At 48.5% G+C, this 57,671-nt stretch carries 55 protein-coding genes, 1 rRNA gene, 1 pseudogene and 1 riboswitch; of the genes and pseudogenes, 45 read left to right on the forward strand and 12 right to left on the reverse strand.

The window, feature by feature from the left end; all coding sequences use genetic code 11:
- A 5S ribosomal RNA gene (rrf, locus tag ACI1P2_RS31495) occupies positions 1 to 74 on the forward strand; the annotation flags it as partial.
- A 197-nt stretch (positions 75 to 271) separates the two neighbouring features.
- Here the strand turns inward: rrf and ACI1P2_RS25145 are convergent.
- Complete coding sequence (locus ACI1P2_RS25145) at positions 272 to 1,114, reverse strand: hypothetical protein (RefSeq protein WP_408976349.1); 843 nt, start codon at positions 1,112 to 1,114, stop codon at positions 272 to 274.
- 666 nt (positions 1,115 to 1,780) lie between these two features.
- Between ACI1P2_RS25145 and ACI1P2_RS25150 the strand changes: the two genes are divergently transcribed.
- From ACI1P2_RS25150 to ACI1P2_RS25160, 3 genes are read left to right on the forward strand one after another with little or no spacing between them, the layout of a single operon-like run.
- Entirely contained in the window at positions 1,781 to 2,911 is a 1,131-nt protein-coding gene (locus ACI1P2_RS25150; protein WP_355324502.1) for a radical SAM protein, read from the forward strand.
- Positions 2,908 to 4,038, forward strand: a complete 1,131-nt coding sequence (locus ACI1P2_RS25155; protein ID WP_355324505.1) for a radical SAM/SPASM domain-containing protein — start codon at positions 2,908 to 2,910, stop codon at positions 4,036 to 4,038. The genes ACI1P2_RS25150 and ACI1P2_RS25155 overlap by 4 nt, the downstream gene beginning before the upstream one ends.
- A 53-nt stretch (positions 4,039 to 4,091) precedes the next feature.
- The gene (locus tag ACI1P2_RS25160; protein ID WP_408976347.1) at positions 4,092 to 5,231 is read left to right on the forward strand and encodes an MFS transporter; all 1,140 of its coding nucleotides are present in this window, start codon (positions 4,092 to 4,094) and stop codon (positions 5,229 to 5,231) included.
- A 403-nt stretch (positions 5,232 to 5,634) separates the two neighbouring features.
- On the opposite strand, the gene ACI1P2_RS25165 is transcribed toward ACI1P2_RS25160, so the two are convergent.
- Positions 5,635 to 6,525, reverse strand: a complete 891-nt coding sequence (locus ACI1P2_RS25165) for a LysR family transcriptional regulator (RefSeq protein ID WP_355324701.1) — start codon at positions 6,523 to 6,525, stop codon at positions 5,635 to 5,637.
- 257 nt (positions 6,526 to 6,782) lie between these two features.
- Between ACI1P2_RS25165 and ACI1P2_RS25170 the strand changes: the two are divergent.
- The 8 genes and pseudogenes from ACI1P2_RS25170 to ACI1P2_RS25205 form a co-directional block, all read left to right on the forward strand.
- Positions 6,783 to 7,252 (forward strand): annotated as a pseudogene (locus ACI1P2_RS25170) (AraC family transcriptional regulator); the annotation flags it as partial.
- 150 nt (positions 7,253 to 7,402) lie between these two features.
- Positions 7,403 to 7,687 (forward strand): helix-turn-helix domain-containing protein, encoded by a 285-nt coding sequence (locus tag ACI1P2_RS25175; RefSeq protein WP_355324704.1) that lies wholly within the window; start codon positions 7,403 to 7,405, stop codon positions 7,685 to 7,687.
- 292 nt (positions 7,688 to 7,979) lie between these two features.
- A complete protein-coding gene (locus ACI1P2_RS25180) occupies positions 7,980 to 8,876 on the forward strand; it encodes an SDR family oxidoreductase (protein WP_355324511.1) in 897 nt (298 codons plus the stop codon).
- A gap of 878 nt (positions 8,877 to 9,754) precedes the next feature.
- The gene (locus tag ACI1P2_RS25185; protein WP_355324514.1) at positions 9,755 to 10,345 is read left to right on the forward strand and encodes a TetR/AcrR family transcriptional regulator; all 591 of its coding nucleotides are present in this window, start codon (positions 9,755 to 9,757) and stop codon (positions 10,343 to 10,345) included.
- 123 nt (positions 10,346 to 10,468) lie between these two features.
- Positions 10,469 to 11,140, forward strand: a complete 672-nt coding sequence (locus ACI1P2_RS25190) for a DJ-1/PfpI family protein (protein WP_355324517.1) — start codon at positions 10,469 to 10,471, stop codon at positions 11,138 to 11,140.
- A gap of 99 nt (positions 11,141 to 11,239) precedes the next feature.
- Entirely contained in the window at positions 11,240 to 11,884 is a 645-nt protein-coding gene (locus tag ACI1P2_RS25195; protein ID WP_355324520.1) for an NAD(P)-dependent oxidoreductase, read from the forward strand.
- Positions 11,881 to 12,690, forward strand: a complete 810-nt coding sequence (locus ACI1P2_RS25200) for an SDR family NAD(P)-dependent oxidoreductase (protein ID WP_355324707.1) — start codon at positions 11,881 to 11,883, stop codon at positions 12,688 to 12,690. Before ACI1P2_RS25195 ends, ACI1P2_RS25200 begins: the two co-directional genes overlap by 4 nt.
- 522 nt (positions 12,691 to 13,212) lie before the next feature.
- Complete coding sequence (locus tag ACI1P2_RS25205) at positions 13,213 to 13,776, forward strand: GNAT family N-acetyltransferase (protein WP_355324523.1); 564 nt, start codon at positions 13,213 to 13,215, stop codon at positions 13,774 to 13,776.
- A 131-nt stretch (positions 13,777 to 13,907) separates the two neighbouring features.
- On the opposite strand, the gene ACI1P2_RS25210 is transcribed toward ACI1P2_RS25205, so the two are convergent.
- The gene (locus ACI1P2_RS25210; protein WP_355324526.1) at positions 13,908 to 14,180 is read right to left on the reverse strand and encodes a hypothetical protein; all 273 of its coding nucleotides are present in this window, start codon (positions 14,178 to 14,180) and stop codon (positions 13,908 to 13,910) included.
- Between the two features lie 41 nt (positions 14,181 to 14,221).
- On the reverse strand, positions 14,222 to 14,680 hold the full coding sequence (locus ACI1P2_RS25215; RefSeq protein WP_355324529.1) for a hypothetical protein: 459 nt from the start codon (positions 14,678 to 14,680) through the stop codon (positions 14,222 to 14,224).
- A gap of 148 nt (positions 14,681 to 14,828) precedes the next feature.
- On the opposite strand from ACI1P2_RS25215, the gene ACI1P2_RS25220 reads away from it, so the two are divergent.
- Positions 14,829 to 15,944, forward strand: a complete 1,116-nt coding sequence (locus tag ACI1P2_RS25220) for an RNA-guided endonuclease InsQ/TnpB family protein (RefSeq protein ID WP_355324710.1) — start codon at positions 14,829 to 14,831, stop codon at positions 15,942 to 15,944.
- A gap of 127 nt (positions 15,945 to 16,071) precedes the next feature.
- Here ACI1P2_RS25220 and ACI1P2_RS25225 read toward each other — a convergent pair whose 3' ends face one another.
- The 4 genes from ACI1P2_RS25225 to ACI1P2_RS25240 form a co-directional block, all read right to left on the reverse strand.
- Entirely contained in the window at positions 16,072 to 16,947 is an 876-nt protein-coding gene (locus tag ACI1P2_RS25225) for a lipase family protein (protein WP_355324532.1), read from the reverse strand.
- 34 nt (positions 16,948 to 16,981) lie between these two features.
- A complete protein-coding gene (locus ACI1P2_RS25230) occupies positions 16,982 to 17,263 on the reverse strand; it encodes a hypothetical protein (protein WP_355324535.1) in 282 nt (93 codons plus the stop codon).
- Positions 17,264 to 17,586: 323 nt separating this feature from the next.
- The gene (locus tag ACI1P2_RS25235) at positions 17,587 to 17,868 is read right to left on the reverse strand and encodes a hypothetical protein (protein ID WP_355324538.1); all 282 of its coding nucleotides are present in this window, start codon (positions 17,866 to 17,868) and stop codon (positions 17,587 to 17,589) included.
- Positions 17,869 to 18,008: 140 nt separating this feature from the next.
- A complete protein-coding gene (locus tag ACI1P2_RS25240) occupies positions 18,009 to 18,290 on the reverse strand; it encodes a hypothetical protein (RefSeq protein WP_355324541.1) in 282 nt (93 codons plus the stop codon).
- 381 nt (positions 18,291 to 18,671) lie between these two features.
- Here ACI1P2_RS25240 and ACI1P2_RS25245 point away from each other — a divergent pair, with 381 nt between their 5' ends.
- The 11 genes from ACI1P2_RS25245 to ACI1P2_RS25295 all read left to right on the forward strand — a co-directional run bounded on the left by ACI1P2_RS25245 (position 18,672) and on the right by ACI1P2_RS25295 (position 31,208).
- Entirely contained in the window at positions 18,672 to 19,649 is a 978-nt protein-coding gene (locus tag ACI1P2_RS25245; protein ID WP_355324544.1) for an aldo/keto reductase, read from the forward strand.
- 282 nt (positions 19,650 to 19,931) lie between these two features.
- Positions 19,932 to 20,927: a ketoacyl-ACP synthase III gene (locus tag ACI1P2_RS25250; RefSeq protein WP_355324547.1), complete on the forward strand. Its 996-nt coding sequence runs from the start codon at positions 19,932 to 19,934 to the stop codon at positions 20,925 to 20,927.
- 211 nt (positions 20,928 to 21,138) lie between these two features.
- Entirely contained in the window at positions 21,139 to 22,275 is a 1,137-nt protein-coding gene (locus ACI1P2_RS25255) for a mandelate racemase/muconate lactonizing enzyme family protein (protein WP_355324550.1), read from the forward strand.
- 40 nt (positions 22,276 to 22,315) lie between these two features.
- Positions 22,316 to 23,014, forward strand: a complete 699-nt coding sequence (locus ACI1P2_RS25260; protein ID WP_355324553.1) for a GntR family transcriptional regulator — start codon at positions 22,316 to 22,318, stop codon at positions 23,012 to 23,014.
- A gap of 23 nt (positions 23,015 to 23,037) precedes the next feature.
- A complete protein-coding gene (locus ACI1P2_RS25265) occupies positions 23,038 to 24,051 on the forward strand; it encodes a zinc-binding alcohol dehydrogenase family protein (protein WP_355324556.1) in 1,014 nt (337 codons plus the stop codon).
- A 13-nt stretch (positions 24,052 to 24,064) separates the two neighbouring features.
- The gene (locus ACI1P2_RS25270; RefSeq protein ID WP_355324559.1) at positions 24,065 to 24,871 is read left to right on the forward strand and encodes a sugar phosphate isomerase/epimerase family protein; all 807 of its coding nucleotides are present in this window, start codon (positions 24,065 to 24,067) and stop codon (positions 24,869 to 24,871) included.
- A gap of 24 nt (positions 24,872 to 24,895) precedes the next feature.
- Positions 24,896 to 25,744 carry an SDR family oxidoreductase gene (locus tag ACI1P2_RS25275; RefSeq protein ID WP_355324562.1) on the forward strand — a complete coding sequence of 283 codons (849 nt, stop codon included), beginning with the start codon at positions 24,896 to 24,898 and terminating at the stop codon, positions 25,742 to 25,744.
- A 42-nt stretch (positions 25,745 to 25,786) separates the two neighbouring features.
- Positions 25,787 to 27,049, forward strand: coding sequence for an MFS transporter (locus ACI1P2_RS25280; protein WP_355324565.1), 1,263 nt, complete (start codon positions 25,787 to 25,789; stop codon positions 27,047 to 27,049).
- 114 nt (positions 27,050 to 27,163) lie between these two features.
- The gene (locus tag ACI1P2_RS25285) at positions 27,164 to 29,302 is read left to right on the forward strand and encodes a DNA topoisomerase III (protein WP_355324568.1); all 2,139 of its coding nucleotides are present in this window, start codon (positions 27,164 to 27,166) and stop codon (positions 29,300 to 29,302) included.
- 57 nt (positions 29,303 to 29,359) lie between these two features.
- Positions 29,360 to 29,524: a hypothetical protein gene (locus ACI1P2_RS25290; RefSeq protein WP_355324719.1), complete on the forward strand. Its 165-nt coding sequence runs from the start codon at positions 29,360 to 29,362 to the stop codon at positions 29,522 to 29,524.
- A 184-nt stretch (positions 29,525 to 29,708) separates the two neighbouring features.
- Positions 29,709 to 31,208: an alpha-L-fucosidase gene (locus ACI1P2_RS25295; protein WP_355324571.1), complete on the forward strand. Its 1,500-nt coding sequence runs from the start codon at positions 29,709 to 29,711 to the stop codon at positions 31,206 to 31,208.
- Positions 31,209 to 31,337: 129 nt separating this feature from the next.
- On the opposite strand, the gene ACI1P2_RS25300 is transcribed toward ACI1P2_RS25295, so the two are convergent.
- Positions 31,338 to 31,466: a DUF4023 family protein gene (locus tag ACI1P2_RS25300; RefSeq protein ID WP_355324574.1), complete on the reverse strand. Its 129-nt coding sequence runs from the start codon at positions 31,464 to 31,466 to the stop codon at positions 31,338 to 31,340.
- A gap of 171 nt (positions 31,467 to 31,637) precedes the next feature.
- On the opposite strand from ACI1P2_RS25300, the gene ACI1P2_RS25305 reads away from it, so the two are divergent.
- The 14 genes from ACI1P2_RS25305 (at position 31,638) to purD (ending at position 47,439) form a co-directional block, all read left to right on the forward strand.
- Complete coding sequence (locus tag ACI1P2_RS25305) at positions 31,638 to 31,901, forward strand: DUF1294 domain-containing protein (RefSeq protein ID WP_355324577.1); 264 nt, start codon at positions 31,638 to 31,640, stop codon at positions 31,899 to 31,901.
- A 104-nt stretch (positions 31,902 to 32,005) separates the two neighbouring features.
- A complete protein-coding gene (locus tag ACI1P2_RS25310) occupies positions 32,006 to 32,440 on the forward strand; it encodes a universal stress protein (protein ID WP_355324713.1) in 435 nt (144 codons plus the stop codon).
- 481 nt (positions 32,441 to 32,921) lie between these two features.
- Positions 32,922 to 33,023: riboswitch (purine riboswitch) on the forward strand.
- Positions 33,024 to 33,444: 421 nt separating this feature from the next.
- Positions 33,445 to 33,930 carry a 5-(carboxyamino)imidazole ribonucleotide mutase gene (purE, locus tag ACI1P2_RS25315; RefSeq protein WP_355324580.1) on the forward strand — a complete coding sequence of 162 codons (486 nt, stop codon included), beginning with the start codon at positions 33,445 to 33,447 and terminating at the stop codon, positions 33,928 to 33,930.
- Positions 33,927 to 35,096 carry a 5-(carboxyamino)imidazole ribonucleotide synthase gene (gene purK / locus ACI1P2_RS25320; RefSeq protein WP_355324583.1) on the forward strand — a complete coding sequence of 390 codons (1,170 nt, stop codon included), beginning with the start codon at positions 33,927 to 33,929 and terminating at the stop codon, positions 35,094 to 35,096. The genes purE and purK overlap by 4 nt, the downstream gene beginning before the upstream one ends.
- The gene (gene purB / locus ACI1P2_RS25325) at positions 35,093 to 36,388 is read left to right on the forward strand and encodes an adenylosuccinate lyase (RefSeq protein ID WP_355324586.1); all 1,296 of its coding nucleotides are present in this window, start codon (positions 35,093 to 35,095) and stop codon (positions 36,386 to 36,388) included. Before purK ends, purB begins: the two co-directional genes overlap by 4 nt.
- 92 nt (positions 36,389 to 36,480) lie before the next feature.
- Positions 36,481 to 37,359: a phosphoribosylaminoimidazolesuccinocarboxamide synthase gene (locus ACI1P2_RS25330; RefSeq protein ID WP_355324589.1), complete on the forward strand. Its 879-nt coding sequence runs from the start codon at positions 36,481 to 36,483 to the stop codon at positions 37,357 to 37,359.
- 72 nt (positions 37,360 to 37,431) lie between these two features.
- Positions 37,432 to 37,677 (forward strand): phosphoribosylformylglycinamidine synthase subunit PurS, encoded by a 246-nt coding sequence (gene purS / locus ACI1P2_RS25335; protein ID WP_355324592.1) that lies wholly within the window; start codon positions 37,432 to 37,434, stop codon positions 37,675 to 37,677.
- A 4-nt stretch (positions 37,678 to 37,681) separates the two neighbouring features.
- Entirely contained in the window at positions 37,682 to 38,371 is a 690-nt protein-coding gene (gene purQ / locus ACI1P2_RS25340; protein WP_355324595.1) for a phosphoribosylformylglycinamidine synthase subunit PurQ, read from the forward strand.
- Positions 38,349 to 40,592 (forward strand): phosphoribosylformylglycinamidine synthase subunit PurL, encoded by a 2,244-nt coding sequence (gene purL / locus ACI1P2_RS25345; RefSeq protein ID WP_355324598.1) that lies wholly within the window; start codon positions 38,349 to 38,351, stop codon positions 40,590 to 40,592. Before purQ ends, purL begins: the two co-directional genes overlap by 23 nt.
- Positions 40,577 to 42,058 (forward strand): amidophosphoribosyltransferase, encoded by a 1,482-nt coding sequence (gene purF / locus ACI1P2_RS25350; RefSeq protein ID WP_355324601.1) that lies wholly within the window; start codon positions 40,577 to 40,579, stop codon positions 42,056 to 42,058. The genes purL and purF overlap by 16 nt, the downstream gene beginning before the upstream one ends.
- Before the next feature lie 621 nt (positions 42,059 to 42,679).
- On the forward strand, positions 42,680 to 43,720 hold the full coding sequence (gene purM / locus ACI1P2_RS25355) for a phosphoribosylformylglycinamidine cyclo-ligase (RefSeq protein ID WP_355324604.1): 1,041 nt from the start codon (positions 42,680 to 42,682) through the stop codon (positions 43,718 to 43,720).
- The gene (gene purN, locus ACI1P2_RS25360) at positions 43,720 to 44,337 is read left to right on the forward strand and encodes a phosphoribosylglycinamide formyltransferase (RefSeq protein WP_355324607.1); all 618 of its coding nucleotides are present in this window, start codon (positions 43,720 to 43,722) and stop codon (positions 44,335 to 44,337) included. The genes purM and purN overlap by 1 nt, the downstream gene beginning before the upstream one ends.
- 264 nt (positions 44,338 to 44,601) lie before the next feature.
- A complete protein-coding gene (gene purH / locus ACI1P2_RS25365) occupies positions 44,602 to 46,149 on the forward strand; it encodes a bifunctional phosphoribosylaminoimidazolecarboxamide formyltransferase/IMP cyclohydrolase (protein WP_355324716.1) in 1,548 nt (515 codons plus the stop codon).
- A 24-nt stretch (positions 46,150 to 46,173) separates the two neighbouring features.
- Positions 46,174 to 47,439, forward strand: a complete 1,266-nt coding sequence (gene purD / locus ACI1P2_RS25370) for a phosphoribosylamine--glycine ligase (RefSeq protein WP_355324610.1) — start codon at positions 46,174 to 46,176, stop codon at positions 47,437 to 47,439.
- Positions 47,440 to 47,495: 56 nt separating this feature from the next.
- On the opposite strand, the gene ACI1P2_RS25375 is transcribed toward purD, so the two are convergent.
- The gene (locus ACI1P2_RS25375) at positions 47,496 to 47,831 is read right to left on the reverse strand and encodes a winged helix-turn-helix transcriptional regulator (RefSeq protein WP_355324613.1); all 336 of its coding nucleotides are present in this window, start codon (positions 47,829 to 47,831) and stop codon (positions 47,496 to 47,498) included.
- A 243-nt stretch (positions 47,832 to 48,074) separates the two neighbouring features.
- On the opposite strand from ACI1P2_RS25375, the gene ACI1P2_RS25380 reads away from it, so the two are divergent.
- From ACI1P2_RS25380 to ACI1P2_RS25395, 4 genes are all read left to right on the forward strand, one after another.
- Positions 48,075 to 48,803 (forward strand): SDR family oxidoreductase, encoded by a 729-nt coding sequence (locus ACI1P2_RS25380; protein WP_355324616.1) that lies wholly within the window; start codon positions 48,075 to 48,077, stop codon positions 48,801 to 48,803.
- A 317-nt stretch (positions 48,804 to 49,120) separates the two neighbouring features.
- Positions 49,121 to 49,417, forward strand: coding sequence for a putative quinol monooxygenase (locus ACI1P2_RS25385; RefSeq protein ID WP_355324619.1), 297 nt, complete (start codon positions 49,121 to 49,123; stop codon positions 49,415 to 49,417).
- A 17-nt stretch (positions 49,418 to 49,434) separates the two neighbouring features.
- A complete protein-coding gene (locus ACI1P2_RS25390) occupies positions 49,435 to 50,259 on the forward strand; it encodes an aldo/keto reductase (RefSeq protein ID WP_355324621.1) in 825 nt (274 codons plus the stop codon).
- 206 nt (positions 50,260 to 50,465) lie between these two features.
- The gene (locus tag ACI1P2_RS25395; RefSeq protein WP_355324624.1) at positions 50,466 to 51,077 is read left to right on the forward strand and encodes an alpha/beta hydrolase; all 612 of its coding nucleotides are present in this window, start codon (positions 50,466 to 50,468) and stop codon (positions 51,075 to 51,077) included.
- 188 nt (positions 51,078 to 51,265) lie between these two features.
- Here the strand turns inward: ACI1P2_RS25395 and ACI1P2_RS25400 are convergent, their stop codons facing one another.
- Positions 51,266 to 52,519 carry a helix-turn-helix transcriptional regulator gene (locus tag ACI1P2_RS25400; RefSeq protein ID WP_355324627.1) on the reverse strand — a complete coding sequence of 418 codons (1,254 nt, stop codon included), beginning with the start codon at positions 52,517 to 52,519 and terminating at the stop codon, positions 51,266 to 51,268.
- A gap of 159 nt (positions 52,520 to 52,678) precedes the next feature.
- Here ACI1P2_RS25400 and ACI1P2_RS25405 point away from each other — a divergent pair, with 159 nt between their 5' ends.
- Entirely contained in the window at positions 52,679 to 54,964 is a 2,286-nt protein-coding gene (locus ACI1P2_RS25405) for a beta-glucosidase (protein WP_355324629.1), read from the forward strand.
- A 185-nt stretch (positions 54,965 to 55,149) separates the two neighbouring features.
- Positions 55,150 to 56,424 carry a threonine ammonia-lyase IlvA gene (gene ilvA, locus ACI1P2_RS25410; protein WP_355324631.1) on the forward strand — a complete coding sequence of 425 codons (1,275 nt, stop codon included), beginning with the start codon at positions 55,150 to 55,152 and terminating at the stop codon, positions 56,422 to 56,424.
- 341 nt (positions 56,425 to 56,765) lie between these two features.
- Here the strand turns inward: ilvA and ACI1P2_RS25415 are convergent, their stop codons facing one another.
- The gene (locus tag ACI1P2_RS25415) at positions 56,766 to 57,257 is read right to left on the reverse strand and encodes a hypothetical protein (RefSeq protein WP_355324633.1); all 492 of its coding nucleotides are present in this window, start codon (positions 57,255 to 57,257) and stop codon (positions 56,766 to 56,768) included.
- 185 nt (positions 57,258 to 57,442) lie between these two features.
- Here ACI1P2_RS25415 and ACI1P2_RS25420 point away from each other — a divergent pair, with 185 nt between their 5' ends.
- Positions 57,443 to 57,649, forward strand: a complete 207-nt coding sequence (locus ACI1P2_RS25420; RefSeq protein ID WP_355324635.1) for a hypothetical protein — start codon at positions 57,443 to 57,445, stop codon at positions 57,647 to 57,649.
- Positions 57,650 to 57,671: the final 22 nt, after the last annotated feature.

The raw sequence follows: 57,671 nt of genomic DNA on the forward strand, positions 1-57,671 counted from the left end.
ACACGACCGTTAAGCCCTCCAGCGCCGATGGTACTTGGACCGAAGGGTCCTGGGAGAGTAGGACGTTGCCAGGCAAACAACTAAACAAGGCTGTTATCGATAATTCGATGACAGCCTTGTTTTTGTTTGGTCTACTTTCCAGTGATTGAATTCGTATACCAGAAAGGTCTCCACTACAGGATTCCTAAAGAACTTCATAACAATACTCAATACTTCCGTTCGGTCCAAAAACAAGCCCATCATCGAGATCAATGATGGGCTTTGTTTGTTATTAGTACCTTTCCAGAATCAGCTGTGTTTTCAAACCGTCTACGGGAAGAAGCCATCCGTTTTCATCCAGCGTGTCCATCAGCTCGGAACGGAGTTGGGCGGCGGTTTTTTGATCATCCGTTTTAAAGGAAACTTCAATCAGGTTTTCAGTTCCCGTGCCCTCGCTATTTCGGATTGGCCACACCTCCAAAGTCAGCTCCTGACCCTCCCAATTTCCCTCGTAACGGTAAAAGGTCAGTGGACCGTGGGTACGGGATTGAGAGAGCTTTTCCTCTCCCCAGCCCTTGGAAGACCATTTTTCGAGCTTGCCCGGAAGCTTGTCCAGCAACAAATCCAGCGATTCCTGTTCGGAAGGTAGCTGTGTACCTCCAGTGTTGGTGCTTACCTTCTTGGTGTTGGAGAAGCTAAGCGTCTGCTTGCCATAGCCCCAATCGATCTCGGCTTCGTAATTGTCGTCCGATGCATCAAAGCCTTCCTTATTAGCAAGGCTGAGGGCGGCATCAATATCACCGTTGATGATTGGATACCGCTTTTTGTAGGTTAACTCATAGTTATTTTTGTCCTCTTTTTTGCGGAATCGTACATCCCAGCCTTGTTCGTTTAATTCGAGCTGATCGGTATCGTAATACGCTACGCCGATGGCTTGCGGGGATGAGTTGAGCCCCAGCTTCTCAATCACGTCTTCCTGAACTTGTCCATTAGAAGTTAATACAGCTTCGGGTTTGACGATGAATTTCACTTCGTAGGAAGGCACGGCATTTGAGGCAGCATATACGGAATGTGTCCCGGTTCCAGCAAAAACACTTCCCAACGTCGTGAAGCTCAGCACCGCTGCCATCGTCATCTGTTTCCATTTGTTCAAGTTCCACCACTCCCTTTGGGTTATTGAATATAATTCCACTTTAAATGAGAAATAAACGGGAACTATTAATAGGGAAGGGGAATTGCATCAAATTCACATAGAATTATTGAATGGCATGCTTCATTTTTTATTATAAGCCGGGCAGATTTGGCTGATTTGTTGCAAATGATTGTGTCTTCGTTTAACGGAGATTTAAATATCCATATACATTGGATATTTTAAAATATATGGTGATCCTTCTCAACAAACGAGTCACAAATATTGTTAAACCAATTAAGCATAGTGCGTTCTTGAATAAAGGGGTCTTGAGGCATATTAGCTCAAATACCTGGTGATATGACGATTTGCCTGTGATCCTGTGCCTCTCTTCTTTCTGTAAAAAATATCAATTAAATTACAAAAAACTTATACACAATACATTTATATGAAAAATATCACATGCTCATTTAGAAAAAATAGGTATACTAACCGCAAACTTATGGAAAAGAGGTGATACCAATGATCAAAAAACAAACAAAAAAAAGAAAGCAGATTATTTTAGGAACTCATACTTGCTGCTAAACTGTTATTTCATGAAAAAGTCTCTCTAATTTTTTATAGAGAGACTTTTTCGAAACAAACAGAAAATAACAAAGGGATGGTGTATAAGTGTATATAAAATGGAATCTAACAAAAAAATGCACGTTAAATTGTAAGTTTTGTCATAATGCAAGTGAAAGAAAAAATTGGAGTCATGATGTTGGAATTGAACAATTAGATCAAATTATCAGAAATATTTCAAAAACGAATAATCTTGAAGGAATAAGCTTGCTTGGTGGAGACCCATTAGAGTATAAGTACATCACTCAGTTAGCAAAGCTATTGGAAGATCGCAACATTCCTTTTGGATTTGTTACAGCTGGTGAAGAGATATACAAGGGGGGATATGATGAAATTCTTTTGAACAAAAATTTAAATTTTATTGGACTTAGTATCGATTCCTTAAACCCCGGAACTGTAAAATACGTTCGGAATAAAGATATGCTTCAAGATCAATTGAAATCGTTAGAATATATCTTAGATTACAAAAAAAGATGCAATTTAAAGTTTAAATTCTTTACAAATACAATTTTTATGAATATAAATCGAAGTGAAATAATTGATTTAATAGATAGTTTCAAACGAAAAAAAGTAGACAAGATACAAATTCTTGAATACAAGCACACCAAAAAATCGCGTCACAATTTTTCGGTAAGTTTTGAAGAAGAGTTATTATTCATCGATTCAATAGCAAACTATATAAAAGAAAATGAAGGAGAAGACTTCTCTAATCTGGAGTTATGCTTTCTTCCAGAACCCGGAAAAGACTATTTAAGAAAAATATCATGCAATAAAAAAATTAGTTTAGGCACCTCAAGCAAATGTCCTATTTTTAGAGATACACTTTTTGTATCAAACGATGGCTTTGTTTATCCATGTGATAATTACAAACCGTACTTTAGAATATCTTCCACTTCAAATGAACCTGAAAAGATCTACAGAATAGAAAACCTAATTGAAAAACAGCTTAGTTCAATTACTTATGAAAATGAATACTTCAAGGATGTCAAAGCACTCAAAGAGGAGTCCAAAGAAAAATTATTTGGTAATTTAGAACCATGTAACCAATGTGAATACTTACTCAAAGAATGTTATCCATGTTTGCAATACTCCAGGGGAAGTTCAACTCAGCCTTATATGTATGATTTAAAGTGTAAATATTACCTGGAAAAAAATTCTCTTCTAAAGGAGACAATATGATAAAAAAACCAGAGTTAAGATATTTACATATGGATATCACTGTTAAATGCAACTTAACATGCAAACACTGTTTTTACGGAGACTTTAATAAAAAGGAGTTTTTTCAACAAGAGGTGGAGTTGGAAAGACTATATGAAATCGTTGATGAGGCGAAAAGTATGGGATGTGAAAGAATAATCTTATCAGGGGGAGAAGTGCTTACAAGCAATAAGTTTTTTCCCTTGTTAGAATACTGCAAGAATAGAGGGATTAATAATATTTTTATTTCAAATTTGACATTATTGAATGATGAAAACTTGTTCAAATTACAACAATTTGCAGATAACATTACGGAAATTAAAGTAAGTTTTGAAGGGAAAAATAATGATTTCATTAGGGGGAACGGCACAGAAAAGATCATATTAAAAAACATAAAAAAACTTGATCATCTTAAACTGCCTTGGACTATCAATACCATCATAAATAAATATAACGTAAATCATCTGAATGATATCTATCAATTTCTTAAATCACATCATCCTAAAGCTTGGAGAATTGATCTTCCTTTTAATGCTGGACGATATAAACAATACAAAAACGACATACACGAGGAGAATTATGAACTTGTTTTTAAAAGATTATCCGAGGTAATTAAAAATTACCTTGATGAAAGGCCTGACTTTGAACTCTGGATATTTAATGTTTTCCAACCGGGAATTGAGGATTGTGATTTCGTGGAAAAAACTCAAGATATGCACCCGTGTGCGTATAATAAAAGAAATTTAGGCATTAGAGGACTTGGGGAAGTTACTCCGTGTTCTAGATTCCTTCAATTAGAGCTTGGAAATATAAAAAACGAAAGCATTCGAAATGTAAAAGAAAGCGATCGTTTTAAAAATTTTTGGAATATAGAATTATCAGATTTCAGAGAGTGTCAAAAATGTAAGTACTTAAAAATATGCGGATGTGGTTGCAGAGCCTTTGCTTATGAAGCTTATGGAGATATTATGCGAAAAGACCCGCTTAATTGCGAAGTTATGCCCCTATTCGAGAAATATATAATACCTTTATTTTCCCAAGAAACTCAAAAAAGCTTTCATCGGTTAACTTCCAATGAAAAGCTTGTGACCGAGAGTAGGAAATTATAATGTCCATTAAGTCACATCAAATATTTTACTCGGTTAGTTTCCTTCAATTTTTTATGAGTGAAATAACAGGCACCACCTTGATACTTTTTTTGTTATCGAAAGGGTTATCTTTGGAAAATGCGAACTATCTATTGGTAATATTTTTTCTAAGTATTTTTCTATTGGAAGTGCCTACGGGAGCCATCGCCGACAAGTATGGAAGAAAAACTTCGGTTCTATTGGGATTAATTTGTTATTTAATCTACAGTGTTATTTTCATGCAAGCGAATGAGCTTTGGTTGCTTATGCTAGCACAGATATTCGGGGGGCTGGCTATTTGTCTGCAATCCGGATCCCTGGAATCCTGGGTTGTTGAAAATAGCGACCACCCTGTCGAGAAGCTGTTTACGACAGCCAACAGCATTCAATATATCTCGGGTATTTTCTGTGGTTTATTAGGAGCCTTTCTCGCAGCTTACAATTATTCTTTTCCTTGGATAGCCAGCATTATTTCTATTATAGCGGCCATTTTATTATGCTTCTGCTTTATGGTTGAAAATAAGACAGGAAATCGTCATCATGCTGTTAACAGCCTTTCAGCAATAATACGGGAAAGTGTGCGTATCGGACTGAATCATAAGGTTATATGGATTATATTTATCGTTGGTTTATTCATAAGCTTCTCCAATTCAGCAGGCAATACATTTCAACAGCCGCGCCTGGTCGGTTTATCCGAACAAGGGGTATGGGTGATGGGTATTATTAAAGCGGCTTATTCACTCTGTATGACGTTTGGGAGCTTCTTGGTCCGAAAATTATACAATAAATATAATGATATGGTTGTTCTAATGCTGTCCTGTGCAATGATCGGCACGTGGCTTGCTATGGCAGGAGCTTTAAACTCTTTTTATCCGGTGCTGGTTACCTTTTTAGTTTATGAGATCGGTAGAGGAATGTATCCGGCAGCTAAGCAGGTCTTTCTCAACAAGCGGATATCTAATGAATATCGTGCAACTTTATTGTCATTGGATTCAGCCTTTTCCCAGTTAGGTATGTGCGCAGGTCTAATCGTTACGGGGTTTATCAGCCGTAATTTTACAGATTTAAACTCGGATCAGACACCCATTCAGATTTCATGGATTCTTTGCGGAATCATTGCGATGGTTCCTGTTCTTTTACTGTTTTCGATGAAAAAAATGAAGCATGGAAAGTAGACTCTTTTATATGTCAAGTTACTGATAAACTGCTGTCGAACATGACAGTGGTTTATCTTTGATTTGCGTTCAAACAAACAGTTCATGCAGGCATTAGTCGGTTATTACCCTCAGTGCTAAAATAATTCCATTTTGTTTTTGCATTTTTGATGTAGGCCAGTGCGGAGTTCTGTCTGCCAGGAAAGTCTTATAGACGCTGAAAAATTCGAACTCCCGTATGTCTTTGTTTACGGGAAGCAGATGTGTCCTCCAGTCGAGTGTCAATCACCTCCATTGGTGTCTCTTCTGTTGCCCGATTAGTCCCGTTCCATTCTTAATTGGTGGCAGGATATTGAGGTGCTAGCAAGCGCCTTTTTTGTATTTCACTTGAGCATTTTTTGATGAAATAAACATGATTCAAAACTCAATGCTTAATGCGGGAGCTTGTCTCCCGCAGCACCTGCAGAAAACGGTTGATCTGAACAGAAGGCAAACGGTCGGCATTATGTACACTGTAAATATACCGGGATGACTGAAGCCCTGGAATGGGGAGAATGTGCAGCCATCCTTGCTCCTTTTCCCGCCAAGCGGCCATTCGTGACATAAACGAAATATGATCTCCTAACAAGACCAGTTGTTTGATCGCTTCCAAAGAATCCAGTTCCACGGTACTGCGCAGACGGAGGCCGTGCTGGTTAACCCATTGGTCTGTTACCTTCCGCGTGCTTGATTCTGTTCCATGTAGGGCAAAAGGCGTATGAGCAATTTGTTCGGGTTCCGGCGATTCCGATTTTGTCAGCGGGTGTCCAGCGGCACACACGAGGACCAGATCATCGGAGCACAAGGATTCAGCCACCAGGTTCTGCCCGGTGAAAGGCTCTGACGAGACGATGCCCAGATCGATCTGGTGCCGGCTAAGCATATCCCGGATCACCGGCGAAGGTTTGACGGACAATGAGATCCGAATGCCCGGGAATTCCCGCGAAAAAGTCTGCAAAATAGGCGGGAGCAAGTAAGTCGCAGGTACATAGCTTGCGCCGATATGCAGCGTGCCACGGTACAGGCTGTCGTACTCCCTGACAACGCGTTTTGACTCTTTGGCAAGAGCATTCATTTTGACGGCATAATGGAGTAAGGCTTGCCCAGCTTCGGTAAGAAATGTTTTGCCGTTTCGGGATTCAAACAATTTGACCTGCATCTCCTCCTCCAGCGACTTCATATGGAACGTAACCGTAGGCTGCTTGATACCGAGTATTTCGGCGACACTGGTCATGTGGTGATGGCGGTCGATCAGTTCGACAATTTGCAGTTTCATAAGATTCACGTATCCGACTCTCCCTTGGTTGTTTCTATGTATGCTCTTTATATAGAGTTAATCTATGAGCATCAACGGAGTTCAAATAAAAAGTTAATTATGTGTTTAATAGAAACGCTAAGGGATGGATGAGAGCAGTTTGACGCTTGCCGTAATTGTTTGTATACTTTTCGCAATAGAAACAAGGAGCTGCTTAGGAAACGATGAGGATGCTGGATGAACATACGGTTCCACAGACGTCGGATAACGCCAGGAGTATGCTTGCCGCAGAAACGGCCCGATTGGCACGTCAAATTCACACTCTTGTCCCACATGATGGTTCTATTGTCCAACCTGTCCCTGGTTTGCTCCTCGCTCGCCATTCACAAATAGACGCAGACTACGTGCATACTATTGAGCAGCCCTCTTTATGGATTGCTGCACAAGGAGAAAAGGCTGTTACGGTGGGGAAGGAGGTCTATTCCTTCGGCGGTGGCAGATGTTTATCGTCCCCGTTGCCCTCCCGGTTGCTGCCCAGGCCACGCTTGCCAGTCTTTCCGAACCGGTTCTCGGTGTCAGGCTGGATCTTAACCCGCAAAGGATCGCCGAGTTGGTCCTGAAAGTGTATCCTCACGGACTGCCTCCCATTCATCAGCGGAGTGCGGGTTATGTCACGAACGCTGAGCTGAGCGTTATAAGTGCGGTGAGCAGGCTGGTGGAGTGTTTATCCGATCCTGGCGACATCGAGTTGGTAGCTCCGCTCGTGGTGGATGAAATATTGATACGTGTCCTGCGAAGTCCTATAGGCGTTCATGCCGCAGAAATGGGTTTTGCCGATTCGGGCGTACAGCGGGTTGCAAAGGCGATTGCCTGGCTCCGCAACAACTTTGCCCAGCAGATGAAGGTCGCAGACTTGGCTGATTTGGTGCACTTGAGTGTGTCCTCGTTTAACGAGCATTTTAAGTCAGTCACTTCGATGAGCCCGCTGCAGTACCAAAAAGCTCTACGTCTTCATGAAGCACGGCGTCTGATGTTATCCGCTTCAATGGATGCAACCACGGCATGCCGACCGGTGGGATATGTGAGTACCTCCCAATTTAGCCGCGATTACAGCCGCTTTTTTGGCAGTCCGCCAAGCAAAGATATCGCCAGATGGCGTCAACTAGCACAAATGCTGGATTGATCAACCACTGGATAAAAGTCAGCATAAACCGCTTAGTTTGACTTTTCGATGTGTATTCGCTACGATTCCTCCTGCACCCGCAGCCATATGGCTTGCGGGCTTTCTTTTTTTCAAAACCCGAGGGACAGTTGTTTTGGACATGAGTAGTTCAGAGCTATTTATGTTGATCTAAGGTTATGCTGTTTTCCGGCGGATCAGGCAAGAAGCAGCGTGGAACTGGCAAACATCCTGGTGAAGCTCAGTCTAAAATATATGTATAGCTTTACTACTTATTGTGTAGGAGGAATTCATTATGCGTGTTTTTGTTACAGGGGCTACTGGCTTTATCGGGTCCGCCATTGTGCGGGAACTGATCGGAGCGGGGCATGAGGTGGTAGGCCTCGCCCGCTCGGAAGCGGCAGCAGCAACGCTCACCGCAGCTGGGGCAGCAGTGCATCACGGATCTCTTGACGATCTCGACAGTCTGCGCAGCGGAGCGGCCTCTGCGGATGGCGTGATCCATGCGGCTTTCATTCATGATTTCTCGGATTACGCCGGTGCGTGCAAGAAGGATAGTGAAGTTGTCGAGGTGCTCGGGGAGGCATTAGCTGGTTCTGATCGACCATTCGTAGTCACTTCGGTAAATGCTCTCCTTACACCCGGCCGTCTTGGAACGGAAAATGACACACCCGACCCCAATTCGGCCTCAGCGACCCGCATCGCATCGGAAGAGAGGGCTTTAGCTATGGCTTCGCGAGGAGTTCGCGCATCGGTGGTGCGTCTTCCGGAATCGGTACATGGTGATGGTGATCGGGCATTTGTACCGGTTTTGATCGATATCGCCCGTAGAACGGGGGTCTCGGCTTATGTAGGCGCTGGAGCTAACCGTTGGGCTGCTGTGCACCGGCTCGATGCCGCGCGTCTCTATCGGCTGGCGCTTGAATCTGCACCTGCTGGTTCCAGACTGCATGCGATTGGCGATGAGGGTGTGCCGCTTCGCGACATCGCCGCCGTAATCGGCCGCCGCCTTAATGTGCCTGTCGTCAGCAAATCTCCTGAGGAGGCCGCCGATCACTTCGGTTGGCTGGCGCACTTTGTCTCGATTGATAATCCGACATCAAGCGCCCTGACCCAGGAACGCCTCGGATGGCGTCCCGTTCAGCCAGCACTCATTCCGGATATCGACAGGGAGGCATACTTTACCGGTTGATGATTTGTGTATATAGACAAGTTGATCGTTGAAAGGACAGACGAGGTATCCTCGTTCTATCCTTTCTTTAAACTGTACAGTCCGCTTTTGCGGGTTCAGGAGCTGACTGAGAGACTTCAAAAAAGTTGCCTGCTGAATAGTGCTGAGACATAGTTTGGTGAAGATAGGGGGGCGTAAGCAGAGATCGGGCAAGTAAAGGAAAGGGATTTATTATAATGAAAAATTAAAGTTAAACGATGAAACACCATATGCGTCGAAAGAATCAGGACCTTGAGATGAAATTCCATCTTAAGGCCCTTTTTTTATGAGATTAGATTTCCAAATTTTTGAACGGTTGATATACTAATGAGGAAGTGAAATGAAAATTAATTTACTCTACTTGCATGAAGAAATGATCGGTATACGATTGAAGCGATAGGTTCCGGATAAAAAATCTGGACGATTCCTTACAGCATCGAAGCTGTAGAAAGCCTGTAACATCACAGCGGTTTCGAGTGCTAATATGCTCTCGATGCTCAAATAGGTTGTTCGAGCTTAAATCAACCAACGATCAGCGCATTGAGATTTTACTTTCGCTATGTGCAGAAGCAGCCGAAATCCATTGTCTACGTTCGTCCGAAAAAAGAAAAGTAGACTGCTGGATTGCTGTCCTTCACATGAGCATTTTTAGTTTGAAATAAACATGATTCAAGACTCAATGCTCGTTATTCGCTGCGTGCCCGAGGGATTGCTCAGTACCACGATTACATATGCCGTTAATCAGTGGCTTCGGTTTCCTTGGTGTGATATAGTGATGCAAAGAATACACTTAAACTAGGTATGAAGTTCTTTACTGCAGTTTCAATTAAATCTTAAATTGGAAGAGGTAGCTGAAAGTTATGACTAATCATGATAAAGTTTATAATTTGATTGTTGATAAGTCGCTTATATTATTTAATACGAAGGGAATCCATAAGACTTCAATACAGGATATCATGAGTGAGACGGGGTTGCCTAAAGGGAGCATTTATCGAAGATTTAAGGATAAAAATGATATTGTCTTGGCGTCTTATGAAAAAGCCGGATTGATTATTTGGTCTCATATTAATAATTCAGTTGAAAATAAAGCAACGACTTTAGAGAAGATATTGGCTATTTCAGAAATCTATTTAGATGCTGTCCATAACCCTCCTATTGAAGGAGGATGTCCATTATTAAATACAGCTGTTGAAAGTGACAGCACCTTTCCAGAATTGAAAACCATGACGTCTAAAGCCTTCAACAATATGACTATGTTTGTAGAAACACTACTTAACGAAGGTATTGAATCTGGAGAATTTACTAATGAACTTGAACCACGCTCTATGGCATCTTACCTTCTTGCTTCAATGGAAGGGGCTATTATGGCAAGCCGCCTTTCATTAAGTAATGAGCATATCAAAAATAATTTGGACTTTACAAAAAGGCTGTTATTATCGTACTCCGTGTAGATGTTGAAAAGCAGTCATATTTATAGAGGAAATTAGTTGATTAACATGTTATAATCAAAACGAACCGGACGGTCCGGTCCTATGGTTCGTTTTGATTAAAAAAATTACTAAAGAGGTGTAAAAATGAACGTTCAAATCGTTTTGTTTGAAGGGTTTGATTTATTAGATGTCGTTGCCCCTTATGAAGTATTTGTTACAGCTAGCCAATTAACTAAAGAGGAAATTAACGTTCGTTTTGTAAGTGTCGATGGTCACAATTTAATGCGTAGTGGCGTTAAAAATTACCCTATGGAAGTTGAAGGAAAGTTAGATCTTTCAAAGCAGGGAATTATTTTATTGCCAGGTGCGGCAGGGTCGTTTATTGAGGGAGACCCCGACTCCATTCTAATGAAATTGAAAAATGCTTCTGAAACGGAGTTGGGAGAACTCATAAAAAATGCCATAAACGACCCGGAAATTTTAGTGACATCGGTATGTGGCGGTTCTATGCTGATGGCAATGACAGGTGCACTGGAAGGCAGGAACGTTGTTACACATCATATGGGAATGGATTTACTATCCGCAAGTGGCGCAAATGCTGTTCATGCTAGAGTAGTGGACGATGGGGATTTAATTACTGGTGCTGGAGTAACATCTGGCTTAGATCTTGCAATTTATGTTGTTGAAAGAGAGTTTGGTCCAAGGATCGCTCATGAAGTGGAGAAACTATTCCAGTATGAGAAACGGGGAACGGTTTGGAAGAATTCGGGCCCCTTACCTGTTGATTATTATTCGAATGCAGGCGAGGATAATTAACGGTAATACCCTGGAAGGTAAAGTAAAGGCAGGTATGATTTGCAGTGGCAAAAGCAGATAAAAGCCGCGATAACTTCTAATAAGAAGGAGAAGATTAAAATGAAACTATTCGTGGTAGGTGCAAACGGAGGCATAGGTAGGCTAATTGTTAGCCAAGCCCTATCAGATAATCATGAGGTGACTGCTTTTGTACGAAGAACGGATGGGCTTGATTTAAATCACTCCAATTTAAAGGTTGTAATAGGAAATGTATTGGAAGATCAACATAAATTACAGGATGCTATGAGGGGACATGATGCGGTTATTTCTGCGTTAGGAAACGGATTGGTTATAAAGGGGACCGGAGGGAAGATTTTAAATCATGCAATGAGTTCGGTCGTACAAGCTATGAATGTTAATAGTATTAAACGATTATCGCTGTTGATGAGCTATGGCGCAGGTGAAACATTAAGCAATGCAAACATTTTCATTAAATTTCTGGGATATACCTTTTTTCGTAAAGATTTTGCAGATTTGAGCGCAGCAGAAAAAGTCGTAGTTGAAAGTAATCTTGAGTGGACTATTGCATATTTTGGATCTTTAACTGATGAAACCGATAAAAATAAGTATGTCGCTTCGTCTTCTCTAAAGACGCCTGCCAAATTGACGATCTCTCGTGCATGTGTTGCAGATTTTGTCCTCACCTCAGTTACTGATCGAAAGTTTGTTAAGCAGCGTGCTGTGCTAAGTCGGTGGAACGGATGACCTTACTTAAAGGGAAAATTATTGTAGTGACTGGTGCAAGTTCAGGCGTAGGTGCCGCCGCGGCTAAAAAATTATTTGAACGCGGAGCTCAAGTTATACCGGTGGGGAGATCGATCCAACGAACGGAGAAGATAGCCAAGGAGTTAGGGGTCAAGCCATACACTGCTGACTTTACTGATCTAAACAGTGTAAAGAGTCTAGCCAATCAACTTTTAAATGATTTTTCAAGAATTGATGTATTGGCGAATAATGCTGGAGGAATTCCTACAGAGAGAGGATTAACCGTGGATGGCAATGAACCTATTTTTCAAGTGAATACATTGTCTCCATTTCTACTTACTCTGATGTTAACCCCACATTTGAAAAAAAATGGACGGATCGTGAATACCTCCTCTCGTTCTCATAAAGGAGCGACCATAAACAAGAGCGACTGGCAAAAGACGAATGGGTTACGGGCTCATGCGATTTATGCTCGAAGTAAACTTATTACCGGGATGTTGTTCAGGGAGTACCACAGACGATATTCAATTGAGTTTGCGGATTTTCACCCTGGACTCATCAGTTCTGATTTTGGTCGATATATGGGTTTTTACGCGAATATTTTAAAGGTAGTCTTTTCGCCATTCCTTGCAACACCTGAAAAGGGAGCAGAAACATTAGTTTATTTGGCAGAAACGAGTACGAAACTTAATGGCGATTATTATGTACGGAAACAAAAAGCACAAAGGAACAGGATGCTTGACGATCCTGCTTTATCAGCGTGGTTATGGGAAGAGTGCATGCAAAGATTAGGAAAACTTTTATGAATTACCTGACTTATTTGCGGGACTCTTTTTCTGCATGCATAAAATGCAGATTCTGGCGAATGACCAGTCTCGGGTAGTGCTAGGACTATCCAAACGCAGTAAATTTTCTCCTACGGTCAACCAAAGTTGACGTTCATCAGTAAACGTATGGGCAGCAGATGGCTGTGGATTGAATGGCTTTATTCCGGCTGAAAAAGGCTCATCGATCCAGCCATCTTCATACATAAAGCCTCATAAAATTCTTAATGTAAACGAAAAGCACAATTTCCCCTTTTAGATGAACGACCCCATGTCAAGACAGATTGTATTTGTGACTCAAGGAATGCAAAGACTGAGTTGAAGAAGGCCAGCAAAAGCTTGCGAATTTGCTTATTAAGACGGAATTTGTAAAACTAAATAGGAGAGAAGCATCTATTCTTCAGATCCCTCAGTTGTGGTGAATCATGAATCCGAGCGCTGTACGGGACGGATTGTTGTTTCGAAACAAGATCATCAGAATAGCAAGAAGGAGTACAAACCACCATGGAGGCAGAACAATTGAAGCTGATTACCCTGGAGAAGTTGGACGAAAAATGGTGGCTGGAGGCAAGGCGAATTTATCATCAATCTTTTGAGCACGGCCGTAAGCCGGACCGGATTATCAAGCAGATGTTCGACCGGAAGCTCAGCTTTTTGCATGTTGTGGTAGATAAGTCTGCCGTGGCAGCTATGGCCATTACAGGCAAGGCGGAGAATGGTAAAGCGCTGATTATTGATTATTTGGCGGTGAAAGAGGAATATAGGGGCCAGGGCTTGGGGGAATGGCTGGTAAAAGCATTGGCTTCCTGGGCTGCATCGGAGCTTCAGCTGAACGAGCTGATCATAGAAGTGGAAAGCGAGCAGCTGCCTGAGAACGATCTTCGCAAAAGATTTTGGTTGAAATGCGGTTTTCGGATGACTGATTATGTCCATACGTACAAATGGATACCGGAGACGTATCAGGCGATGTATCTGCCCTTGACCCAGGATCCAAGTCAAGCTGCCGCTGAAGATGGGCCGGCACTGTTTAAGCAGATCACTTCTTTTCACCACCAGTCATTTCGATAATTGAATAAATTGAATATGTGAAAACGAAACCGCCATACTGGGCTGAATTTAGCCAGTATGGCGGTTTTTCGGAATCGAATGCGCGAACAGGGTTGCGATTTACTCGCCGCCCATTTTACTACGAGTTACTTCTAACGGCCCTGATCGGCCTGTACCATGGCTTCTATGTACTGTAACAAGCTTTGCTTCTGCAACTCTATGGACTGTATGCGTTGGGACAAACCCGAAAAGAAAGCTTCAATCTGTTCTCTTGTTGTATTTGCGCCGTTGCCTTTCCAGTCCTCAAGCCGCTTGTACAAGCTTTTGGCTTCGATCTCATCCGCCCGCAGCCCTTCCAGCAGGCGGGTCAGTTCCCTTTCAGCACGTCTTAGATCATCCAACTCAACCAGCAGTTTTCCACTCATAGATGCTTCCCCCATGTTATGTTGTTTGCGCTACAGCAGGATTAATTTCTGTCTACCTGCTCGAATTGCACTGCTTTCTGCTCGATAAAGGTTAAAAACTCATTGGTCCGCTTCATATGCCATGTTCCCAATTCTTTCATAGAAGCATCAAGCCGTGTGACGATGGGCTCAAGCCTCTGGCTGCGGCTGGAATGAAGGTACTGTGTCAACAGCCTGCTTACCTTGTTCAGTTCTTCATTGCTTCGTTGTGCATTGTTTTTCCAACGCAAAGCTACTGACTTTAGTTCCTCCGGTGTCACCTGAATTGTGCTAGCGGCAGCGGCAACTGCAGCAAGTTCGCGTGCGAAGGTGAATACATGATTTCTTAAGTCTTTGCCAAGCTCAACCAAGTTTTCTGCAAAGTCGGATGGCTCGCGCGGCGAGTAGTCAATTGTCTCCCCTGTAACCGGGTCATATAGATCATTGGAGATATATCCATTTTTAAATTCATAACCGCGCATGGACACAAGCGACTTTAGTCGTGTGAGGAATTGCGCTCGGCATAAGGGCTACCGTCGGTAGCTCGAAAGCCGAATGTTCCATGCTTCCTCCTTCTACCATGAAAATTTAACATGGCATGCTATAATTCAGTGAAAAGAGGTGAATCCGATATCTACCCTTACAGCAAAAATCCAAATCTATGTCCCGCATGAAACTACGGAAATGCTCACCAAGACCATCCATGCCTATCGGGAAGCATGTAACTATCTTTCAGTCATTGTATTTCAAACGAAAGCATTAAGTCAGCGTACACTTAATGATTTGTATTATCGAGAGCTTCGAAGTCGTTTTAGTTTGAAAAGTCAAATGGCACAATCGGTGATCAAAACTGTCATCGCCCGCTATACATCTGCTCGATCCAACGGGCACGATTGGAACTTGGTCAAATTCAAACGGCCTGAATATGATCTGGTATGGAATCGGGATTATTCTTTGAACCAAGATCGGTTTAGCGTAAACACACTGGACGGGCGAGTAAAGCTCCGCTACAAAAGAAAAGGAATGCAGCACTTCTTTGATGGCACGTGTAAGTGGGGTACGGCCAAACTCATTTATAAATATAGGAAATGGTTCTTGCATATTCCCATGACCAAAGAGTCCTCTGAAATGGATTTTACAAAGGTCAACCACATCGTTGGCATTGACCTGGGGATCAACTTTCTGGCCACCACCTACGACAGTCAAAGCCAGACGACGTTTTATCCTGGACGAACGGTGAAACACAAACGAGGCCAATATGAAGCCTTACGCAAACAACTTCAGATGAGACAAACCCCATCGGCTCGTAAACGACTCAAGCAGATCGGTTCAAGAGAAAACCGTTATGTTACGGATGTTAACCATCAGGTAACCAAGGCACTCGTTGAAACGTATCCGAAAGGCACACTGTTTGTGATCGAAAATTTAAAGCATGTTCGTTCCGCAACTGAAAAAGTACGTGTTCGCCATCGGTATGTGTCGGTATCCTGGGCATTTCACCAGTTCCGTGAAATGTTGGAGTACAAGGCTCGACTGAACGGCCAACGAGTCATCGCATTAGACCCTAAATACACTTCTCAAACCTGCCCGAAATGCTCACATATTGAGCGAGCCAATCGAAACAAAAAGACGCATACGTTTGAATGTCGAGCCTGTCACTATCGTTCGAACGATGACCGAATCGGTGCCATGAATCTGTACCGCAAAGGAACCGAGTACATCGGTACAGTTACAGCGGGAGTATAACTCTTGTTGTAGGGGTGAGGTCAACCGTCCTGATGTTCCAACACGCTAAGGTAGGAGCACCACGAGGTGCGTTTGCACTACCGGTTAGGAATAAGTCTAAAAGGCTTGTGTGAAACGCAAGCACTGTCTACGAAGTAGGCAGAGACAAGCTCGTGACTTTAGTCATGAGTTGTTGACACTGTTCTAGACTATGGTAATTCGGTCCGCCAAATGAGTTGCTGATCTTTTCAATAATACCGATGCCTTTATTAGCGTTCCCATAATTGGAATCTATGTAGTAGGTTGCTCCGACGTGCCGATCATATCCTCCGAAAAGACCACTGGCTACAAAGTCCCCTGGATGAGCAAAGTTGGTAATCTGGCTATCAAATCCACCTTCTTCTGCCTTGCGTTGGATTTCCGGTGTCAGACTGGAGATTACTGAAGGAGCGCTGAAGGTCACAGCCGTCATTCCTGTGTAAGCGGCCGCATACTGTGCGTTTCCGCCACCGAGCGAGTGTCCTGTTAGAGAGAAGTTGTAATCTTTATATTTTTTCTGCATCTCTTTTGCATAATCTTCGGCTTCATACATTTGATTGTTTTTACCGGCAAAAGAATCCTTTTCCTCTATTTTAGCTCTTTCGCCCAGATTATTTTCAAGCTTGGTTATTCCGGTGAAGTCTCTGACTTTTTGAGTCCCCTTGTCCAGCCATTCGGGTGTGAAATCCAGGCTTTGGTCAATTTTACGCCCGATTTCAGGTATTCCGATTCGGCCATCCATGATGAAGTCGGGGACAGATGTAGGCAGAGGCTCGACGCCATCGGTTCCCCGATACGCAATGACCGCTTGTTTCGTTTCAGGATTATAGAAGGTTACGGCATCAAAGCCGGAGATGTTATTACTGTGAGTATTTTTCAATACTTTCCATCCAGGCAACTCCAAAGGATCGTAACCTTCTTCATAATCCAGATATGCTAATCTTGACATCTCCTTGTAGGTTTCATCATCAATTTTTCTGCTCAATCTCTATGCCTCCTAACTGCAGTAGCATTTGAACTTATTTCATGTCAAGGTCATATCCTTTATCTTTAAGATCTTGGCTTAATTCCCGACTAATTGAAGCCCCGGTCACGACCTTCTTTTTATAGTTATAAGTCAAAATAAATTTCTGGTCTTCGTGATCCTTGACATGTCCTATTACTGAAACCTCTGAAACAGCCATGGTAGGTAATAACTCATGATCTGTAATAACAATTTCTAAGTTAAATTTCTCTTTAAAATATTCGACCGCAAAAGGGTCAGCTTCATTAAATAAAGCTTGTTTATCGGTTTCATTCATCCACTGGCATCCCCCTAACAATAAAGCAATTATGGTCACTAATAGTATTGCTAATAATCCCTTATACGAAAGTTTGATCGCGATCACCTTTTTCAAATAAAAAGTAGGCATATATAAATTATATTAGTGTAAAAAGGAAAATAATAGTGAATCCGTCCTGCTCTGAAAGCAGTGTTTTAATGGTAAAGTGTACGGCACCATAATTGTTAAATATTCACACGGCCCAGGTGTAACAGTTTGACTGTGTTGACAGTTCTTTGTAGGTTTCGTTATCAATCCATCTGTCCGCTCTCTAAGCATTCTGGCAACAATAGCAGGTAGACTTATTTTGTGTAAGGATCAAAACCTTTATCTTTAATTGCCTGTTCAAATTCCTGACTTATTGAAGCCCCCGTTACGATCTTCTTTTTATAGTCATAAGACAAATTGAAATACTGATCCTCATGATCCTTTACATGCCCTATCACCGAAACTTCCGAAACAGCCATTGTGGGTAATAAGTTATGATCTGTGATCACAATCTCTATTTCAAATTTCTCTTTAAAATAATCGACCGCAACGGGATCAGCTTCGTTAAATAAGGCTTGTCTATCGGTTTCACTCATCCTCTGGCATCCCCCTAACAAAACAGGAGCTATGATCACTAAAAGTATTAGAAATAAACTCTTATAAGAATGTTTGATCGCAATCACCTTCTTCTGATAAAAATGGGCAAGTTATGAACAAGCGAAAACTCCTTGAAAAATCATTTGGCATAAGGGTCATAGCCTTTAGCTCGAATAGCCTCCACAATCTCCGGGCTCATTATGAAATCCTGAACTACTTTATCCTTATAGTCATAGGAGATTTCAAAAGTTTGTTCTTCATGATTCTTTACATATCCATTCATTGCAACTTGGGAAAGCGCCATTGTAGGGAGCAACTTCCTGCTGGTAATTACAACCTCAAGATCAAAGTTTTTCTTAAAATAAGGAATAGCATGTGATTCGGCTTCTGCAAATAAGGCTTCTTTTTCTGTTTCACTCATCCTCTGGCACCCTCCTAACAAAGCAGGAGCTATGATCACTAAAAGTATTAGAAATAAACCATTATAAGAAAGTTTAATCACAATCACCTGTTTCGAATAAAAGTAGGAATATATAAGTTATATTAGTGTAAACAGGAAAATGCTAACATAGGCCAATGGTTCATTTTCATGGTGAATGAGTCCTGCTTTGAAGGTAGTGTTTTAATGTGTAGGGGTAGGACGTTCCTTTGCGGGATCATTGCGATGGTATCATGCAGGCGTTAGCCTGTTAGCGCCATTACTAGTAAAAGCGTACTGTGGCTGCTCCCAATACCGCGGTTTAGAATAAGGTCATGCTTTAACCATCCATATTCGAATCTGCGGAAAAGAGGGGACTAACTGATGGAAAATAGATTACCGAAACGAAAACTGGGCAGTCAAGGGCTTGAGGTGTCAGCCCTGGGTCTGGGCACGATGATGATGCCGGACAACGAAGAGTCGATTTATACCATTCATGGCGCGTTGGATCTGGGCGTCACAATGTTCGATACGGCGGATATTTACGGTGAAAAATTCATGGAAGGAAAATTCGGCGGCAACGAGCGGACGGTTGGCCGGGCCTTGAAGGGGCGGCGGGACCAAGCTGTGATTGCGACCAAATTTGGCATTACTGGGCTGGACATGAAAGCGCACGGACACCCTGCTTATGTAAAAAAATCGGTAGATGCCAGCCTTCTTAATCTTGGCGTCGATTATATCGATCTGTATTATCAGCACCGCATCGATCCGAATACATCCATCGAGGAAACGGTAGGCGCCATGGCGGAGCTCGTTCAGGAAGGCAAAATACGCTATATCGGTCTGTCAGAGGCTTCACCTGACCAGATTCGCCGTGCGCATGCGGTTCATCCGCTAACGGCGGTGGAAACGGAATATTCACTGTGGAGCCGCGAAGTCGAGGACGAGGTGCTGCCTGTTCTTCAGGAACTGGGCATTGGTTTTGTTCCGTACAGCCCGCTGGGCCGCGGCTTCCTGACTGGGCAAATCAGGACGTTCGACGATCTGCCTGAAGATGATTATCGCCGTTTCTTCCCCCGCTTCCAGGGTGAAAACTTCAGCAAAAACCTAGAGGTCGTTGCCCTGATCGAAAAGTTTGCCGCCCGCAAAGGCTGCAAACCGTCTCAACTTGCTCTGGCGTGGCTGCTTGCGCAGGGCGAACAGATTGTTCCGATTCCCGGCACAAAGCGTTTGGATCGAGTCCAGGAAAATCTGGGCGCACTGGAAGTGACGCTTTCCGCGGAGGAGCTGGCGGAGATCGAGCGCATCTCGCCGCAAGGCGTCGCGGCTGGAGAGCGTTACCCGAGCTTTCAGCAATCCTGACACGAGGCACAAGGCTGGATATCAAACAATTCATTTATATAAAGGGGCCGCTCTGGAAGCCTGCATTTGGCTTCGGAGCGGCCTTTTTTTGTCATTTCACGGCAAACTACATCGTAGCTAAACCGGCTTTATGCCAATGTAGAACAGGAAATTTCGCGATTTATAGCAAATTTTTTTAAAAAAATAGTATCAGGTACTAATACCAGGTGTTATAATAACAAATGTAGATGCTGAGCTGAACTCATAAACATTTAAATCCTTCATTTAAGAGAGGAGAAAATTATGCTGCAATCCCAAGCACGAATTACTGCCATTGGAACTTATGTGCCTGACAAAGTGTTGAGTAACGAGGACCTTGAAAAGCTTGTTGATACCAGTGATGAGTGGATCGTGCAGCGGACAGGCATGAGAGAACGCCGGATTGCCGCCCCCGATCAGTTTGTTTCGGACTTGTCCATCCGTGCGGTACAAAACATGATGGACGCCTACAATGTTCAGGTGCAGGATGTAGACATGATCATAGTCGCCACCAGCACACCTGACTATCATTTCCCGAACGTTGCTTCACGCATTCAAGATGCCTTCGGTATCGCGCAAACCGGTTCGCTTGATCTGGGAGCAGCCTGCGCAGGCTTCACATATGGACTTCATGTGGCCAACGGCCTGATTACGGGTGGGCTTCATCGGAAGATACTTGTTGTAGGAGCCGAAACGCTGTCCAAAATAACGGATTATACGGACCGGACGACCTGTATCCTGTTTGGCGACGGAGCAGGAGCCGTGCTGGTGGAGCATGATGAGCAGAATCCGGATTTTATCTCTTCAGACATTGGCACGGACGGGGCAGGCGGCATTCATCTGTACCAAACCGCATTATCCAAAAAAATCAATGAAACCGAGCTTAGCGACAGCGGCCATATTGTACAGAACGGAAGGGAAGTTTATAAATGGGCAGTGCGCAATGTGCCTGCCGGAGTGGAACGGCTTATGGAGCAGGGAGGCATCGAGAAGGAACAATTAGATTGCTTCGTTCCTCACAGCGCGAACCTGCGCATGATCGAGTCCATTGCGGAAAAAGCGGCGATACCTATGGAAAAAACATTGACGAGTGTGGAGTACAACGGTAATACTTCGGCTGCATCCATTCCCCTGGCGTTACAGACAGGCATTAATGAAGGAAAGCTTAAACAAGGAGACCGTGTCATAATGTACGGTTTTGGCGGCGGACTAACCTATGCAGGGCTACTGCTGACATGGGGAGCTCCTGACTTGCAATAAACAGATCGATATTGAAACCCCGGGGCTTCGCAATATGAAGTGACCGGGGTTTATTACATTTTAATAAATTTGCTGAGCCAGGGAGGGTGTGCGGAACTTCGCAGTGTATGTAGTCTTCCTTGTTTTTTAAATAACTGTTGACTAGTATCCAAGTATCGTAGTATCCTGACCATACAAAGGAATAAGTCAATACAGGAAAGGGAGAGAATGATTGAGGATTACATCGATACAATCAAATGTCTATCGGTTGCCCCCGAGTATCCCCTGGGAGGACGCAACGAATAAAGTTCAGAGCCTGGAGTTTATACTTGTCGATGTATTTACGGACACAGGACTTATGGGTACAGGTATCAGTTATAGCGTCGATATTGGAGGCACCGTCATCAAGGGTCTCATTGATGATTATCTTGCCAATCTAATAGTGGGAATGGATGCGTTGAACTATGAAGAGATTTGGAACAAGTTAAGCCGGCAATCAAGGCGGCTTGGATTAGGTGTGAACTCAATGGCCATAGCGGCTATTGATATTGCAGTATGGGACCTTATGGGCAAGCACTACCAACAGCCTCTATATAAACTTCTTGGCGGTGCACGTTCTTCTATACCGGCTTATATTAGCGAAATCAATCTTAGCAGGACGGATAAGGTTGAAGATCTGCTTGCCCGGGTGGATGATTATATGTCTGAAGGGTACCGTACGGTAAAGATCAAGATCGGCAGAGAAGAAATTGAAGAAGACATCGAACGCATTGTACGTGTACAGGAGAAGCTGGGCAAGGGTGGAAAGGTCCTGGTGGACTTGAATCAAAAATGGGGTACGGCAGAGGCCATTCAGAACTGCGCCAAGCTGGACGGACTGAATCTGGGCTGGATCGAAGAGCCGATGCTGTATCAGGATATACAAGGTCACCGAAACCTCAGAAGAGCGATTAAAACCCCGATTGCCTTAGGCGAGAGTCTATACAGTAAAAATCAGTTCCTTGAATATTTGAAAGCGGATGCATTAGACATTGTCCAGGCTGATGTCGCTTTTGTGGGTGGTATTACGGAGTGGCATAAAATTGCTCATTTATCGAATGCATTCGGCAGACTTATGGCGCCACATTTCATGATTGAGCTTTCTCTGCAGCTGCTTTGTGGCGTGCAAAATAGTTATATGCTTGAGAATGTAACCGGAGGTTCGTTTACCGAGCTCGGGCTGCTGGAGAGTCCGATTGAAGTGAAAAACGGAGTGGGTACGCCACCTTCAACGCCGGGGCATGGAATCGTGTTTGACCGGAATGCGTTAAAGGCTTACGAATCTAATTCTTCTATGGTTCGTGCAACATTTGCGGGTGGAAGCAAGTAATATTGAGTTATAAAGGTAGGTTAAGTGAGGAGGATTTTTCATGTCAAAAGGGTTGAAGCTTCCGGAGAGACAAACATTGGCGGAGGTCATCTACCAGGAAATCAGGAACCGGATCGTAACGCTCCAATTAAAACCCGGGGAGATGGTTTTTGAAAACAGTTTTGCAACGGAGTTTAACCTGAGCCGCACTCCGGTGCGGCAGGCCTTCTTTATGCTGGCTCAAGAAGAGCTTATCAGTATTTTGCCGCAGCGGGGAGCTCGAATCGCTGATCTGTCAATTGAGAAAGTAAAAGAAGCTCAGATGGTACGGGAAAGTCTTGAAATAACCGCTTTTATCAAGGCAGCGGAGAAGTGGAATGGAGATGAAGAGGTTTTTAAACAGGCTGACAAAACGATTTCCTCGATTATTGAGGAACAAAAAGAGTCTGTCATTGAAATGGATTATATCCGGTTTATCAAGCTTGATGAGGACTTCCATAACGAGATTATAAAACTTTCGGGCAATCACACGCTGTTATCTATTGTGAATGACATGAGGGCACATTTGAACCGGGTGCGCTATCTTGAACTAAAAGAAGCTCATCATGAAAAAGAAGCAATAGGCCATCATGAGCACATTTTTATGGCAATTAAGAGCAACGACGCTTCGTTGGCGGGCAGACTACTGAAGGAACATTTGAAAATGCTTGAGAATGATCGTGAGCGCATTTTTGCGAAGCACAAAGATATGTTCATATAAATTAAATTTAAGGAGGAATTCAAATGAAAACCATCGTATGCACAAAGCCGGAGCAGTTGGAAAGCGTTCTTACAGAAGCACCTGTGAGGAAGCAAGGGGAAGCGCTTCTGAAGGTCCGTTACGTCGGGGTATGTGGCACTGACTACCATGCCTACCGGGGGAGACAGCCCTACTTCGAATATCCCCGGATTCTTGGTCATGAAATAGCTGCTGAGGTGGCAGAGATAGACCAAAATGAATACGGAATCAAGGCGGGGGATATGGTTACCGTGATTCCTTATTTGTTTAATCCCGATAGCATCGCCTCCCGTCGCGGCAAACCAAACGCCTGTAATGAACTCCAAGTCATCGGATGCCATGTCGATGGCGCAATGAGGGAGTATATTTCTGTACCTGTTGCTCATTTGAAGAAAGCTGAAGGACTCACGTTGGAGCAAACCGTAATTATCGAACCTATGAGCATTGGTCTTCATGGTGTGAACCGCGCGGGAGTCAAAGCAGGAGAATGGGTGCTGGTCCTTGGTGCCGGCCCCATCGGCCTGGCCGTAATGAAGTTCGCCAAGCTGGCAGGCGCTAAAGTTATGGCGCTGGATATCAATCAGGATAGACTGGAATTTTGCCGCAAGTGGGCGGAGGTCGATCATATCGTAAATGCAAGTGAAGATGTATTTCAGAGATTGGAGAGTTTGACCGGAGGAGATCTGCCTACTTCCGTGATTGATGCAACAGGTAATGCCCAGTCCATGATGAATGCTTTTCGTTACGCTGCTCACGGCGGTAATGTCGTATATGTCAGCTTGGTTCAGGCTGATATTACGTTCCACGACCCTGACTTCCATAAAAAAGAGTTGACTCTTCTGGGGAGCCGGGCTGCAACAGCAGAGGAGTTCGATCAAGTCATCGAAAGTCTGCGCCAAAATAAAATTGATGCTAATTCCTTTATTACACACCAGGCTGAATTCGATCAGGCAATTGATGCATTCAAGCACTGGCTCGATCCAAGCAGTGGCGTCATTAAGGCAATTATTAAAATGTAGGAGGGCAGCGTGTATGAAATTAGCGGTTACGATTGTGCAAGAAGCTTCGAACTCAGCGCCGTTTGTCCTTCGCGGTAATTATGAAGAGTCAATCAGGAAAGCGGCGGAAATTGGATATGACGCTGTTGAGCTGCATCTAGCCGATCCGGACGAACTGAGCCTGACTTCTATTAAGGATGCGTGCCGGCTGAATGGGATCACTGTTTCTTCCATTGGAACGGGGCTTGCTTACCTTAGAGACGGAATTACACTCACCAGCCCCAAGGCAGAAATAAGGACCGAAGCAATTAAACGGTTAATCTATTTTATCCAATTGGCTAGTGAGTTGAATTGTGTTGTTATTATCGGCCTTATCAAAGGAACCATCAAGGATAACGGAAACGAAGAAAGTTATCATAGACTCCTTGAAGAGGCGCTCAGAGAATGTATTAAAGTTGCAGAGACAGCGGGAGTGACACTGGTAGTAGAAGCTGTCAATCGTTATGAAAGCGATTTCTTGAATACGATCGGGGAAAGCATCCGTTTTGTTGATCAATTTGGTTCAGATCGATTGAAGATTCATATCGATACTTTCCACATGAACGTGGAGGAAGACTCAATAGAAAAGAATATGATTAGAGCGGGCAACCGGATCGGCCACGTGCATATTGCAGATAGCAACAGACACTACCCTGGCAAGGGGCATTATGACTTCCGGGCGACTATCAAAGCGTTAAAGGATATTAAATATGAAGGCGTTCTTTCGTTAGAATGCCTCAGTATTCCAACACCTGAGGAAGCGGCGGTCGAAGCACACCGGTTTCTTGCAAATTTACTATAGAATACTTTACTTGGAGGGGTAACAATGCAGCGAGAGCAATCACCGTTAAGAGGAAGAGTAGCGGTAATTACAGGAGGCGGCGGAATACTATGCGGAGCCATGGCTAGGGAACTGGGCCGTCATGGGGTGCGGGTTGCCATTTTGAATCGGACAGAAGAAAAAGGAAGAATTGTGGCCGATCGAATTCGCGAAGAAGGTGGAACAGCGCTTTCGTTTGGCTGCGATGTGACGGATGTGGAGAGTGTTACAAGGGCTCGGCAGCAAATCGAAGACGCCTTCGGTCCATGTGATATCCTGATTAACGGTGCAGGAGGCGGCCATCCGAAAGGCAATACGACTTATGAAACATTTCGATACGAAGACATAGATAACAAGGATGTCACCAGTTTCTTTGATATTACACCAGAAGGGTTTGGGTATGTCGTCGATTTGAATCTATTGGGTACATGGATTCCCTCGCAAATGTTCGGCAGAACGATGCTTCAGCGGCCAGGAGCGACGATTATTAATATTTCTTCCATGGCTGCCCCAAAACCCGCAACCAAAGTCCCTGCTTACAGCGCCGCCAAAGCGGCAATTGATAATGTTACCCAATGGTTAGCCGTTCACCTGGCAGATGCAGGCATCCGGGTAAATGCGATTGCCCCTGGTTTTTTCCTTACAGATCAAAATAGAAATCTCCTTATAAATACGGACGGTTCACTTACAGAACGTTCCAGCAAAATTATATCTCATACTCCTATGCGACGCTTCGGTAAACCCGAGGACTTGTTGGGCACCTTGCTCTGGCTTGTCGATGAGACGAAATCCGGGTTTGTTACCGGAATTACTGTTCCTGTTGATGGCGGCTTTATGGCTTACTCCGGTGTATAGTCCAGTGATTTAGGTTAAACCATTAACGGGAGGCTCACAACTATGTTCAAAAAAATTCGTTGGTTTGTCGTCGTTATGCTGTTTATCGCAGGGGTCATCAACTATGTCGACCGTGCAGCCTTTTCTGTCGCTGCCCCTTTTATAACAAAAGAGTATGGCATTGACAGCATTGAGCTGGGCATTATCTTTAGCAGTTTTTCGATTGGATATGCACTGTTCAATTTTGTCGGCGGATACCTCTCCGATATTTATGGACCCAGAAAAATATTCGGAGCCTCTATGACCATCTGGTCCATCTTCTGCGGACTGACCATCACGGCGTTCAACTTCGCATCTCTGTTCATTATAAGAATGTTGTTCGGCCTCGGTGAAGGTCCCTTGGGATCTGCCACGAACAAAACCATCAGCAACTGGGTTCCTTCCCAGCAGCGCGCGCGTGCCGTAGGCATCTCTTTTTCCGGAAACCCTTTAGGCGGAGCCATAGCGGGCCCTATTGTCGGTGTTATTGCTTTGTACTGGCATTGGAAAATATCTTTCATCGTCCTGGCACTAATAGGGTTAATCTGGACCGTATTCTGGATGAAGCTTGTTACAGACCGCCCGTCTGAACATCCTAAGGCTACCCAAGAGGAAATTGAGGAAATGAAGGAGACTGCACCCGAGATCGACTCCCATGGCAAAAATTCAAAAACGCCGCTCTCCTATTTTTTAAAACAACCAACTATACTGTTCACCGCGCTTGCTTTTTTTGGATTCAACTATATTTTGTACTTTTTTATGACATGGTTTCCAAGCTACTTATCCATGGATAAGGGGTTGAGCATTAAAGAAATGAGCATCGCTTCAACAATTCCGTGGCTGGTCGGTTTTTGCGGGTTGCTAATAAGCGGCATTTTATCCGACTATTTGTATAGAATCACTAAGAAATTATTGTTATCTCGTAAAATCGTTCTTGTAAGCGGTTTAATTCTTTCCTCTATCTGTATTGCGCTTGCAGGCATGGTTCAAACACCTGTCAGTGCGGTGACTTTAATGGCTTTTGGGATTTTCTTTATGTATATAACCTCCACCTCTTATTGGTCGATCATTGCAGATAACGTCAAGGGGGAGAAAGTAGGAGGGGTTACGGGATTTGTTCATGGACTGGCAAATGTATCGGGCATTATAGCACCTACAGTGACCGGGTTCATTGTTCAATATACAGGACACTTTACAAGTGCGTTTTTGACTGCTGGCTTACTTGCAATCATCGGGGCATTTGGAGTAATTTTTTTCGTTAAGCCAATAAGAGCTCAGGCAAATTAGTAATATCAACCGTGCCTCTTTGAAAGTACGCAGTCTTTGCAAAACGGCTCACGTTTCGATGTGCGGAATACACGGGGGTAATGGTATAATGAAATCCTCAGAAAGGGGATCATTATGAAAGTATTGGTACTAGCTGAAAAGCCGTCCGTAGCACGCGAAATTGCCCGTGTGATGGGCAGCCGTGAGAAGCATAAAAGCTACTTTGAAGGCCCTCAATATGTAATAACCTGGGCGCTTGGCCATCTTGTCGGCCTGGCGGAGCCGGAGGATTATGATAATAAATACGCAACCTGGAAGCTGGAAGAGCTGCCGATTTTGCCGAAAACAACCAAGCTGAAGGTGCTGCGCGAAACGAATCACCAGTTCAGAGCCGTACAGCAGCTGATGAAGCGGCAGGATATCGGAGAACTGATTATTGCCACCGACGCGGCGAGAGAAGGGGAGCTGCTGGCACGCTGGACTATGCAAATGGCGCATTGGAAGAAGCCCTTCCGCAGACTGTGGATTTCGTCGCAGACCGACAAGGCGATCAAGGAAGGTTTTGCGAAGCTGCTGCCTGGCAAGCAGTTTGACCGGCTCTATGAATCCGCGCGCTGCCGTGCCGAGGCGGACTGGATGGTCGGTCTGAATGTGACCCGTGCCCTGACCTGCAAATTTAATGCGCAATTGTCCGCAGGGCGGGTGCAGACACCGACGCTTGGCATGATTATGGAGCGCGAGAAGGAGATTACGGGCTTCCGCTCGCAGGAATACGATACGATTACCGGAGATTTCGGCACATTCCAGGCTACACGCCGGGGGAGCAATGGGGATGCCCGCATTTTTGACAGGCAGGAAACGGAACTGCTAAAGCGCAAGCTCGAAGCTAGCACAGGAACGGTTACGCAGGTGAAAAAGACCGAGAAATCCGAGCCGCATCCGCTGCCGTATGACCTGACCGAGCTGCAGAGGGATGCGAACCGCCGCTATGGATTCTCAGCCAAGCAGACGTCGAATGTGCTGCAGCGTTTGTATGAACAGCATAAGCTTGTCACGTACCCACGTACGGACAGCCGTTACCTGTCCTCGGATATTACGGGGACTTTAAAAGAGCGCCTGAACAGCGTGGCCGTAGGACCATATGCGGCTGCTGCCCGCCCGCTGCTGCGCACACAGCTCAAGGTGACGAAGCGTTTTGTCGATGACAGCAAGGTGACGGACCACCATGCCATTATTCCCACGGAGGAAACGGTTTTCCTGAACAAGCTCAGCGCGGAGGAGCGCAAGCTGTATGATCTGATCGTCCGGCGTTTTATCAGCCTTTTCTATGGTCCTGCGAAATATGACGCGGTCGCGGTAACGGTGGAGGCTGCCGGTGAAATGCTTCATGTCAAAGGCACCGTCATGAAGGATAGCGGCTGGCGCGTGGTATATGACGGGGAGATCGTGGACGATTCCGACGAGGACGAAGATGAGGACAGCCGGGAAAAAGAGCAGAATGTCACGTTGCCTGAGCTGAAGCAGGGGGAAAAGATCAAGCTTGTCCGCTGCATCGTCAAGCCAGGCCGCACCACGCCGCCAAAACGGTATACGGAAGCCGCTCTGTTGTCGCAAATGGAGAAGCACGGCTTAGGCACCCCAGCCACACGGGCGGATATTATCGAGAAGCTGGTCAGCTCCGATACCATTGAGCGCCAGGGCAACCTGCTGCATCCGACAGGCAAAGGCAAGCAGCTGATCGAGCTGGCCGCACCGCAGCTGCGGACGCCGGAGCTAACGGCCCGCTGGGAAGCGGAGCTGGAGCGGATCGCCCGCGGCCAGGGCAGTCCGGATTCCTTCCTGAACGGAATCAGGGACATGACCCGTGAGTTGGTAAGCACGGTCAAGAACAGCGCGGCGGAATATAAGCCGCATAATGTCACGAACAGCCATTGCCCGGACTGCGGAAGCAAGCTGCTGGAGAAGAAAGGCAAGAAGGGCAAGTTTCTCGTATGCCCGAGCCAGGACTGCGGTTACCGCCGTTCGGCTGAGAAGCGCCTTTCCAACCGTCGCTGCCCGCAGTGCCACAAGAAAATGGAGCTGAAGGAGGGCAAGGCTGGCCTTTACGTCCAATGTCTTCCTTGCGGGCTTACCGAGGTGCTGGATAAAGATAAGACCAGAGTCAATAAACACGAACAGCAGAAGCTGGTCAAACAGTATGCGAAGCAGGAATCTCTCGGCTCCAATCTCGGTGAGCTGCTGAAAGCGAAGCTGGCCGAGAAGGAAGGGAAATAACTGCATAAGCCGGACGCTCCAAAGTCCCTGAAGGTATAAAGAGGAAGCGAAAATGGCATGGTAAGGGCCAGGGGGGTGATTACTGTGCCGCACCGCAAGTCGTTAACGATCAAAGAGCAGCAAAATAAATCCAGCATCATGGAGGAGAGCACCACGGTACATCCGAAAAAGGCAGCTCACCGTCCTCCCAGCCTGAACGGCATTCCCAAGCGGGAATCCTGATTCTTCCATGTTGAACCGGTACATATGTTGTACCGGTTCTTTGTCGTGCAGCGGAGCGTTCCGTCAAAAATGAATCCCCGGTCCCGTAAATTTTACCGTTTTGGAGCCATGCGCAAAACCGAATGATCTATTATAATGGAAAAAATTCACTACCGAGGATGGACCAACTAAAGGGGGACAACGCATGGCGGATTTGTTTCGGCTGCGCAGGGAGAAAATGCAGGAGGTTCATGAGACGATAGGAAGTGGCCCGTTTAAGCCAGACTGGGATTGCCTTCGGGACTACCGTGTGCCGCGCTGGTACGAGGATGCCAAATTCGGCATTTTCATTCATTGGGGCGTGTATTCTGTGCCAGCTTACGCCACGGAATGGTATCCCCGCAATATGTACATCGAAGGAAATCCGGTTCATCAGCATCATGTCGCCACCTACGGGCCTGTAGACAAGTTCGGGTACAAGGATTTTATCCCGCAATTTACTGCTGATAAATTCGACCCCGAGGCTTGGGCCGATTTGTTTAAAGCTGCCGGCGCTGCCTTCGTGGTCCCCGTCGCAGAGCATCATGACGGCTTCGCCATGTACGATTGCCCCTTCTCGGATTGGACGGCGGCGAAGATGGGGCCGCAGCGGGACATCATCGGCGAGCTGGCGGAAGCTGTAAGGCGCCGCTATATGACCTTTGGCGTATCCAGTCACCGTGCCGAGAACTGGTGGTATTACAACGGAGGACGTGATCTGCCGTCCGATGTGCAGGACCCGCGTTATGCAGGACTGTATGGTCCGGCTAAGCGAACTTATGGCGAGCCCGTTTATCCGCAGCCGGTCTTGCCGCCGAGCGAGGAGTTTCTGGAGGACTGGCTGGCCAGAACCTGCGATCTGATTGACCGGTATGGCCCGCAGCTTGTGTATTTTGACTGGTGGATTGAGCAGCCGGTCTTCAAGCCGTACCTGCAGAAGCTTGCGGCTTATTACTATAATAAGGCTGCCGAGTGGGGACGCGGGGTCGTGATCAACTACAAGTTCGATGCATTCGCGGAAGGGACTGCCGTCTATGATATGGAGCGGGGCCAATTAGCTGATATCAACCCCGATGTATGGCAGACCTGCACTTCGGTTGGGGAAACGGCATGGTGTCATATTGCAGACCATAAATACAAGACATCCGCTGCCCTTATCGGTGATCTGGTGGATATCGTCAGCAAAAACGGGGTCATGCTGCTCAACATCGGTCCGCGCGCCGACGGAACGATTCCGGAGGAGGAGCGAAAGCTACTGCTTGAAATTGGGGAATGGCTTGCCGTCAATGGGGAGGCCATCTATGGCACGCGGCCCTGGAAGGTGTATGGCGAAGGTCCGACGGAGATCGTCAGCGGCACCTTCAATGATACGAAGCGCAGCCCGTTTACCGCCAAGGACGTCCGTTTTACAGCAAGAGGGGATAAGCAGCTGTACGCCCTGATCATGGGCTGGCCGGATGAGGGCCGCGCGCTGATCAGAACATTGGGTTCTTGCTCGAGACTGTTTTCCGGCTCCATCGTGAAGGTGCAGGCATTGGGATTGCAGGAAGAGCTGGACTGGAGCAGGGAAGAAGATGGTTTGCGCGTAGTGCTTCCGGAGGCTCTGCGCGCACAACCTGTCATTGCTCTGCGGATCGAGCGTTCGGCGGAGGAAGCAGCCCAATAGACATTTGCTAATGGAGGTTCTGGGACACATTTGAAACGGGAACTTGAAATGAGAACGTTAGAACGGAACTCGGCAATTTCAAGCCGGGTCCCGTTTTTTGGTTTCGCAGAAAGCTCTGTTTTCAGACGCTCAGGGATTTTTCGAATGCTGCTTGGTCGACAGTTTTTCGCTTGGTGTGCCGTGCCCTTTTTTGCGGTTATGCTCCTGCTTCTTCTGGTTTTCGTTCAGCTTTTCAACGTAATCATGCGTGCTGTCCATACAACAATCCTCCTTCAGCTGAGAAATGCGGCCCATTGTTACTATAACCACCATCGTACCGGATCATGAGCAGTTTTGCCGTGTGAAGCATCATTGTCCCATTTTGCGTCAAGGGAGTATAATAGGCTTGTACTAAAAGGCAGCTGTTATGGCGCCGGGGGAGGGAAGAGGTTGCACGCAGCAGTGTTGATCTGGCTTTTTGTAATCAATTGTACGGCATATATTGTCATGTCAGACGATAAAAACAGAGCGCGGCGCAAGCGCGACAGAATCCCGGAACGGACATTATTCCTGCTCGCATTCATCGGCGGCGCACTCGGCATTCTGGTGGGGATGTATCGGAAAAGGCATAAAACCAAACACGCAAGCTTCAAATTCGGCATTCCGCTGCTGCTGTTCCTGAATGCGGTGCTTTATGGTTATTTTTTGCGATGACCGGGCAGGGCGCGGCTAATCCAAATGAGCGAAGATGGGTTATGAGCGATGGCCGCGGGTAAGTATAGTAAAACCGAAAATGTGAACTAAAGAGGGGATGGTTGATCATGTTTAATAAAATCCTGTTGGCGTATGACGGATCGCAGGCTGCGAATAAAGCGCTGGAAAGAGCGGTGCAATTGGTGAACCTGACGAAGGGCGCAGAGCTGAGAGTGGTCCATGTTTTTGATTTTCCCCGCGTGTTCATCGGCGAGGGCCTGGCCCCAATCCCGGCTTCAATCAATAAGGAATATTATGATCTGGCAAATCAAACCGCTGAAGACGTGAAAAATAAAATTGCTCAGGCAGGAGTAGACGCTGTAGTGGATGTCATCCAGGGCTCGCCGGCTGAGGTCATTCTTGATTATGCCGCAGAGCACGGTGCGGATGTGATTATTGTCGGCAGCCGCGGGCTGGGCGGTATTCGGGAATTTGTGCTGGGCAGTGTCAGCCACAATGTGGTGCAGCATGCCAAAATTCCGGTGCTGGTCGTGAAATAACAAGTGAACAGGTTGGACGGTTACTTCCCCCGATTCTTCGTAATATTACGATTCGGGGGTGTTTTTTTAGATATCAGAAAGGATACACATCGAATTGCCGACCTTCTGATATCGCAAGTATCGTAAGAAAATTTTCCTCTTAGGGCGGTCTGTCTTCTTTAAATACCATCGATAAGAGTTTTTCTTGCTGTGAAAACGAACATTAATTTATTGTAAAACGTAAATGTTCGCCTTTTAAGTTGACATACAGTGTAGCAGATTGGTACACTAGATAAGGAATTGTTGAAGATTGATCATTTAAAATTCGTGTTCAAAAAGTCAGGTTTTCAGCACCGAGAAGGTTGGATGAAGCTAGGGACTGAGGAGCGGAGCGTACTTGGGGTACGTGAGCACCGGAAGGCCCGGCTGAATTCAAGATTCGATGTCGAGTTTGCTTCCAGACTTCCTTCGTGATCAAAAGATGACTTTTTGAACTACCTCTTAAAATTTGCTGTGAAAAACTCGTATAAATCCGGGGATATGGCCCGGAAGTTTCTACCCGGGAACCTTAAATTTCCGGACTACGGGAAATAAAGCCGACCGCGTTTAGCGGCTTTTCGGGTTGCCTTTGGCGTGTCTTTATTCGTTTTTCTTCGACAAAAGGCGCCCAGCGGCGTTATTTTCTGCAGTCCGGTATCTTGAAGAAGCTGTATTTTCGAGGATGCCGGATTTTTTGCTCTTTAAGTGCAAGTTCAAAAAATCAGGTTTTCAGCACCGAAGCTTATGCTTCCGAAGTGCGTTTTTTCAAAACGCTTGAGTTGGATGAAGCTAGGGACTGAGGAGCGGAGCGTACTAGGGGTACGTGAGCACCTGAAATGTTTCCGCAGGAAACATGCTTCGGAAGCATCTGCTTAGGCCCGGCTGAATTCAAGATTCGAAGTCGAGTCCGCTTCCTGCCTTTCTTCGTGATCAAAAGATGACTTTTTGAACAACCTCTTTAAGAATGAATAGGAGTGTGGAAGGACATGCCGATACAGGTAGGCGTCATCATGGGCAGTAAGTCAGACTGGGATACGATGCAGCATGCATGCGACATCCTGGATGAGCTGCAGATCAGCTATGAGAAAAAAGTCGTTTCGGCGCACCGGACGCCGGATCTGATGTTTGAATATGCGGAACAGGCTGCTGAGCGAGAAATTAAGGTTATTATTGCTGGCGCAGGGGGAGCAGCCCATCTTCCAGGTATGGTAGCCGCCAAAACGACAGTGCCGGTGATCGGTGTGCCGGTGCAGTCCAAAGCACTGAACGGACTTGATTCGCTGCTGTCCATCGTGCAGATGCCGGGCGGGATTCCCGTGGCGACAGTGGCGATCGGCAAAGCCGGAGCGACAAATGCGGGATTGCTGGCAGCCCAGATTATCGGCTCGTTCGATGAAGAGGTGCGGGGCCGGGTGCAGGCGAGACGGGATCGCATCCGCAGCGAAGTGCTGGAAAGCAGTGATACACTATGAAAGCTAAGGGCAAAGTGCTGTCGCCCGGATCAACGGTGGGCATTCTTGGCGGCGGACAGCTGGGAAGAATGATCACACTGTCCGGTTCGGCGATGGGATATAGGTTCGTTACGCTCGACCCTGCTCCCGATTCTCCCTGCGGGCAGGTGGCGGACCAGATTACAGCCCCTTATGACGACATGGACGCGGCACGGCGGCTCGCGGAACAATGCGATGTCATTACGTATGAGTTTGAAAATGTGGATGCAGACGTGGCAAGTATGCTGGAACGGGAATCCTATGTACCGCAGGGCAGCAAGCTGTTATACACGACTCAGCATCGTCTTCGGGAAAAGAGGGCGATTGAGGCCGCCGGTGTTCCGGTAGCACCCTACCGGGAAATTACATCACAGGCATCCATGGAAGCTGCTGTGAAGGAGCTCGGGCTGCCCTGTGTGCTGAAAACGGCCACCGGCGGATACGACGGGAAAGGCCAGCGCGTGATTCGGACCGAGGTGGAAGTGAATGCGGCCTATGCGGATTTGGCTGCCACGGGAGCTGAGCTCGTGCTGGAGGGCTTCGTCCATTTCCGCTGTGAAATTTCAGTGATTGCGGCGCGCAGCACACAGGGAGAAATACGAACCTTCCCACCTGCAGAAAATATCCATGTGAACAATATCCTGCATGCTTCCATTGTGCCGGCGCGTATACCGGCGGAAGTGAGCGAGCGGGCCGGGCAACTCGCCGAGGCCATTGCCGCATCGCTGGACGCCGTTGGGCTGCTGGCGGTAGAGATGTTCGTGACAGAGGATGGAGAGCTATACGTCAATGAGCTTGCTCCCCGTCCGCACAATTCTGGTCACTACACCATGGACGCTTGCGCAACCTCGCAGTTTGAACAGCATCTGCGGGCTGTATGCGGGCTGCCGCTGGGCGGCACGAAGCTGCTGACGCCGGTGGTGATGGTCAATCTGCTCGGCGAACATCTGGAGCAGGCCGTGGCCCGGACCGTGCAGCCGGACGTGACTGCCGAATGCCTGAATGTGATCCCGAAGCTTCATATCTATGGGAAGAGCGAAGCGAAGCCTGGGCGCAAGATGGGGCATATCAACCTGCTCTGCGATGATGTGGAGAACGGCCTGGAATGGATTGCACAAACCAATATTTGGAGGAATCATCAGTTATGATTGAACGATACAGCAGACCGGAAATGAGAGCGATCTGGACGGAGGAAAACAAATTCAAGGCATGGCTGGAAGTGGAGCTTTGCGCCTGTGAGGCCTGGGCTGAACTCGGTGTCATCCCTAAAGAGGATACGGTTGCTCTGCGCAAGAACGCTTCTTTTAACATCGACCGCATTCTTGAAATCGAACAGGAAACACGTCACGATGTGATTGCCTTTACCCGCACGGTGTCTGAAAGCCTGGGGCAAGAGCGTAAATGGGTGCATTACGGCCTGACTTCCACGGACGTAGTGGATACGGCGCTCGGTTACCTGCTGAAGCAGGCCAACGAGATTCTGGAGCAGGATATTGTTCGCTTTATCGATATTTTGAAGGATAAAGCGATTGCTTATAAAGATACGCCGATGATGGGGCGGACGCACGGCGTTCACGCCGAGCCTACAACGTTCGGACTGAAGATGGCGCTCTGGCATGAAGAAATGAAGCGCAACCTGGTGCGCTTCCGCCACGCTGCGGATAACGTGCAGTACGGTAAAATTTCCGGGGCTGTCGGCACCTACGCCAATATTGATCCGTTCGTGGAAGAGTTCGTCTGCCGCAAGCTAGGCACAAAGCCGGCGCCGATCTCTACGCAGACGCTGCAGCGTGACCGTCACGCTGAATATATGGCGACACTCGCTTTAATCGCCACCTCGCTCGACAAATTTGCCACGGAAATCCGCGCTCTGCAAAAGAGCGAATTCCGTGAGGTGGAGGAAGCCTTTGCGAAGGGGCAAAAAGGCTCGTCCGCCATGCCGCACAAGCGCAATCCGATCGGCTGTGAGAACATTTCCGGCCTGTCCCGCGTGATCCGCGGACATATGGTATCCGCCTACGAGAACGTGCCGCTGTGGCATGAACGCGATATTTCCCACTCCTCGGTGGAGCGGATCATCCTGCCGGATGCGACGATGCTGCTGAACTATATGCTGAACCGCTTTGGGAACATCGTGAAGAACCTGACCGTATTCCCTGAAAATATGAAGCGCAACATGTCCCGCACGTTCGGCGTTCCGTTCTCCGGCCGTGTCATGACAAAGCTGATCGACAAGGGCATGAGCCGCGAGCAGGCGTACGATACCGTTCAGCCGCGCGCGATGCAGGCTTGGGAGGAGCAGCGCCAGTTCCGTGACATCGTGGAAACGACGCCGGAAATCACCGCCCTGCTGAGCGCGGAGGAAATCGAGGATGCCTTTAACCCGGCATGGCACCTGAAGCATGTGGATACCATCTTTAAAAAGCTTGAACTGATTTAAAAGCTACGTTACCGGGGGGCTGGATTTATTACTGGCGGACCGGATTTTTAAGCAGATCGGACTTTAATTTTCTTGGGGAAGAAGGTAGAAACATGGCGCTGTCTACAGCCGCAGACCTGATTGATGCACCTCTGCTGTATAAAGGCAAAGTACGTGAGCTGTACGATTTGGGAGAGCATTATCTGATCGTCGTGACGGACCGAATTTCGGCATTCGACTACGTGCTGGAGCCGCCGGTGCCGGAGAAGGGCAATGTCCTGAACCGGCTCAGCAGCTTCTGGTTCGACAAAACGAGACATATTATAGATAACCATGTCGTTCACACCGATGTTGATCAACTGGGGGTGGTGGTGAAGGACAGAGAGCTGTTGCAGGACCGGATTATGGTGACCCGCAAAGCGGAACGGATCGATATCGAATGCGTCGTGCGCGGCTACATCACCGGCGGCGGTTGGAGGCAATATGAGAAGAACGGCGAAGTCAACGGTATTCCGCTGCCGGAGGGCATGCGCAAGAACGAGCGCTTTCCGCAGCCGATCTTTACACCTGCGGCCAAGAATGATGTCGGCCATGACGAGGACATCTCTTTGGAGCGTATGAAGGAACTGGTCGGTGTAGAGCTGACCGGGGCCCTGGAGCAAAAGAGCCTTGAGCTGTACGAGTTTGCGAGATCGTATTGCGAAGAGCGCGGCATTATTTTGGCAGACTGCAAGTTTGAATTCGGCTTGATTGACGGCGAACTGATCCTGATCGACGAAATTTTCACGCCCGACGCTTCCCGTTTCTGGGCCAAGGAAAAATACGCGCTGGATGTCGAGATCGACAGCATGGACAAGGAGCCGGTACGCAGCTATCTGGCTTCATCCGACTGGGATAAAAACAGCACGCCCGCACCGCTTCCTGCTGACGTTGTAGCGGAAACAACCGCGCGATACACGGATATTTTGAAACGCTTGACTGCATCGTCCTGAGAAACAGCAGGTTGCTTGTCGTAATGCTTCATATATTATCTGATTCACCATTCGGAGGAGGAACTCAACGAAATGTTAAAAGCAAAGGTCTATGTCACTATTAAACAAAGCGTACTCGACCCGCAGGGGGTAGCCGTACAAGGCGCTCTGCACTCCATGGGCTTTGCAGAGGTGGAAAGCCTGCGTATCGGCAAGTATATGGAGCTTCAGCTCGACACGGCTGACCGCGCTGAGGCGGAGAAACGGGTGGCTGCGATGTGCGAAAAGCTGCTGGCCAATACGGTAGTTGAGGACTACCGCTACGAATTGGAGGACTGAATCCATGAAATTTGCTGTACTGGTATTTCCGGGCTCCAACTGTGACATTGACTGTTATAAAGCGGTGGAGGATGTGTTGGGCGAGCCGGTGGATTATGTCTGGCATACGGCCACAGATCTGTCCGCTTATGATTGCATTCTCGTTCCGGGCGGCTTCTCTTACGGTGATTATCTGCGCTGCGGCGCAATTTCCCGCTTTGCTCCCGTCATGAATGAAGTAGCCAAGGCGGCCGAGCAGGGCAAGTTCATCCTGGGCATCTGCAACGGTTTTCAGATTCTTACGGAAGCAGGCTTGCTGCCAGGTGCATTGAGACGGAATATGTCGATGAAGTTCCGCTGCCATGATACGGTGCTTCAGGTGGTTAACAATACAACTCCGTTTACCCGTGATTATGCGCAAGCTGAAGAGATCGTCATCCCGATTGCGCATGGCGAAGGCAACTATTATTGCGATGAAGAGACGCTGGCCCGCCTGCAGGCGAACAACCAGATCGTATTTACGTATAAAAGCAACCCGAACGGCTCTCTTACGGACATCGCCGGTATCTGCAACGAGCAGGGCAATGTGCTTGGCATGATGCCGCACCCTGAGCGGGCGGTGGATCAGCTGCTTGGCACCGATGACGGTAAACGCATGTTCACATCGATTTTGAACGCATGGAGGGATAAACATGGCGCAGCAAGTGTCCGCTAAGGAACCAACGGCAGAGCAGGTGGCCGAGCATAAACTGTATCAGCAAATGGGAGTGTCCGACAGCGAGTATGAGCTCATCTGCGAGTTCATGGGACGCAAGCCCAACTACACGGAGATCGGCGTGTTCAGCGTCATGTGGTCGGAGCACTGTGCGTATAAAAATTCCAAGCCCTTGCTGCGCCGCTTTCCGACAAGCGGACCGCGCGTCCTGATGGGACCCGGCGAAGGCGCGGGTATCGTGGACATCGGCGACAACCAGGCCGTCGTATTCAAAATCGAGAGCCACAACCATCCATCCGCAGTCGAGCCTTACCAAGGAGCGGCTACAGGCGTGGGGGGCATCATCCGCGACATTTTCTCCATGGGTGCCAGACCTGTCGCTGTGCTGAACTCGCTGCGATTCGGCAAGCTGGAAAGCGACCGTGTCAAATACCTGTTCGAGCATGTGGTATCTGGCATCGCGGGTTACGGCAACTGTATTGGCATTCCTACCGTAGGCGGAGAAGTTGTATTTGATGAAAGCTATGAAGGCAATCCGCTCGTTAACGCGATGTGTGTCGGCCTGATCGATCATGATAAAATCCAGCGCGGCGTTGCCAAAGGCGTAGGCAACCCGGTCTTCTATGTAGGCCCTCCTACCGGACGCGACGGCATTCATGGCGCTACCTTCGCTTCCGTCGAGCTGACGGAGGAATCCGAGGCGAAGCGTACGGCAGTGCAGGTCGGCGACCCGTTCATGGAAAAGCTCGTTATGGAGGCCTGCCTGGAGCTGATCAACAGCGGTATCGTGCTTGGCATTCAGGATATGGGCGCTGCCGGTCTGACCTGTTCCAGTGCGGAAATGGCGAGCAAGGCCGGCAACGGGCTGGAGCTGTACCTGGACCAGGTGCCGCAGCGTGAAGAAGGCATGACGCCTTATGAAATGATGCTCTCCGAATCCCAGGAACGGATGCTGTTTGTCGTTGAGCCTAAGGATGAAGCGCAGGCGCGGGAAATCTTCGACCGCTGGGGCGTCATCTGCGCCAAGGTGGGCAAGGTGACTGATGACGGCCGTCTGCGGCTTTATCATCACGGCGAGGTTGTCGGCGACATGCCAGTCAACGCGCTCGTCGACGAGTGCCCAATTTATAACAAGCCGTCTGCAGTGCCTGCTTATTATGAGCAGAATGCGGCGGTGGATACACTGCGTTACGAAGAAGTGAAGGATCTTGGCGGCGCGCTGAACAAGATTCTGTCTTCCCCAAGCGTATCAAGCAAAAAATGGGTATATGAGCAGTACGACTACATGGTGCGCACCAGCACGGCCGTTCGTCCGGGCTCGGATGCGGCAGTTGTTACGGTTCACGGCACCCGCAAGGGGCTGGCGATGACAACGGACTGCAACGGCCGTTATGTATACCTTGATCCTGAAGTCGGCGGCAAAATTGCCGTCAGCGAAGCGGCGCGTAACATCGTCTGCTCCGGCGGCGAGCCTTTGGCCATCACGGACAACCTGAACTTTGGCAGCCCGGAGAAGCCGGATATTTTCTGGCAGATGGAAAAAGCAGTAGACGGCATGGCGGAAGCGTGCCGTGTGCTGGATACGCCGGTGATCGGCGGTAACGTCAGCCTGTACAACGAGAATGCCAAAGGCGCGATCTATCCGACACCGGTGGTCGGCATGGTTGGCCTTGTGCATGATACGGATCATATTACGACACAAGGCTTCAAGGCAGAAGGCGACGTTATTCTGCTGCTGGGCGACACCAAAGCCGAGCTGGGCGGCAGCGAGTTCCAGGCTGTCGTGCATGGCGTATCGGAAGGACGTCCGCCGCAGCTTGACCTGGAGACGGAGAAAAAGCTGCTGAAAGGCGTGCTGGGTGCCATTCAGTCAGGTCTGGTCCGTTCCGCTCATGACCTGGCGGAAGGCGGATTGGCTGCTGCCCTGGCGGAATCCAGCATCAGCGGCGGTCTGGGCGCACAGGTTAACGTAACAACAGAGCTTCGTCCAGATGTGGCGCTGTTCAGTGAAAGCCAGTCCCGCATTCTGCTGTCCGCCGCGCCTGACAAAGCGGAAGCGCTGGAAGCATACCTGCGCGGGCTGGACATTCCCGTGTCCGTTCTCGGCAAGGTTGAAGGTTCTGACCTGACGATTGAGGTCAACGGACAGCCTGGGGTGCAGGAGTCTGTGGCAAGCCTGAAGCAAACCTGGGAGGATGTCATTCCATGTCTGATGAACTGATGACACAGACGCTCTGGACAGGGGATTATTACAACGAAGGATCCGGCAAGGACGGATTATTCGATAAATTAAAAGAGGAATGCGGAGTTTTCGGGGTGTACAGACACCCCGATGCCGCTTCTTTGTCCTATTACGGACTGCATGCGCTGCAGCACCGTGGAGAAGAAAGTGCAGGCATGTGCGTCAGTAATGGCAGCGAATTTCACTACCATCGCGGCATGGGCCTCGTGAAAGAGGTGTTTGACAAGGATATTATGGCCTCGCTGACGGGTGATATCGCCATCGGGCATGTCCGCTATTCCACCAGCGGGGACAGCAAGCTGACCAATGCCCAGCCACTGGTGTTCAAGTACCGTGACGGGGATCTGGCGGTGGCTACGAATGGCAATATCGTCAATGCGCTGCAAATTAGGCGCGAGCTGGAGCAAAGCGGCTCGATCTTTCAGACGACCAGTGATACCGAGGTCGTAGCGCATCTGATTGCCCGCTCGTCGAAGGATCTGGTCGAAGCTGCCAAGGATGCGTTCAACCAGATTGTCGGCGGCTTTGCTTTTCTCGTTATGACCAATGACAAGCTGATCGCCGCCTCCGACCCGCACGGCCTGCGTCCGCTGACGATGGGACGCCTGAACGGCGCTTATATTTTCGCGTCCGAGACCTGCGCGCTGGAGACCATTGGCGCTGAGCTGATCCGCGATATCGAACCCGGCGAGCTGCTGGTGCTGGACAAGGACGGCCTGCGGGAAGAGCGGTTCGATCACGGCAAGCACCGCAAGGCTCTATGTGCGATGGAGTATATTTATTTCGCCCGCCCCGACAGCGATCTGAACGGCTCCAATCTGCATACGGCACGCAAACAGATGGGCCGCCAGATGGCAATGGAATGCTTCATCGACGCGGATGTCGTTACCGGTGTGCCGGATTCAAGCATCTCCGCCGCTATCGGTTATGCGGAGCAGACGGGCATTCCCTATGAGCTGGGTATGATCAAAAACAAATATACCGGACGGACCTTTATCCAGCCGAGCCAGGAGCTGCGGGAGCAAGGCGTAAAGATGAAGCTCAGCGCCGTGCGCCGGGTCGTGGAAGGCAAGCGTGTCATCATGATCGATGATTCCATCGTGCGCGGCACGACGTCGCGCCGGATCGTCAACATGCTGCGTGATGCGGGGGCGACAGAGGTGCATGTGTGCATTACCTCTCCGCCGTTCAAAAATCCGTGCTTCTACGGCATTGATACGCCGGACCGCAAGGAGCTGATTGCCTCCTCCAAGACCATTGAAGAAATCCGTCAGGAAATCAACGCGGATTCGCTTCATTTTCTAAGCTTCGAAGGGCTGATTGAGGCCGTTGGCGGCAATAACAGCTCCGATCCCAAAGGCGGACTCTGCCTCGCGTGCTTCGACAATGAATATCCGACACAGGTGAATTTCAACGGTGAGGAGAAATTTGGCTGCAGCTGTTGAAGCGCCGGGGAATGAATGGCTTTTTGGCCATTCCTGTCTGATGATTAACGAGTTCAATCATTAGTGTCATTAATTATTGCCGGACCTATTGCCTACCGTATCCTTTGTAAGCGGGTCAGTTAGGTGTGAGTAAGCGGGTCAGAAGGCGTGGCAAATAAGAAAACATCTATCGACGTGCTTCAAAGAAGCCGGGCCGCGCTCGGCGGAAATTTTCATCCGATTATAGAATGGTTCAGCTCCGCTGAAAACTTTATAAATTCTATAAGGCTCAATCTAGAAATCGCTGCTTGACCAATGGGGTTGCTTCGAATGATCGATCTATACAGTACATTTCTTTTCTAACAGTTGTCATAGAGCTTATTCGACCGAGACAACTAAGGTTTCTTTTCTAACGGTTGCATGCGAGCTTATTTAGGTGAAATAGCCCTTTTACCTGTGGAAAAACGGGAAATAACCTCGCTGGCAACCGTTACATCTTGTAACCCACCGTTTTTACCCAAATAGCGTCACTCACAACCGTTAGAGTTTTCGAGCTTTTATACGCGCTCGCACCCATCCCAGGTCAAGCACCGATTTCGGTTTTGAGCCAAATTCTATAGTCTAAAAAAGGAGTGTTATCGAGTGTCCGACGCATACAAACAGGCTGGTGTGGATATCGCCGCCGGTAATGAAGCGGTAGAACGGATGAAAAAGCATGTGAAGCGTACCTTCCGTCCGGAGGTAATGGCGGATTTGGGCGGCTTCGGGAGTCTGTTCGCATTGAATAAAGACAAGTACGAAGAGCCAGTACTCGTATCCGGCACCGACGGGGTCGGAACCAAGCTGAAGCTCGCTTTCGCCATGGACCGCCACGACACGATCGGCATTGACGCCGTTGCGATGTGCGTGAACGATATCGTGGTGCAGGGTGCTGAACCGCTGTTTTTCCTGGACTATCTTGCCTGCGATCGTGTAATTCCCGAGAAGATCGAGGCGATTGTGGCCGGTATTGCCGAAGGCTGTCACCAGTCCGGTTGTGCCCTGATTGGCGGCGAAACGGCGGAAATGCCCGGCATGTACAGCGAAGGCGAATACGATATCGCCGGCTTTACCGTGGGCATTGTCGACAAGAGCAAGGTGATTAACGGCAGCACGATTGCCGCCGGGGATGCTGTTATCGGACTGGCTTCGAGCGGGGTGCACAGCAACGGCTTTTCCCTGGTGCGCAAGCTGCTGCTCGAACAAAGCGGCTACAGCCTGCAGGATGAGGTTGCTGAATTGAACGGCAAGCTGGGAGACGTTCTGCTTGAGCCGACCAAAATTTATGTAAAACCAGTGCTTGCCCTGCTGGAAAAGCTGACGGTTAAAGGCATGGCCCATATTACGGGCGGCGGCTTTATCGAGAATATTCCGCGCATGCTGCCGGATAACGTAAATGTCGATATTGAATACGGCTCATGGCCGATTCTGCCGATTTTCAAGCTGCTGCAGGACAAGGGAGCCATCTCCAACAGCGATATGTTCACGACCTTTAACATGGGCATCGGACTTGTCATGGTCGTGAAGCAGGAGGATGCGGAGTCAGCGCTGACAATTCTGCGTGAGCAAGGCGAGGAAGCCTATCTTATTGGACGTGTTACTGATGGAGACTCGCGGGTAACCTTTACAGGAGCGGAAGTGTAATGGGAGCGTACCGGGTGGCGGTGTTTGCCTCAGGCCAGGGCAGTAATTTTCAGGCTCTTGCAGATGCCGCCGCAGAAGGCAGGCTCGGTGGAGCGGAGATCAAGCTCCTTGTATGTGATAAGTCTGCGGCGCCTGTTGTCGGACGGGCGCAGGCCGCGGGCATTGAATGTTATACGTTCCAGCCCAAGGATTATGCTGCGCGGGAGGATTACGAACGCGAGCTGGTCGGCATGCTGCGTGAGAAAGAAATCGACCTGGTCGTGCTGGCCGGTTATATGCGTCTGCTTTCCAGCGTGATGGTTGAAGCGTTTGCGGGCGGGATCATTAATATCCATCCCTCCCTGCTGCCGGCCTTTCCGGGGAAGGATGCGATCGGACAAGCATTGCAGTGCGGCGTTAAGGTTAGCGGGGTTACAGTCCATTTTGTGGATGGCGGCATGGATACGGGGCCAATTATTGCCCAACGGGTCGTGCCTGTCACCGAGGGGGAGAGCCATGACTCGTTGACGGCAGCCATTCAAGCGGAAGAAAGAACGTTATATCCTGAAGTGGTCTCATGGTTTGCGGAGGAACGAGTGAAGCTGGAGGGCAGAAAGGTTACGGTCATCCGGCGTTAATCTGCAGAGCGTGGCTGGCGTCTCATGTCATTCGGCTCTTTTTTTGTCAAAATACTAGCAGGTCAGGCAAGTCATATTCCGATATTTCTCGGGAAATAGTGTGAGATAAAGTGCGATCATGTGGATTTGAAAATAAAAAGCAGTGAAAGCTGCCTTTCGCCCTTTGTCTGGTGGGATATGGGTTTGGATATAAAAAAGCAGCAGAAGCTGCCTTTCCAACCCATTTTCCTGGCGGGGTAATGGGTTGGAAAGATAGGAGGATAAATCGTGATCAAAAGAGCATTAGTCAGCGTATCGGATAAACGGGGGATCGTGGATTTTTGCCGTGAATTGTCCAATCTGGGTGTGGAAATCATTTCGACAGGCGGGACCAGCAGTCTGCTGTCGAAGGAAGGAATTCCGGTGATCGGGATTTCCGATGTGACCGGGTTTCCTGAAATTATGGACGGACGTGTCAAAACGTTGCATCCGGCTGTGCACAGCGGCTTGCTGGCCGTGCGGGACAACGAAGAGCATCAGCGCCAGATGAAGGATTTGGGCCTCGATTACATCGATCTTGTGGTCGTGAATCTGTATCCTTTTGCCGAAACGATCGCCAAACCGGATGTAACCTATGAGGATGCCATTGAAAATATCGATATCGGCGGACCTACGATGCTGCGTTCTGCAGCGAAGAACCATGCCTTTGTCACTGTCGTGGTAGACGCTGATGATTACCGTACTGTGCTCGACGAGGTTCGCAGCGGCGGAGACACGGAGCTGGAAACCCGCAAGCGACTTGCGGCCAAGGTATTCCGTCACACAGCTGCTTACGATGCCCTGATCTCGGACTATCTCTCCAACGTAACGGGTGATCCGCTTCCGGAGCGCTTTACGGTAACCTACGAAAAAATACAGGATCTCCGCTACGGCGAGAACCCGCATCAGCAGGCAGCTTTCTACCGCAAGCCGCTTGCGGCCGGGGGCACGCTCGTTTCGGCGAAGCAACTGCACGGCAAAGAGCTGTCCTACAACAACATTAACGATGCCAATGCCGCATTACAGATCGTTAAGGAATTCACGGAGCCGGCGGTTGTGGCCGTTAAGCACATGAATCCTTGCGGTGTTGGCACCGGAGCAAGTATCTACGAAGCATACAGCAAGGCCTATGCTGCAGACCCAACTTCGATTTTTGGCGGGATCGTGGCGGCGAACCGGATCATCGACAGCGATACGGCTGGGAAGTTGAGCGAGATTTTCCTGGAAATCATTCTGGCTCCTGGCTTTACACAAGAGGCGCTGGACATTCTGACCAAGAAAAAGAACATCCGCTTGCTGGATACAGGTGAGATTGACTCCGCCCGTGAACGTACGAGCCAGTTTGTCGTCACTTCCATTGAAGGCGGTATGGTCGTGCAGCAGAGCGACGTTCATTCCATCGACGTGGCAGATCTGCAGGTTGTAACAGACCGTGCTCCTTCCGAGGAGGAATTGAAGCAGCTGCTGTTTGGCTGGAAAGTAGTTAAGCATGTGAAATCCAATGCGATCGTGCTGGCTGCGGACAATATGACAGTAGGTGTCGGAGCTGGACAGATGAACCGTGTCGGCGCCGCGAAAATTGCTATTGGGCAGGCCGGGGATAAAGCAAAAGGCGCTGTGCTCGCATCCGATGCCTTCTTCCCGATGGGAGATACGCTGGAGATCGCGGCCAAAGCAGGCATCACGGCGGTGATCCAGCCTGGCGGATCGGTCAAGGACGAGGAGTCCATCAAGGTGGCGAATGAGTACGGAATCGCTATGGTGTTCACGGGTGTGCGGCATTTCAAACACTAAAACCGGTTCGGGAGGAATTGAGGAATGGACATCTTGGTCATCGGCGGCGGCGGCCGCGAGCATGCCATTGTATGGGCACTGAAGAAGAGCCCGCAGGCAGGAATAATTTACTGCGCACCGGGGAATGCAGGTATCGGACAATTGGCTGAATGTGTGCCGATCGGGGTATTCGAGTTTGACCGGCTGACGGCCTTTGCGGAGGAAAAACAGGTTGGTCTCGTGGTTGTTGGTCCCGACGATCCGTTGGCTGTCGGTATTGTAGATGCTTTTGAAGCCAAGGGCATCCCGGTCTTCGGTCCGCGTAAAAACGCAGCCGAGATTGAAGGCAGCAAGACGTTCATGAAGGATCTGCTGCATAAATACAATATTCCGACAGCGGCTTACCGCAAGTTTGACAGCTATGACGAAGCCCGCACCTACCTGCTGGAGCAGAAGGTTCCCGTAGTTATTAAAGCGGACGGCCTCGCGGCTGGTAAAGGGGTAACGGTAGCCTACACGATGGAAGAGGCCGAGAAGGCGCTGTCCGACATGATGGTGGACAAGGTATTTGGTGAGGCAGGCTCGCAGGTTATCATCGAGGAGTTTCTGGAGGGGCAGGAGATGTCCATTCTGTCCTTCGTGGATGGCGAAACCGTACGCCCGATGGTGGCTGCGCAGGATCATAAGCCTGCTTACGACGGAGACAAAGGACCGAACACCGGTGGCATGGGAACCTATTCTCCACTGCCGCATATTGTGGATTCCATTATTGAAGAAGCGGTGGAGACGATCATCAAGCCGACGGCCAAGGCTATGGTGGCGGAAGGCAGACCGTTTACGGGCGTGCTGTTCGCCGGGCTGATGATTTCGCCGGACGGAAAGCCGAAGACGGTGGAGTTCAACGCCCGTTTTGGCGATCCGGAGACCCAGGTGGTGCTGCCGCGTCTGAAATCGGATTTGCTGTCGATTTTCCTTGCGGCAGTGAATGGAACGCTGGCGGATGTGGAAATCGAGTGGAAGGATGAAGCGGCGGTGTGTGTCGTGCTGGCATCCGGCGGCTATCCTGGCTCTTATCCGAAAGGTGTGCCGATCCACGGCCTTGACCAAGCGGATGAAGCCATCGTATTCCATGCCGGAACCGCTGTAAATGAGGCTGGTGAATGGGTGACGAACGGTGGCCGCGTGCTGGGTGTCGTCGGACTGGGGCGCGATATCGCTGACGCCCGCGCCAAGGCCTATGAGCAGGCGGAGCGGATTACTTTTGAAGGAAAACACAATCGTACGGATATTGCAGCAAAAGCATTGATTTGAATCTTATGGGGTGTTCCCTGAGCTGTTTGGGCCGGGGAGCGCCCTTTTCTAACCATTTACTTATAATATTTATTCCCCCAAGCTCTCATGGATTCGAGAATGTGAGATAAATTCTCCCCCTGATCGGTTAGAGAATACTCTACTTTTGGTGGAACAGTATCCTCTACCTTTCTTTTCACAATTCCATCTGTTTCTAATTCCCTTAGCTGTAGCGTTAACATTCTTTGCGTAATCCCTGGAATTAATCTTTTAAGTTCATTAAATCTGACAGATTTCTCAGATAAGATATCGATAATGATTCCCTTCCATTTCCCACCTATTATGTGTAAGGTCATTTCGATGGGACAGGCCCTTGTGACCTCTAAACTACAATCGCCATATCCTTTCCCCATTTTGTCACCCCATTCATTAAGTTACAAAAATGTGCGCACTTACATCACTCAATCATTTTTATTATGCTAACTATATCAGATATTCCAACCCAAACGAAGGGAGTGCTCATTATGATAATACGTATGTTATCGGTATGGAAGGAGAAAAGTTATGGAAGTTCAAATAAAGGCAGCCATAGCTTTTTACACTCTTAGAGCGAGTTTGTTGGAAGGAATTTTTTGAAATTAGAAGGAGGAAGAATAATGGATAATTCCAGAAAAGTATTGATTACAGGGGGAAATAAAGGCATTGGGTTTGAGACGGCCAGACAATTGGGTAAAATGGGATTTGAGATTTTAGTGGGTTCAAGAGATGAAAAAAGAGGGCAAGAAGCTGTGAGGTTGTTGGAAATGGAGAACATAAAGGCTAAAGCACTGGTTCTTGACGTTACTGACCCTAGTATCATTCAATCCGCAGCAAAACAAATTGAGCAGCAGTATGGATTACTTGACATACTGATTAACAATGCAGGCGTGTTCTTGGAAGACAACGTTCCTCCAAGTGAACTGGAGCTGCCGGATCTCAAGAGAACGTACGAGACAAACGTTTTTGGGGTGTTTTCTGTCACAAAGGCTATGATCCCATTGCTTAAAAAGTCTTACTCCGGGAGGATTATCAACCTTTCCAGCGGATTGGGTTCATTAACCTTAAATACGGATCCAAAATCCGAATTCTATAATGTGAATTCACTTGCTTACAACAGTTCCAAAACGGCGGTGAATGCTTTAACCGTGTTGTTTGCAAAAGAATTAAGCAATTCTTCAATTAAGATTAACTCAGTCTGCCCTGGCTTTACAGCTACCGATTTGAATGGAAATAGCGGCTACCGTTCAGTTGAACAAGCGGCTTCCATTGTAGTGAAACTTGCCACAATAGCAGATGATGGTCCTACCGGAGGTTTTTTTGATGAAAACGGGGTCGTACCGTGGTAAAACACAATGCGGAGCGTAAAGAAAATCGCCATAGGATTCACAATAAACGTCATGTAACAATGATTTTACAATATCCAAATCAACAACAATGACGTTGATACTAACCGCGGCTTCATCAAATTAAAATTAGACTTTGCCATCCCAACTTACTGGATTTTAGACGGTTGGGAGTCTTGTTTTTTTACAGTGGAGTTGGAATAGAGTTCACACTATTTTTTGGTTACGATATAATGGAAATGATGTTAGCTTTAAGGCATTAAAAAGCTGTCTTGTTTTTGGGAAATACATACCAATCGAAGTGAAAGGTGAGATGACCCATGATTATTATTCATGCCAACCTGAATGTTCTGCCGGAGAAACGGGAGAAGTTTTTGGCGCTGACGGAGGAACTGGTTAAAGCCTCACAGGCGGAAGAAGGCAACCAGCGCTACACGTTAATGCAGGATGTGAAGGATCCTAATAAATTCACCATGGTGGAGGAGTGGAAGGATCAGGCGGCGGTTGATTTTCATAACCAGACGGCGCATTTTCAAAGCTTTGTAGCTGCTGCTCCGGAATGCTTGGCGGAACCTCTGCAGGTAAACGTATTTGCTAATGCCGATCAGGTGAAGTAAAAAAGGAGGAGAACCGGATGAGTAAAATCACGGATACTACCACCCTTAACAATGGCGTAAAGATGCCTTGGTTCGGTTTCGGTACATACAAGGCCACAGGCAATGAAGTGTACGAAGCGGTCAAAGTCGCGATTGACGCCGGCTACCGCAGTATCGATACAGCAGCAATTTACGGGAATGAGGAGGAAGTCGGACAGGCCATCAAGGACAGCGGTGTTGCCAGAGAAGAGCTCTTCATTACGACGAAGCTGTGGAATGACAGACAGGGCTATGACTCCACTCTCAGCGCATTCGAAGAGAGCCGCAAGCGTCTGGGCCTGGATATCATCGACCTGTACCTGATCCACTGGCCGGGCAAAGATAAATATAAAGAAACGTGGAAAGCTTTCGAGCGCCTGTATGAAGAGGGCAGCGTGCGTGCGATCGGCGTAAGCAATTTCCATGTGCATCATCTTGAAGACCTGCTGAAGGACAGCAATATCGTGCCTGCAGTGAACCAGGTGGAGCTTCATCCCTGTCTGACGCAGCGTGAGCTGTATAACTACTGCCGCGATAAAGGCATTCAGATCGAATCCTGGAGCCCGCTCATGAAGGGGAAACTGACGGACAATGCCGATATTACCGAAATTGCCTCCAAATACGGCAAAACCTCTTCACAGGTCATTCTGCGTTGGCATATCCAACAGGAGATTGTGACGATTCCGAAATCCATTACAGAGTCCCGCATCCGCGAGAATGCCGATATTTTTGACTTTGAGCTGACGGCGGAGGAAATCAGCCGGATCAGCGCCCTGAACAAGAACGAGCGTACAGGCTCCAATCCGGACGAGTTTTTGTTCTAACGATTTGAAGGGCATGTTCTGATACCGTTTATGAATTGAAAAGCGTTCACTTCCATGCTGACTAAGTCTTTGCGGAAGCTGAACGCTTTTTTTGCGTATAGGACGAAGATTCAATTAGTGGTTGTTTAACAGAACGATGTTGTGTATAATAAAATTCAAATATAAGAATCTTAATATTGAAATTAAATGAAAGGTGGCTGTTTGTTATGAATCATATATTTCGTAAAGGAAGCAACCCTGATGCGCCTGTACTGCTGCTGCTGCACGGAACGGGAGGCAACGAGCATGATCTGCTGCCGCTGGCGGAGATGATATCTCCAGGCTCCTCTTTCCTGGGTGTAAGGGGAAATGTACTGGAAAACGGAATGCCTCGTTTCTTCCGCAGGCTGGCTGAAGGGGTATTCGATCTGGAGGACCTTGTGCTGCGCACGAAGGAGCTGTCTGCTTTTGTGGATGAGGCTGCGGAACGTTATGAGTTCGACCGCCGCAACGTGGTGGCCATCGGCTACTCGAATGGCGCGAACATCGCGGCAAGCATGATTTTCCATGAAAAGGATGTGCTGCGCGGCGCAATTCTTCATCATGCCATGGTTCCGCTCCGTGATATCCAGCTTCCAGATCTGGCAGGCCTGTCGGTGTTTATCGGCGCGGGGGAGAATGATACGATGATTCCGGTGCAGGGAACGCAGGAGCTGCAAAACATGCTGGAAAACGCAGGCGCCGAAGTGACGATGCACTGGGAGCGGCACGGCCATCAGCTTACACGCACAGAGGTGGAGGCCGCCGCACGCTGGTTTGCAGAACAGTACACAGTTTGATCTGAGCTTTAATATGAACCGTCTTCGTTTAAGAGGTAGCGATGCCCTGGCGATAGACGGTTTTCCTTATGATTATAGAGTTCATAAGTTTTCAGCGGAGCTGAACAACTCTATAACTCTATAATCTCAAGAAAAATTTCCGCTTAGTGCGGTCTGTCTTCTTTGAAAGTACGTCGATAGAGTTTTCCTTACTCCCCCGGATGGCTGCGGAATACTCGGGGAGTGACCCCCGCATATCTTTTGAATACCTTTGTGAAATAGCTTTGGTCATTAAAACGCAGCCTGCTGCACACATCGGCCAGGGAGTAATCGGTGAGCGTCAGCAGCTTCTTGGCCTCTTCTATTTTGGCCCGCTGCACGTATTCCGTAATGGATAGCCCGGTTTCTTCGCGGAAAAGGCTGGAGAGGTAGCTGGGATGAAGACCGGCCTCCTCCGCCAGCCGGTTAAGGCCGATGTCTTCGTAAATGTGATTGTAAATATAGTTCAGGCAGACGGATATTGGTCTTGAATAGCGTTTTTCCCGCACAGACCGTACCTTGTCCGCAAAATCGCATAATGCTTCATTCGTATAACGAATGACCTCTCCGACCTCATGCAGCTCCTCGATGTGCTGGATGCACAGATCGCTTAATGTAAAAGCCATTTCGAGCGGCATCCCCCCATCCACGGCGGCGCGGGTGGCAAGGGCGATGGCGCAGATGGACAGATTTTTCTGGCTGCGTAAATTGCTCTTCTTCGACAGCACCCCAGGATTTTCGAAACCTCTGCCTTCCTCCAGAAATTCGACGAGCTCTTCTTTGCGGCCCTCCCGGATATAGCTGAGCATCGTTTTTTCCAGCACAGGGTCATTATGCAGCATAACGTTCTCCCGCCGGTCGGCCAGGCTCAAGTAAATATTATCTTCCGGCCAATCGGCTGACAGCTTGTATGCACGGTTGCGGGATAAGACCTCTTCCATTTCAAGCTGCCTGCGGCTGATGAGGGAATACAGCAGGATGCCAGCCTGCAGCAGTGGAGTTTTTCCGGCATAACGCACAGAGTTGTAATAGCTAATCAGCTCGTCCCTGTATTTAAGCGGAATGCCGCAATCGGCCATCAGCCCCGTTACAGACTGCTCGTTCATGCGGTAAAACAGCACTGGACCCAAGAGAAAGCACCCGGATTCTCCATCCGCAACATCATTCCTGACAGTGACATAACGTTCAAGATAAGCCGTAGCTTTCAGAATGGGGAAGTCCCTGGGCTCGTTCGGCTCAATCAATCCATCAAGCGCATCCCTGAGCGAAGTGTGAAGCGGGTTCACCGGAATACGTGCAGGTTCAGGCTGCGCCGCGATGAGTTGTGCGGACGGATCGAGATAACAGACCGGGATCTGGTAGGCATCATAAATTAAGCGGCAAATATAATCTGCTTCAAACGGCAAATCGTTGTGCGTGCCCAAGGTGAAAAACATCCTTTCATATAGCTCTCATAAAAATTTTACCGAAAATCCAAAATAAATACCATAACTGCAGCAGCAACAACCATAAAATAAAGAATGTAAACGCTATTATAAAAGTTAGCCCAAATATATTTTTTTCCGCTGGGAGGCCAATCAACAATGAGCAGAGATATTAAAGCATTGATCGCGCAAATGACACTTGAGGAAAAAGCAGGCATGTGCTCAGGCAAGGATTTTTGGCGTTTGAAGGGTGTTGAACGTCTCGGAATTCCTTCGATCATGGTGACGGACGGGCCGCACGGGCTGCGCAAGCAAAGGGAAGGCGGGGACCATCTGGGACTGATGGACAGTGTGCCTGCAACATGTTTCCCTTCTGCGGCAGGCCTTGCCACCTCATGGAACCGGGAGCTCGTACAGGAAGTGGGCGTAGCGCTCGGTGAGGAATGTCAGGCAGAGGATGTAGCCGTGCTGCTCGGCCCTGGCGCCAATATTAAGCGTTCACCGCTTTGCGGCAGAAACTTTGAATACTTCTCCGAAGACCCTTATCTGTCCACAGAGATGGCCGCGAACCATATTCAGGGTGTGCAAAGCCAAGGCGTGGGCACCTCGCTGAAGCATTTTGCGGTGAACAACCAGGAGCATCGCCGGATGTCTGTGGACGCCGTCGTGGATGAGCGCACGCTGCGAGAAATTTATCTGGCCTGTTTTGAGGGAGCCGTGAAGCAGTCCCAGCCTTGGACGGTCATGTGCTCTTACAACCAAGTGAACGGTACCTACGCCTCGGAAAATAAAACCCTGCTGACAGACATCCTGAAGGATGAATGGGGTCTTGAAGGTATTGTCGTATCCGACTGGGGTGCAGTCAACGAACGGGCTGAGGGCCTTGAAGCGGGCCTCGAGCTGGAAATGCCTTCAAGCGGCGGTATCGGGGACAGCAAGATCGTCGAAGCCGTGAAAAGCGGCAAGCTGTCCGAAGGGGTGCTGGACCGCGCCGTTGAGCGTCTGCTGACGATTATTTTCAAAGCGGTTGACCATAAAAAAGAAAACGCCACCTATGATGCGGACGCCCATCACGCGCTTGCGCGCAAGGTTGCAGCGGAAAGCATGGTGCTGCTCAAGAACGAGGACGGTATACTTCCGCTTGCCCAAGGCAAGCAGGTTGCGGTGATCGGGGAATTCGCGCAAAAGCCGCGATTCCAGGGCGGAGGCAGCTCGCATATCGTGCCGACCAAGCTGGACACGCCTCTGGAGGAGCTGAGCAAGCTGGCGGGCGAAGGCAGCGTGCAGTTTGCGCAGGGCTACCGCATTGAGCAGGACGAAACGGACGCACAGCTGGTGGAAGAAGCCAAGAAAGCAGCGGCAGCGGCGGAAGTGGCCGTCATTTTCGCCGGGCTGCCTGACCGCTATGAATCCGAGGGCTATGACCGTCAGCATCTGCAGCTGCCGCCAGCGCATATTGAGCTGATCGAGGCCGTAGCGGCTGTGCAGCCAAACACGGTAGTGGTGCTCAGCAACGGTGCTCCAATAGAAATGCCATGGCTTGGCTCCGCAAAAGCGGTGCTCGAAGCCTACCTCGGCGGTCAAGCAGGCGGAGGCGCTATCGCGGACCTGTTGTACGGCAAGTCGAATCCGAGCGGCAAGCTGGCGGAAACCTTCCCGCAGCAGCTCAGCGATAATCCTTCCTATCTGTTCTTCCCGGGTGAAGGGGACCGTGTGGAATACCGTGAGGGTATTTTCGTAGGCTACCGTTATTATGACACCAAAAATGTGCAGCCGCTGTTCCCATTCGGCTACGGTCTGAGCTATACCACGTTCGAATATACGTGCCTGACGCTCAGCTCCTCCAGCATCAAGGACAGTGATACCCTTGAAGTGCGGGTGAGCGTGAAAAATACAGGCAGCGTGGCCGGCAAGGAAACCATCCAGATCTATGTGAAGGACGATGAGAGCTCCGTCATCCGTCCTGCCAAAGAACTGAAGGGCTTCGCGAAGGTGGAACTGCAGCCTGGAGAGGAAAAAACGGTAACCATCACGCTGGACAAACGTGCCTTTGCTTACTACAACGTAGAGCTTAAGGATTGGCACGTGGAGAGCGGCACATTTACGATTATGGCCGGTTCTTCCTCGGCGGATATCGCTCTTGCCGACAAAGTGGAGGTCGTATCTGTACAGCAGCTTCCTGTACGGGTTCACCGCAACTCCCTCATCGGCGATTTGCTGCACCATCCGGCGCTTACCGATGAAGAGAGAGAATATGTGCATGCATTCCTGAAAAATTACTCCATGCCAGGCTTGTTCGATAACGAATCCATGGGCGAGATGGGCGAAGCGATGATGAAATATTTGCCGCTGCGTGCCGTATCCGCCTTCAGTGGCTCCGCTGAGGGAGACGCCAAGCTTGCGGAGTTGATCGAACATTTGAATAAAAAGCCTGCCAAGCAGTAAGCTAATTCTCGGATAGGCATTGGCATAAGGGTCACCCGTTTCCAGGAACGGGGGCCCTTTTCGGTGTGAAAAAGGCGTATCTGCTTTACAGTTTCCGGTGGTAAACGTAATATGATAACTGAAGCGGTGTTTTTGCAGCCGCCTCATAAAATAGACATATAAGCAGGCGGAGTGTGGGGAAAATTATGAAATCAGAGCATATTTCCCAGCGAGAGCAAACGGTGGGAATGGAAGATATCGTGCGTGCGCATCATATGCTGCGCGAGGTGATTGTGCGGACGCCGCTGCAGCGGGATGCGATGCTGTCGGCCAAATACGGCTGTGACGTCTATTTGAAGCGTGAGGATTTGCAGGTTGTGCGCTCATTTAAAATACGCGGAGCCTATAATATGATCCGTAGCCTTTCGACGGATGAATTAAGCAAGGGCATTGTGTGCGCCAGCGCAGGCAACCATGCCCAGGGTGTCGCTTTTTCCTGCAACGCCCTCGGCATTCATGGCAAAATCTATATGCCCAGCACGACACCCAACCAGAAGGTCAAAATGGTGCGCCGGTTCGGCGGCAGCAGCGTTGAGGTCATTCTGACGGGAGATACGTTCGATGATGCCTATGAGGAAGCTATCAAGACGTGCGAAGAGCAGGGCATGACGTTCATTCATCCTTTTGATGAAGCGAAAATTATCGCAGGCAACGGCACGATTGGCATGGAGGTCATGGAGAGTCTGGATGTTCCCGCGGATTATGTGTTTGTAACGATCGGCGGAGGCGGGCTGGCAGCCGGTGTAGGCACTTATATCAAAACCATGAGTCCTTCGACCAAGGTCATCGGGGTGGAGCCGCTGGGTGCGGCCTCCATGAGTGAAGCGCTGCGCCAGAGTGGCGTCATTGCCCTGGAGGAAATCGATAAATTTGTCGATGGAGCGGCCGTCAAGCGTGTCGGTGAGCTGACCTACAGCATTTGCTCGAACGTCCTCGACGACATTGTGAAGGTGCCGGAAGGCAAAGCATGTTCCTCCATTCTGGAGCTGTACAACGAAAGTGCCATCGTAGTGGAGCCGGCAGGCTCGCTGCCTGTGGCCGCATTGGACATGTACCGGGAGCAGATCAAGGGCAAGACGGTCGTATGCATCATCAGCGGAGGCAACAATGACATTGACCGGATGCAGGAGATCAAGGAACGCTCTCTGATGTATGAGGGCCTCAAGCATTATTTCATGGTCAATTTTCCGCAGCGGGCAGGCGCTTTGCGCGAATTTTTACAGGATGTGCTCGGTCCGGATGATGATATTACTCGTTTTGAATATACGAAAAAGAACGACAAGGAGAACGGGCCGGCACTGGTCGGTATCGAGCTCCTGCATAAAGAGGACTATCTGCCGCTGATCGAGCGGATGAACCGCAAGGGAATCCGGTATACCGAGCTGAACAAGAACGTGGATCTGTTCAATATGCTGATCTGAATATTTTTTCCCTTCGCGGACTGGAAGGACGTTAAAGCGGATATTTAAGCTGTTTTTTTAAAATTTCGGACTCCATAGTCCTTATTGGGTCAAATTTGAGGCGAACATACGGGAAAATGTACGGATAACGGCGCCTCGGTCCGGCAAAAGTGAAATAAGCGGGATTTTGCAGGAATAAGGGCTCTCCTGTCCGAATCCCGCTGCAGAAGAGTGAAGATTTCTTTGGTGGAGGAATGCTTCATTCCTTGGGCTTATTAGAACATGAAAAAGGGGAGTTCCGGTTCAATGGGACTCCCCTTTCTTGTTGCCTTGCTTGCTGCCTTCTTTGGCATGATACCATGTTATTTTTTCTTGCGCAGAAACAGCGGTTTAAGCCCGGCCCAGCCGATAACGGCGATGATTAGGCTCACCCATGGGGATACGGTGAACACGGGCAGGCTTCTGTTGAGCACAATGCCCCCAACGAGGATCACCACAACGAGGACCACATACAGCAGCATCGATTTCAAATCAAGCTTCGGCTTCTCGGGCACGCGCGCTTGTCCGCTTTTACCCCCGGGAGCCGTGGCCTGCCCGGCGTCCTCTTCCGGGCTGCCCATAAAGCGGGTTAATGCTTCAATCAGCAGAATCGCCCCGGCCGCGATAATAAGAAGGGTCGAGATGCTGATTTTCTCATAAGGGGCTGTATTGCCGCCGGTGGCAAGCACAACCAGACCGAGCAGCGCAACCGCTGTGAAAAAGAAGGTCAATGCGATCCAGGCGATCATGGTGAAATATTTGAGCCGGGAGTCAGGCTTGTCTTGCCCCTGTATTCCGGAAGTTTGTTGATTCATTCGTCAGGCCTCCTGCCAACAATCCATATGCAATCCAGTATACGTGAGCAGGCGGATTATGGCAAAGTCGGGCATACAGAATTATTTGTCAGCCATGTATATTGGCAACGCTTCCTGCTGAAAAATATGGATGATGCTGCGTGAGCTGCAATCAATTTTTACAGGAGAGGAAGGGGGGCCAGCATATGAACAGCGGACTGAACTCCGGGAAAGTAAGGCATATTGTTCAGGGCAATGCTCCGCGTTACCGTGTCGAGGATACGGAATTCGGCGATGACTTTGATGAAGGACGGGGAGACCATGTGCTGGACGATCAGCACGGCAGTTCCGTCCTGAAGGGCTGGCAAGGACGCAGCGAGACCCATGCGATGTACCGACGCAGCTACGAGTAATTCAGGCTGCTGAATTCCGGCG

This window comes from Paenibacillus jiangxiensis (assembly GCF_046098255.1).
Taxonomy (GTDB): domain Bacteria; phylum Bacillota; class Bacilli; order Paenibacillales; family Paenibacillaceae; genus Paenibacillus; species Paenibacillus jiagnxiensis.

Coding starts and splice junctions, on each gene's coding strand:
- ACI1P2_RS25145 (WP_408976349.1), bottom strand. CDS start 1,114: ATGACGATGGCAGCGGTGCTGAGCTTCACGACGTTGGGAAGTGTTTTT.
- ACI1P2_RS25155 (WP_355324505.1), top strand. CDS start 2,908: ATGATAAAAAAACCAGAGTTAAGATATTTACATATGGATATCACTGTT.
- ACI1P2_RS25160 (WP_408976347.1), top strand. CDS start 4,092: ATGAGTGAAATAACAGGCACCACCTTGATACTTTTTTTGTTATCGAAA.
- ACI1P2_RS25165 (WP_355324701.1), bottom strand. CDS start 6,525: ATGAAACTGCAAATTGTCGAACTGATCGACCGCCATCACCACATGACC.
- ACI1P2_RS25175 (WP_355324704.1), top strand. CDS start 7,403: ATGAAGGTCGCAGACTTGGCTGATTTGGTGCACTTGAGTGTGTCCTCG.
- ACI1P2_RS25180 (WP_355324511.1), top strand. CDS start 7,980: ATGCGTGTTTTTGTTACAGGGGCTACTGGCTTTATCGGGTCCGCCATT.
- ACI1P2_RS25185 (WP_355324514.1), top strand. CDS start 9,755: ATGACTAATCATGATAAAGTTTATAATTTGATTGTTGATAAGTCGCTT.
- ACI1P2_RS25190 (WP_355324517.1), top strand. CDS start 10,469: ATGAACGTTCAAATCGTTTTGTTTGAAGGGTTTGATTTATTAGATGTC.
- ACI1P2_RS25195 (WP_355324520.1), top strand. CDS start 11,240: ATGAAACTATTCGTGGTAGGTGCAAACGGAGGCATAGGTAGGCTAATT.
- ACI1P2_RS25200 (WP_355324707.1), top strand. CDS start 11,881: ATGACCTTACTTAAAGGGAAAATTATTGTAGTGACTGGTGCAAGTTCA.
- ACI1P2_RS25205 (WP_355324523.1), top strand. CDS start 13,213: ATGGAGGCAGAACAATTGAAGCTGATTACCCTGGAGAAGTTGGACGAA.
- ACI1P2_RS25210 (WP_355324526.1), bottom strand. CDS start 14,180: ATGAGTGGAAAACTGCTGGTTGAGTTGGATGATCTAAGACGTGCTGAA.
- ACI1P2_RS25215 (WP_355324529.1), bottom strand. CDS start 14,680: ATGCGCGGTTATGAATTTAAAAATGGATATATCTCCAATGATCTATAT.
- ACI1P2_RS25230 (WP_355324535.1), bottom strand. CDS start 17,263: ATGAATGAAACCGATAAACAAGCTTTATTTAATGAAGCTGACCCTTTT.
- ACI1P2_RS25235 (WP_355324538.1), bottom strand. CDS start 17,868: ATGAGTGAAACCGATAGACAAGCCTTATTTAACGAAGCTGATCCCGTT.
- ACI1P2_RS25240 (WP_355324541.1), bottom strand. CDS start 18,290: ATGAGTGAAACAGAAAAAGAAGCCTTATTTGCAGAAGCCGAATCACAT.
- ACI1P2_RS25245 (WP_355324544.1), top strand. CDS start 18,672: ATGGAAAATAGATTACCGAAACGAAAACTGGGCAGTCAAGGGCTTGAG.
- ACI1P2_RS25250 (WP_355324547.1), top strand. CDS start 19,932: ATGCTGCAATCCCAAGCACGAATTACTGCCATTGGAACTTATGTGCCT.
- ACI1P2_RS25260 (WP_355324553.1), top strand. CDS start 22,316: ATGTCAAAAGGGTTGAAGCTTCCGGAGAGACAAACATTGGCGGAGGTC.
- ACI1P2_RS25265 (WP_355324556.1), top strand. CDS start 23,038: ATGAAAACCATCGTATGCACAAAGCCGGAGCAGTTGGAAAGCGTTCTT.
- ACI1P2_RS25270 (WP_355324559.1), top strand. CDS start 24,065: ATGAAATTAGCGGTTACGATTGTGCAAGAAGCTTCGAACTCAGCGCCG.
- ACI1P2_RS25275 (WP_355324562.1), top strand. CDS start 24,896: ATGCAGCGAGAGCAATCACCGTTAAGAGGAAGAGTAGCGGTAATTACA.
- ACI1P2_RS25280 (WP_355324565.1), top strand. CDS start 25,787: ATGTTCAAAAAAATTCGTTGGTTTGTCGTCGTTATGCTGTTTATCGCA.
- ACI1P2_RS25285 (WP_355324568.1), top strand. CDS start 27,164: ATGAAAGTATTGGTACTAGCTGAAAAGCCGTCCGTAGCACGCGAAATT.
- ACI1P2_RS25290 (WP_355324719.1), top strand. CDS start 29,360: ATGGTAAGGGCCAGGGGGGTGATTACTGTGCCGCACCGCAAGTCGTTA.
- ACI1P2_RS25295 (WP_355324571.1), top strand. CDS start 29,709: ATGGCGGATTTGTTTCGGCTGCGCAGGGAGAAAATGCAGGAGGTTCAT.
- ACI1P2_RS25300 (WP_355324574.1), bottom strand. CDS start 31,466: ATGGACAGCACGCATGATTACGTTGAAAAGCTGAACGAAAACCAGAAG.
- purE (WP_355324580.1), top strand. CDS start 33,445: ATGCCGATACAGGTAGGCGTCATCATGGGCAGTAAGTCAGACTGGGAT.
- purK (WP_355324583.1), top strand. CDS start 33,927: ATGAAAGCTAAGGGCAAAGTGCTGTCGCCCGGATCAACGGTGGGCATT.
- purB (WP_355324586.1), top strand. CDS start 35,093: ATGATTGAACGATACAGCAGACCGGAAATGAGAGCGATCTGGACGGAG.
- ACI1P2_RS25330 (WP_355324589.1), top strand. CDS start 36,481: ATGGCGCTGTCTACAGCCGCAGACCTGATTGATGCACCTCTGCTGTAT.
- purS (WP_355324592.1), top strand. CDS start 37,432: ATGTTAAAAGCAAAGGTCTATGTCACTATTAAACAAAGCGTACTCGAC.
- purQ (WP_355324595.1), top strand. CDS start 37,682: ATGAAATTTGCTGTACTGGTATTTCCGGGCTCCAACTGTGACATTGAC.
- purL (WP_355324598.1), top strand. CDS start 38,349: ATGGCGCAGCAAGTGTCCGCTAAGGAACCAACGGCAGAGCAGGTGGCC.
- purF (WP_355324601.1), top strand. CDS start 40,577: ATGTCTGATGAACTGATGACACAGACGCTCTGGACAGGGGATTATTAC.
- purN (WP_355324607.1), top strand. CDS start 43,720: ATGGGAGCGTACCGGGTGGCGGTGTTTGCCTCAGGCCAGGGCAGTAAT.
- purD (WP_355324610.1), top strand. CDS start 46,174: ATGGACATCTTGGTCATCGGCGGCGGCGGCCGCGAGCATGCCATTGTA.
- ACI1P2_RS25375 (WP_355324613.1), bottom strand. CDS start 47,831: ATGGGGAAAGGATATGGCGATTGTAGTTTAGAGGTCACAAGGGCCTGT.
- ACI1P2_RS25380 (WP_355324616.1), top strand. CDS start 48,075: ATGGATAATTCCAGAAAAGTATTGATTACAGGGGGAAATAAAGGCATT.
- ACI1P2_RS25385 (WP_355324619.1), top strand. CDS start 49,121: ATGATTATTATTCATGCCAACCTGAATGTTCTGCCGGAGAAACGGGAG.
- ACI1P2_RS25390 (WP_355324621.1), top strand. CDS start 49,435: ATGAGTAAAATCACGGATACTACCACCCTTAACAATGGCGTAAAGATG.
- ACI1P2_RS25395 (WP_355324624.1), top strand. CDS start 50,466: ATGAATCATATATTTCGTAAAGGAAGCAACCCTGATGCGCCTGTACTG.
- ACI1P2_RS25405 (WP_355324629.1), top strand. CDS start 52,679: ATGAGCAGAGATATTAAAGCATTGATCGCGCAAATGACACTTGAGGAA.
- ilvA (WP_355324631.1), top strand. CDS start 55,150: ATGAAATCAGAGCATATTTCCCAGCGAGAGCAAACGGTGGGAATGGAA.
- ACI1P2_RS25415 (WP_355324633.1), bottom strand. CDS start 57,257: ATGAATCAACAAACTTCCGGAATACAGGGGCAAGACAAGCCTGACTCC.
- ACI1P2_RS25420 (WP_355324635.1), top strand. CDS start 57,443: ATGAACAGCGGACTGAACTCCGGGAAAGTAAGGCATATTGTTCAGGGC.